Here is a 56,237-nt window from a genome sequence, read left to right as displayed (position 1 = left end):
CAGCTCTCTCAAAAAGCTCTTTTTCTCCTCATCGCTTTTCGGAATCAGCACTGTGTAAAACACGCCGGCCTGATCGAGCATCGGAATGTTTTGCTCTCTGATGGCCAGATTGACATCTGTGTCAAACGCCATTTGTATTTTGATGTATTCTTCTTTTAATTCATCAAGATCCATGACGTTGGTCAGCCTGTTATCTTCAAGAAAGCCAATTCGGTTGCACATCCGCTCTATGTCTTCAAGCCGGTGGGACGTAATCAGGATACTCGTATCACGCTCTGCCACTTCATCGACCATCAGCTGCAGCACATCATGTCTAGTTACCGCATCAATACCATCCGTCGGCTCATCAAGGAGGATCAGCGCCGGTCTCGCCGCAAACGACAGAACGAGCGATAGCTGCTTTTTTAAGCCTGTCGACAGCTCACGGTATTTTTTCGTTTCCGGAATTTCGTATCTGTTCATCAGCTCATTCGCGTACGTGACATCAAATTTCGGATATATTCTTCTCAAAATATCGACTAACTGCTTGTATGTATACTTATCGTAAAACGGATTTTGAACAGGCATGTAGATGATATTTTGTTTGACTTTCGGGTGCTTTTTGATTTCTACGCCGTCAAATAAAATCGTTCCGCTGTCAGCGAAAATGATTTGCTGGATTAAGCGAAGCATCGTCGTTTTGCCCGATCCATTGCGTCCAAGCAATCCAAAGATTTCTCCTTTTTCGATTGTTAATGAAACATCTTTTAATACTTGATTGCCGTCAATCGCTTTTGACAGCTGCCGCAGTTCAATCATTTTTTTTGCCTCCCTTCACATCAGCGCTGATTTCCTTTATCCATTCGTGCAGTTTTTCCAGCTCAACCCCTGCATAGTGTGCATCGATGATGAGCTGTTTGAGTTGCTCTTTAATCATCGTCATCTTCCCTTCAACCAGTGTCGTTTTTGCATTCTCCGATATATAGGTCCCTCTGCCCCGCAGCGTCTCAATAATCCCCTCTCGCTCAAGTTCTTTATACGCTTTGCTGACAGTGTTCGGATTCGCAATAATGATCGTTGCCAATTCTCTGACAGAAGGAAGCTTATCACCAGGCTTCATGATCCCTTTCAAACAAAGCTCTTTCATTTGCTGAATAATTTGTTCGTAAATGGGTGTTGAGCTTCTTGGATCGATTTGAATCATTTACTTCCCTACTTTCTATACGATCTGAACCTTTTATAGATAAAAATGATCAATTATACTTTTTTGCCATTCAAAACCGATCATCACGAGAACAAGAAAAAAAGAACAAGCGATCACAGATGCCGCAATCAGCATTGGCACGTTACGTTTGTTTCGTTTTTTATGTTTCATAACTGCCTCCCTTAATGTCAATATATAAATGATTTTATATTAGTGTCTACAGTGTATTACTTCAATTAGTACACTTAATACAATAAATACTTTGACTCACAAAGTCAATCCTTTTTTTACAAAAAAACGGACCCTTTTAAAAGGGTCCGTTTTCCTACACATCAAGAGGGTGCTGCAGGATCATATTATTTTGCAAAGATTGAAGCTGAAGCCTCATTCTGTACAGCTGTTCTCTCTGCTGATCATTTGACGACAGCCATAGCTTATTCAAGGCATTTACCGCATCTTCAAGCTGCATTTGTGCATCACTATATTCTTGATCGTTATAATGCTCTTGTTTAGAAGCGATTTTCAGCTGTTCTTCAGCATAATCATAGGCCTGCATACATTGCTGGAGATGTTCATCTACTGATTGTCTTGTTGCCACAGTAACCCCTCCTCTTGGTAATGGAAATCATCCATCATTCATATTGTAGCCTCATCTGACTTTATTCAATAAAGTAATTTATGGTCGATATTCATTTGTTCTCTTGTGAAATGCGTGCTACAATTTTAGGATGCAATCGTACGCAAGGAGGCACATGAATTGTGATGCAGAACAATCCTTTTCCTTATTCAAATACGGAAAAACGCTATCATACATTGAATTATCATCTCAGAGAACATTTCGGCCATAAGGTGTTTAAAGTAGCGCTTGACGGCGGTTTTGACTGTCCGAATCGGGACGGCACCGTAGCCCACGGAGGCTGTACGTTTTGCAGCGCAGCAGGCTCCGGCGATTTTGCCGGAAACCGGGCCGATGATTTAATTACGCAATTCCACGACATCAAAAACCGCATGCACGAAAAATGGAAGGACGGCAAATACATCGCTTATTTTCAGGCTTTCACAAACACTCACGCCCCGGTTGAGGTGCTTCGTGAGAAATTCGAATCCGTCCTCGCCTTAGATGATGTGGTCGGCATTTCGATCGCCACACGCCCTGACTGTCTGCCTGATGATGTCGTTGATTACTTGGCAGAGCTGAATGAACGTACGTATTTGTGGGTGGAGCTTGGGCTTCAAACAGTTCATGAACGGACTGCACTTCTGATCAACCGCGCACATGATTTTAACTGCTATGTGGAAGGCGTCAATAAATTAAGAAAACACGGCATACGTGTCTGCTCGCATATTATCAACGGGCTGCCTTTGGAAGACCGGGACATGATGATGGAAACGGCAAAGGCCGTCGCAGATTTGGACGTCCAGGGCATTAAAATTCATCTGCTTCACCTACTGAAAGGCACGCCGATGGTCAAGCAATATGAAAAGGGCCAGCTGGAATTTCTTTCTCAAGATGATTATGTGCAGCTCGTGTGCGATCAGCTTGAGATCATTCCGCCTGAAATGATCGTCCACCGCATTACAGGTGACGGACCGATTGAGTTGATGATCGGGCCAATGTGGAGCGTCAACAAATGGGAAGTGCTTGGCGCCATTAATAAAGAGCTAGAAAATCGAGGCAGCTATCAAGGAAAGTTCTTTCAGCGCCTTGAGGAGGAATCAGCGCTATGATTTTGAAGAAAATTCTTCCTTATAGCAAAGAACTGCTGAAAATGGCCGCGGGAGAAGGAGATATTGTCGTAGATGCGACAATGGGCAACGGACATGATACACAGTTTTTAGCGGAGCTTGTTGGTGAAAACGGCCATGTATACGCATTCGACATCCAAGAATCAGCCGTGGCCAATACAAAGGAACGGCTCGGTGACATGTATCAAGCGCGAACAACGTTATTTCAAAAAAGCCATGATAAAATCGCTGAATCCCTCCCGCCTGAAACACATGGCAAAGTGGCGGCCGCGGTATTTAACCTCGGCTATTTGCCGGGCGGGGACAAATCAATTACGACAAACGGCAGTTCTACGATCAAAGCAATTGAACAGCTTCTCAGCATCATGAAAGACGAAGGTCTGATTGTTCTCGTCGTCTATCATGGCCACCCGGAAGGCAAAGCTGAAAAAAACGACGTGCTCGAGTTTTGCCGGGACTTGGACCAGCAATCAGCCCGTGTATTAACATACGGATTTTTCAATCAGCAAAATGACCCGCCATTTATTGTCGCCATCGAAAAAAAAGCTCAGATCAGCAAATGATTTGAGCTTTTTTCTTTGAGTTTTTCATCCAGGACATTTTTTGAAATTTCCGGTAGGCTCTGCCGTTGATATAAAAGAAAAGGGAGGTTTTTCCGCTGGCTTTGATCAGCTTCTTTGCGAGCCGGCCCATTTCCTTTTGGCCTGCCACTTTATCATCTGACAAATAAACACCAAGCAAGCCGCGATTGATTAAACGATGGAAGTTTTCATGCGGAATGCCTTGTAAATGCTCGTCGGCTTTATGGATAAAGTGTTCAAGCCGGTCCATCATCTCTTCATGAGACTGATAATACGAGCAGAAATTCAAGTCTCCTTCCAGCAAGTCCTCCTCTTGATCAATCAAATAATCAAGCAGGATATGAAGGCCCTGTATGTAAGGAAAATAACTGTCGCGGATTTTTTTAGCGGTGCTTTCTGTGAAATCAGGCTGGAACGAATACGCAACCAGACAGAAAATGCCTAACGTTGAGCCTGCACAGGCTGAAAATTCATACCATTCCATCTCAGGCAGCTCTGATTCATATTGAGTAAACCACTTTTCAAGCCGCGGAACACGCTCATGCTCAATAACGTGCTTATGCACCTGCAAATCGCAATAATAGCCGCACAGTTCAAGCAGATAAGGTTTAATCATGTCATAGTGCTCAATGGAACCAAGGACACGCTGGCACGTTTTGACCAGTTCGTGCAGATATCCGCTGTCATCCTGTTCTTCCCTGAATTGATAATAGTTTTGCAGTTCCGCCCCAACTGTCAGTGCATCCTGCATTGAGGCATGGAGCATCCGAAAATCCTGCGGGTCCAGCGAGGTGCTGCGGTCACACAGATTGTCCAAATAATCACTAATCGTTTGATACGCGATGATAAACTCGACACATTTCTGTTTTTGGCTGCCTGACAATAAGGCCAGTATGCCGCCGCCTTCACAGTGAAACGTTTTGTCCCGAATACTTGCGGTTGCCTGTGCTTTCAATTCACTGTTATGAATCGATTCTGATTTTTGCTTCCATATGTCCAGCTCTTGATGAACGAGCGGAAAAATATCTCGATATACCTTTGCCATCAATCCAAAAGGATGTTCCGGTACTGTCAACACATGCACCCCCTACTAGTTCAAATATATTGATCAGTAAACGCTCTTGCTGCTTTAAAAACATCTTCTCTCTCGGGTTCATTGAAGATCTCATGGTAAAGCCCTTCCCACTCTCTGTATGCTTTATTATGAGAAGCAACACCATTAAACCACTTGATGACCATCGTTTTGTCAACAAGCTTGTCATCACCGGCTTGCATCACAAGAAGCGGAACTTTCAAAAATGCCTCTGTCGGCACCATTGCCGATTCAATTGTCTTTAAAAGCTCTCTGTACCATCTGACAGAAACTTTCCTGACGTATAACGAATCATTTTGGTCAGCCTCAATGACGTCCTCATTGCGCGTCGCCATATCAATTGATAATCCCGAATCAACCTTAAGTGACGGAGCGATGACATTCAGGCCTTTTGATGCAAGATCAAGCGCTTTATTCACTTTAATTTGCAGTCCGAGACACGGTGATGATAAAATAATTCCCGTAATCTTGGGATTTCTTTGCTGTTTAATCCATTCAATCGCGACCAGACCGCCCATGCTGTGACCTAGAAGAAAAACCGGCAGATCAAAAGTTCGCGCTTTATCTATCCAAGCATCTACTTCATCAATGTATTCTTGAAACGAGCGAATATGCCCTCTCGCTCTTGTCGTTGTTCCCTGTCCAGGCAAATCGCCCATGACAACGTGATAACCCGAAGACCGCCACATTTCAATCAGCCATTTATATCGTCCGTGATATTCACTTGCCCCGTGAATGATTACAATCACTGCAACAGGTCTGTCTGCTTTCCAGGTCCACATGTTCTTCACCTCATACGAAATTTAAATAGAGAAAGAAGGATGAATCTTATGATCTACCCTTATAAGGAACACAAGCCAGATATCCACCCAACAGCCTTTATAGCTGATAATGCAACAATTACCGGTGATGTCGTGATCGGAGAACAGTCCAGCATTTGGTTTTCTGTTGTCATAAGGGGAGATGTTGCGCCGACCAGAATCGGAAACAGAGTCAATATCCAAGATTTAAGCTGCCTCCATCAAAGCCCGAACAAGACGCTGCTCATTGAAGATGACGCCACGATAGGCCATCAGGTTACACTTCATAGCGCTGTTATCCGCAAGAACGCCTTAATCGGGATGGGCTCAATCATTTTAGACGGAGCCGAAATTGGCGAAGGCGCTTTTATTGGTGCCGGCAGTCTTGTCCCGCCCGGAAAAATCATTCCGCCTGACCATCTCGCCTTTGGCCGCCCTGCAAAAGTCATCCGCCCTTTGACGGAAGAAGACCGAAAAGATATGCAAAGAATACGGTCAGAATATGTAGAAAAGGGCCAATATTATAAATTTCTTCAACAAACATAAGACCTGCTTCGTCTTACTTTACCATTTTTCAAATTATATTTGAAAGCAATAACCATCGTTAACCCGGACGTCATAACAGTTCGGGTTTCGATTTTTCCATAAAACGTTCACATATAGCATGAAACGTATGACTTTTATCTTATCACAAAACTATAAACAGCCTCTGCAAAAACACATACCTATTCTTTCCTGTTCTCTATTTTCTATGAGCACACACAAAAAGAGCCCACTGGGAGCTCTTTTTGTCAGCTGATATTTCGTTCGCTGGCAGCAGCTGCATTTTTTTTATGAAACCCTTTTCCATAGTACACAGCCAGCAAGATGAGAAACCATATCGGCCCGATAATCACGGCTACTCTTGTATCAGGGCTGTAAGCCATAAGAATGACGACGAATGCTAGAAATGCCAATGACACATAAGACGTAAACGGAAATAAAGGCATTTTGTACTTTAATTGTTTCTTTTCTTCCGGCTTCAAACTTTTCCTGTATTTTATTTGAGAAAGCAAAATGATTGCCCACGTCCAAATCGCTCCGAACGTCGCAATACTTGTAACCCAAGTAAATACCTTCGCAGGGACAACATAGTTTAACAGCACTCCGACTAATAAAGCGCCCGCTGAAGCCAGAACAGCTTTACCCGGGATGCCGCCTTTCGTCAGCTGACCATATGCTTGTGGCGCCTCTTTCTGTTCCGCCAAGTTAAACAGCATCCGCCCTGTGCTGAAAATACCGCTGTTGCATGAAGACAGCGCGGCTGTCAACACGACAAAGTTAATGATACCTGCGGCCGATGGAATGCCCACTTTTTGAAATGTGAGAACAAATGGACTTCCTTGAGAGCCAATTTCCTGCCACGGATAAATAGACATAATGACAAATAAAGCGCCTACATAAAAAATCAAAATCCGCCAAAATACTGTATCGATTGCTTTGGCTAACGATTTTTGCGGGTTTTTTACTTCGCCAGCCGTCACCCCGATCATTTCAATCCCTAAATAGGCGAACATGACCATTTGAAGAGACAATAGAACCCCTTTTAATCCATGAGGGAAAAATCCTCCGTTGTTCCACAAATTACTGATTCCGGTGGCAATGCCCCCATTGCCGACTCCTGCAATAATCATCAATAAACCGACTGCAATCATGGATAAGATCGCAACAATTTTAATCAATGCGAACCAAAATTCCAGCTCACCGTAAGCTTTGACAGCCAGGAAATTAACACCCGTCATAATGACCAGTGCCGATAATGCCCAAATCCAGTTTGGCACGTCAGGAAACCAGAACCCCATATAGATACCGACAGCAGTAATTTCGGCCATACAGGTGACAACCCATAAAAACCAGTAGTTCCACCCTGTTAAATAGCCTGCAAGCGGTCCCAAGTAGTCACGCGCATACCTGCTGAAGGAGCCTGCGACCGGTTTTTGAATGGCCATTTCCCCAAGCGCTCTCATAATAAAAAACATGACCAGGCCGCTTGCGGCATACGCTACCAAAATACCAGGCCCTGCTAATTGAATAGCTGATGCGGAGCCGAGGAACAACCCTACTCCTATAGCAGCTCCTAAAGACATTAAAGAAATATGCCTTTCTTCGAGTCCGCGGTGCAGCTCTTGTTTTTGTTTTTGCATGCTTCTTCTCCCCTAGAAAAAAATATCATTATATCATTTTTCTGAATATTCCGTACGGATTGGGTAAATCAATGATGATGGAGAAATAAAAGGATAACAACAAGGCTTTCGACTACTCGAAAGCCTTGTTGTCTGTTACACAAAGATGACTTCTTTAGGCTGATGGCTCAGCTCTTCAGGCATATACCGTTTTTCAATATTGATGCTGTGCCAGATCATAAAGATTAGCACAGTCCAAATTTTACGGCTGTTATCAGCCTTGTCCGCACAATGGTCTTCAAGAAGCTGAAGGACATAATCCTTATGGATATAAGCATCCGTTTGGCTTTCTTGAATAATATTCCGCACCCATTCGTTCATTTCGTTTTTCAGCCAATGACGGATCGGTACAGGGAAACCAAGCTTTTTGCGGTTTAATACGTGCTCAGGCACAATTCCTTCAGCGGCTTTGCGAAGAAGATACTTCGTCGTGCCGTTCTTCGTTTTCAGCTCATCAGGAATTTTTGAAGCGACGTCGAATACGACTTTATCCAAGAACGGCACACGCAGTTCCAAAGAATTCGCCATCGTCATTTTATCCGCCTTTAACAAAATGTCGCCGCGCATCCAAGTGTGGATATCGACATACTGCATTTTGTTGATATCGCTGTACGAGCTGCTTTCTGTAAAGTAAGTCTTCGTCACATCGCGATATGAAAGGTTCGGATTATAATGCTTCAACAGCTGCTTTTTGACAGACTCTTCAAAGATTTTCGCGTTACCGATATAACGATCCTGAAGCGGAGTACAGCCGCGCTCAAGCAGGCTCTTTCCTCTCATACCTTCAGGCATAACGGCAGCAACGTGCAGAAGCATCTTTTTCAAGCCGGACGGAATCCGTTCAAACGGTTTAAGCGAAAGCGGTTCACGGTAAATGTTATATCCGCCGAAGAGCTCATCCGCTCCTTCACCTGATAAAGCAACTGTAACATGTTTTTTCGCTTCTTTTGCAACAAAGTACAACGGAATCGCTGCCGGATCAGCAAGCGGGTCATCAAAATGCCATACGATCTTCGGAAGCTCATTCATGTATTCCTCAGGCGAAATGACTTTGCTGATATTTTCAATGCCCAGCGCCGCTGCCGTTTCTTTCGCTACATCAACCTCACTGAAGCCCTGCTGTTCAAAGCCGACAGAGAATGTTTTTAAGCTTGGATGAAATTCCTTCGCAACAGACACAATAAAGGAAGAATCAATCCCGCCAGACAGGAATGAACCGACAGGAACGTCACTTCTCATATGAACGTTTACAGAGTCATAGATCGCGTCTCGGACTTCTTTCACAAGCTTGTCTTCTTCAGTCTGAACCGGCTTGAAGTTCGCTTTGAAATACGTTTTGAATGTGATATCGCCGTCCGGGCGGATTGTGAATTGTGAACCCGGCTCTACTTTTTTCACATGAGCATCAAGCGTGCTTGGTTCAGGAACAAATTGGAAAGACATGTACTGCTGCAATGCCTCTTTATCTATTTCAATATCATTCTGAGCAACCATTAAACTTTTTCTCTCTGAGGCAAAATAAACCTGATCATTGATCGTTGTGTAGTACAACGGTTTAATGCCGAATGGATCTCTTGCCCCATAAAGCACATGATCGTTTTTATTCCAAATCAGAAAGGCAAACATACCGCGCAGTTTGGACGCCGCTTCTTCTTTATAGTGACGGTAAGTCGCAAGAAGAACCTCTGTGTCCGAATCCGTGTTGAATGTGTACCCCTTTGCTTCAAGTTCTTCTCTCAGTTCGATATAGTTATAGATTTCTCCGTTAAAGATAATCCAATATGTTTCATCTTCATATGATAAAGGCTGTCCGCCATTTTCTACATCAATAATGCTGAGCCGTCTGAATCCGAAGCCGACGTGCTCATCATGGAAATATCCATCACTGTCAGGACCGCGGTGAACGATCATTTGGTTCATTTGTTTGATTAGTTCTTCTTGATCAGCGGTTTGAGCTAACGGATGCTTGTTAAAAACCCCGACAAATCCACACATAGTATTGCCTCCATAATTAAAATTGTCATCATTGAACCCCTATTTATAGACGCTGTGAATAGTATTTGGTTTCACAGTTATGTAAAAAAATAAACATGAATACAACGATAAAAAAGGGAAAGCCGCTTAACCAGTAAGCGGCTATAAAATTATTCTCCTAACGCTTCTTTACGCAGCTGCTCCGCTTTGTCTGTGCGCTCCCATGGAAGGTCAACATCGTGACGTCCAAAGTGGCCGTACGCAGCAGTTTGTTTATAGATCGGACGGCGCAAATCAAGCATTTTGATAATGCCGGCAGGTCGTAAATCAAAGTTATTGCGAACAACTTCAATCAGTTTTTCCTCAGAAGCTTTTCCTGAACCGAATGTGTTGATTGAGATTGACACAGGCTGTGCAACACCGATCGCGTAAGCAAGCTGTACTTCGCAAGAATCAGCAAGCTCAGCCGCAACGATGTTTTTCGCAACGTATCTTGCCGCATAAGCTGCAGAACGGTCTACCTTCGTCGCGTCCTTACCTGAGAACGCGCCTCCGCCGTGGCGTGCATAGCCGCCGTACGTATCAACGATGATTTTGCGTCCTGTAAGTCCCGCATCCCCTTGAGGGCCTCCGATTACGAAACGTCCTGTAGGGTTGATGAAATATTTTGTTTCTTCATCAATCAGCTCTTCAGGAACAACCGGATTGATTACATGTTCTTTAATGTTGCGCTGAATTTGCTCAAGTGTAATTTCAGGGTGATGCTGAGTTGAAATAACAATCGCGTCAATGCGGACTGGTTTGTTATTTTCATCGTACTCAACCGTCACCTGTGTTTTGCCGTCAGGGCGAAGGTACGGAAGAATATCTTCTTTACGGACTTCACTTAGGCGGCGGGCTAATTTATGGGCAAGTGAAATTGGAAGAGGCATAAGCTCTTTCGTTTCGTTGCACGCATAACCGAACATTAATCCTTGGTCACCCGCACCAATCGCTTCAATTTCTTCGTCGCTCATTGTGCCTTCACGGGCTTCAAGCGCTTGGTCTACGCCCATCGCGATATCAGCAGACTGCTCATCAATTGATGTTAAAACCGCACAAGTTTCCGCATCAAATCCGTATTTTGCACGTGTGTATCCGATTTCTTTAATGGTTTGGCGAACCGTTTTCGGAATGTCAACATACGTAGAAGTTGTGATCTCTCCGCTTACAAGAACCAAACCTGTTGTCACAGATGTTTCACAAGCAACACGCGCGTTAGGGTCTTTCTTTAAAATTTCATCTAAAATGCTGTCAGAAATCTGGTCACAGATTTTATCCGGATGCCCCTCCGTAACAGATTCTGATGTAAATAAACGACGATTTTTACTCATGATTTGCTTCCTCCTGCACAAGGCCTCCCGAAAGACCTTGTATATATGATACGGAACTCGCTCCCTCTTATACAATGTACAGTTATATTAGAGAATGTTAATTGGCATATTTATGAAATAAAAAAACCTTTTCCATCGAGGAAAGGGTTTGGTCTTTGTGCCTTTCACTCTTATCGCTCAAGGAATCATACAACCTTGCAACAGGTTAGCACCTTGGTTGTCTCACTCAGTTGAACATAATAAATAACAGAGAAACCGGTTGCTGGGCTTCATAGGGCCTGTCCCTCCGCCAGCTCGGGATAAGAGTATCCGCTCAATGAAATATCTTATCGTAAAAGGGTTTGCAATGTCAATATGATTCAGAAGAAATAGGCACCTATATTGAGGGAAAACAATGGAAATGCACACACAAAAAATAATAAATAGTATAGACTATTTGAAAATATATGTTATACTAATTCACAATTAGCAAAACACAAAAAACGATAAAGGAAGGTTTCATATGAACTCAGTTGATTTGACCGCTGATTTACAAGCCTTATTAACATGTCCAAATGTGCGTCATAATTTATCTGCAGCACAGCTAACAGAAAAAGTCCTCTCCCGAAACGAAGGCATTTTAACATCCACAGGTGCTGTTCGCGCGACAACAGGCGCTTACACAGGACGCTCACCTAAAGATAAATTCATCGTGGAGGAAGAAAGCACGAAAAATAAGATCGATTGGGGCCCGGTGAATCAGCCGATTTCAGAAGAAGCGTTTGAGCGGCTGTACACGAAAGTTGTCAGCTATTTAAAGGAGCGAGATGAACTGTTTGTTTTCGAAGGATTTGCCGGAGCAGACGAGAAATACAGGCTGCCAATCACTGTCGTAAATGAGTTCGCATGGCACAATTTATTTGCGCGGCAGCTGTTTATCCGTCCGGAAGGAAATGATAAGAAAACAGTTGAGCAGCCGTTCACCATTCTTTCTGCTCCGCATTTCAAAGCGGATCCAAAAACAGACGGCACTCATTCCGAAACGTTTATTATTGTCTCTTTCGAAAAGCGGACAATTTTAATCGGCGGAACTGAGTATGCCGGTGAAATGAAGAAGTCCATTTTCTCCATTATGAATTTCCTGCTGCCTGAAAGAGATATTTTATCTATGCACTGCTCCGCCAATGTCGGTGAAAAAGGCGATGTTGCCCTTTTCTTCGGACTGTCAGGAACAGGCAAGACCACCCTGTCGGCAGATGCTGACCGCAAGCTGATCGGTGACGATGAACATGGCTGGTCTGATACAGGCGTCTTTAATATTGAAGGCGGGTGCTACGCTAAGTGCATTCATTTAAGCGAGGAAAAGGAGCCGCAAATCTTTAACGCGATCCGCTTCGGGTCTGTTCTCGAAAATGTCGTTGTGGATGAAGATACACGCGAAGCCAATTATGATGATTCCTTCTATACTGAAAACACGCGGGCAGCTTACCCGATTCATATGATTGACAACATCGTGACTCCAAGCATGGCCGGCCATCCGTCAGCAATTGTATTTTTGACGGCTGATGCCTTCGGAGTCCTGCCGCCGATCAGCAAACTAACGAAGGAGCAGGCGATGTACCATTTCTTGAGCGGTTACACGAGTAAGCTTGCCGGAACCGAACGTGGTGTCACGTCTCCTGAAACGACGTTTTCTACATGCTTCGGCTCACCGTTCCTGCCGCTTCCTGCTCACGTCTATGCTGAAATGCTCGGCAAAAAGATCGATGAACACGGCGCAGACGTTTTCTTAGTCAATACCGGCTGGACCGGGGGCGGCTACGGCACAGGCGAACGAATGAAGCTTTCTTACACTAGAGCAATGGTCAAAGCAGCGATTGAAGGAAAATTAGAGGATGCAGAAATGATAACTGACGATATTTTCGGCCTGCACATTCCGGCCCATGTTCCTGGCGTTCCTGATCATATCCTTCAGCCTGAAAACACGTGGACCAACAAGGAAGAATACAAAGAAAAAGCAGTCTACCTTGCAAATGAATTCAAAGAGAACTTTAAAAAGTTCGCACATACCGATGCCATCGCCCAGGCAGGCGGCCCTCTCGTATAAAAAACAAAAGCCAAGAGCAATTATGCTCTTGGCTTGTTTTAATTGACGGAATGCAAAGAAGTCAGCTTATATGTAATGATGGTCCGGCCTTCTTCCCATTGAAGCTTCTGCACTTCAGCTGTGCCTGACTTTTCGCCAAACTTTGTTTTGCGTACATCCATTGGAATCTCCATCGGATATACTCGGTATCCGTCCTTCTCTAACGTGAATATATTCTCATCTATGCGGACTTCTTTTCCTTTTGTCACAATCAGTGTATTAAATTCAACAGGCATTCCCAAAGTGAAATCCCCTTTCGTTCTCTTTTTTCTTTATCATAACATATTTCACTGACAGCGGTTTTTCATCCATTGTGTGAGCTGCCGCACGATACGCCGGTTTTCTTTTGGCGGGAAATAATGTGTGAATGTACTGTAGTACCATGTCTCCACCGGCTTATGCAGTTGTTTTAGCTTCTCTTCAAATAAATAGGAATGCTGAATCGAAACATTTTGGTCTTTTTCTCCATGGATTAACAGCACGGGAGCCTGAATTTTGTTTACTTGGTCAAACGGTGTCCTCCATTGATATTCCTCAGGCACCTTTTTCGGTGTTCCGCCGATGACTCTTTTCATCATTCGCCGCAAATCCTGCCGCTCCTCGTATGTAAGAATCATATCACTGACGCCTCCCCAGGAAACAAATGAAGCTGCCTGCCCGCCCATTTCGATCGCAGTGAGCATTCCCATAATTCCGCCGCGGGAAAAACCGAAGATGTGGATTCTATCCTTCTTGACATTTGGGTGCTGCTGAAGCAGGCGAAAAGCAGAAAATGCATCCTCCCTGTCTTCTCCTGCAAAATCCTCATTGCCTTCTCCTCCTTGATTTCCTCTGTAAAAAGGAGCAAACACCACAAACCCTTGGGATGCAAACTGGATAATCCGGCCCGGCCGAACCATGCCCACGCTTTTAATCCCGCCGCGCAAATATAAAAATCCGTCATATTGTCCCGGTTCCGCCGGCTCAGCCAGAAGCCCCTTAACCCGTAATCCATTTGACAGATAGCAGATCGTATACAAACGCACATGCTGGCTTGGCGACGGAAATCTTCTTTTCTCTATAATCAAAACAGCCGCCTCCTTTTTTTCTATATGCTTTCCTTACTCCAAAATTACATCCGGAGAACCTGGTTAGGCATTCACACATTTTTATACCCATCATACGATATGTAAAGCAAAAAAGGATATTAACTTGATGCGAAATAAGGAGGTTGTCTATGTGAACAGATGGTTAAGGCTGGGCTTCGCCTGTGTCGGCAGTATCTTTCTGATGATCGCCCTGGCGGCTTGCAAGCAGGAAGAAACGCTCACCAAAGTCAAAGTAGCTGAAGTGACCCATTCAATTTTTTACGCACCTTTATATGTTGCTGAGTCTAAAGGTTTTTTTAAGGAAGAAGGGCTTGATGTCGATGTGAATACGACCTGGGGCGGAGATAAAACGATGACATCGCTTCTTTCCAACGGCTCCGACATCGCGCTTGTCGGGTCAGAAACATCTATTTATGTCGAAGCGCAAGGGGCTAAAGATCCCGTCATTAATTTCGCCCAGCTGACTCAGACAGACGGAACGTTTCTTGTCGCGAGAGAAGATGTTGAACACTTCGACTGGGATCAGCTGAAAGGAAAAACGTTTCTCGGTCAGCGAAAAGGCGGCATGCCGCAAATGGTCGGCGAGTATGTACTGAACAAACATAAGATTGACCCGCATAAGGATATAGACCTCATCCAGAACATAGACTTCGCCAATATTGCCAATGCGTTTGCTTCTGGAACCGGTGAGTATGTACAGCTCTTTGAACCGCAGGCTTCTCTCTTTGAGAAAAAAGGCATCGGCCATATCGTGGCTTCATTCGGAGAAGAATCAGGAGAGGTTCCTTATACGACTTTTATGGCGAAACAAAGCTATTTGAAGAAAAATGAAGACACAGCCGTCAAGTTTACAAAAGCCATTTATAAGGCGCAGCAGTGGGTTGAAAACCATTCTGCGAAGGACATCACAGATGCCATTAAAGATGAATTTGATGATACCGACCCAGACGTCATCGAAACATCCATTGAACGCTATAAAAAACAGCATTCATATTCACCAGACCCTCTGCTTAACGAAAAAGAATGGGAGCTTCTCCAAACCATTATGGATAAATCGGGAGAACTGCCGAAGCACATTCCATACAATCAGCTTGTAAATAAAGAAATTGCTGAAAAAGTCACCTCGGAGAAATAGGAGGCGCCATCTATGTCTTTCTTACATGTCGACCATGTAACCCATACTTATTTTTCTATTAAAGAAAAAACAACGGCTGTGCGGGATATTCATTTCGATGCCGAAAAAGGCGATTTCATCTCATTTCTCGGCCCAAGCGGCTGCGGAAAAACAACATTGCTTTCCATTATTGCCGGTTTGATTGAGCCATCAGAAGGCAGAGTTCTGATTGAAGGCCGTGAGCCGAATCAAAAAGAACATAATATTGGCTATATGCTTCAGCAGGATTACTTATTTCCCTGGAAATCTATCGAGGAAAATGTGCTTCTCGGTTTAAAAATCGCCGACACGCTGACAGAAGAAAGCAAAACCGCTGCACTCGGTCTATTGCCGGAGTTCGGCCTCATAGATGTGGAGAAAAAATATCCGAAAGAACTGTCAGGCGGGATGCGCCAGCGGGCTGCGCTTGCAAGAACACTTGCGCCTAACCCTAGTCTGCTTTTGCTGGATGAGCCATTTTCCGCGCTTGATTTTCAGACAAAGCTGTCTTTGGAAAACCTGGTATTCCGCACATTAAAGGAATATCAAAAAACAGCAGTGCTTGTCACTCATGATATAGGGGAAGCGATAGCGATGAGCGATACGATCTTTTTATTTTCAAATCAGCCGGGCACCATCCATCAGATTTTTACCATTCCTAAGGAATTGGCCGCGATGTTGCCTTTTGACGCCCGTCAGGAACCTTCCTTCCAGACACTGTTTCAAACGATATGGAAGGAGCTGAATTCTCTTGAGAAACAGCAAAGAAACCATTGATCTGCTTCACGAGCAGTATCAATTCAAACAGAAAAAGGAAAAGTGGAAGGTCCATTCCTTTCAGCTTGCCATATTTATTCTCTTTTTCTCGGGCTGGGAAATCTCCAGCAGGCAGGGCTGGATCGATCCGCTGATCTTCAGCTCTCCATCAGCTGTGTGGCGATTATTGCTGGAGAAACTTGGTGACGGTTCTTTACTGTCACACATCGGCGTCACTTTATTTGAAACGGTGCTTGGCTTTTTGCTCGGGACGTTTATGGGCACGTGCCTAGCCGCTTTGTTATGGTGGTCTAACCGACTTGCCAGAATTTTAGATCCGTATCTTGTGATTTTGAACGCAATGCCGAAAGTGGCCCTGGGCCCGATCCTGATTGTCGCGCTCGGTCCCAGTTTTATCAGCATCATTGCGATGGGAGCCATCATCAGCGTCATTATCACAACCATCGTTGTCTACACCGCCTTCCAAGAGGTCGACGAAAACTATACGAAAGTCATGAAAACATTCGGCGCAAAAAAGTGGGTTATTTTTAAAGAAGTCATACTGCCTGCATCCTCCCCCGCGATTATTTCAACACTAAAAGTGAACGTCGGTTTATCATGGGTTGGCGTTATTGTAGGGGAATTCCTCGTTTCGAAGGTCGGATTAGGATATATGATTATTTACGGATTCCAAGTCTTCAATTTTACACTCGTCTTCTTAAGCCTGCTGATCATCGCCATCTTCGCCACTCTGATGTATCAGGGCGTCGAGCTGCTGGAAAAGAAATGGACGAAGGGGAGGACATAAAAAACCCGGCACATGTGCCGGGTTTTTTATTCAATCCATCCAGATTCTTTCAGTTTTTTCAAGCTGATCGGAAGAACGGAATCCTTCATAATAAAGCTGAATTTTTTATTGCGGGAAAGGTTCTCCGGCAGCTCGTGAAACAAAACCGGGCCTTTCGTTTCAAAGTAATCAGCCTGCTTTTCAAGCTTTTCTATATCTGCAAAATATATATTTTTTACAATCACTTTTTCTTTTCCGAGAACTTTATACTGTCCGAGATACTTGAGGCTTTTGACTCTCGCGCCCGTCTCTTCCTTTACTTCCCGGAGCGCAGCCTCTTCTGCGCACTCCATCGGCTCTACTTTCCCGCCTGGAAACTCATAGCCTCTGTCCTCATGTTCTGTTAAAAGCCATTTGCCGCCAAAACGGCAAATCACCCAGACATGCTTCGGGCTGTCCGAGAAAGGCTGATCGTCAAAGGAAAGCTGAACAGTATTCTGATAATAATCTTTAAACTCGTACATGTTTATCCCTCAAATCCGTTCCTAGCTATCTTCCATACATCATACCACAGTTACGTTTCTTCGGAAGCCTTTTATCAAAAAATAAGGGAAACCCAGCACGCCGTCAGGTTCTGCATGCAGACTAGCTCGTACAGTTTTTTTGCGATACTTTTGCCGGAAAGTGCGACCGACGCTCTGGGCTTTATTATGACCCGCGAACAGGGAAAAGTTACGGTTTGCGCTTAAATTTATTTTTTAACGTTTCTAAAAGATCGACAAGCATCTGAGGAACCGGTATGCCAAGAGAGCTGGCTGTCACAACAATTTGCACAGATTCATAAAGAATATAAAACATAATAGCCAAGTCACGAATTGATCCCTGTGTATTCAGCAGCTGATCAAAAAAGTGGCATACAGAGATCAGAGCCAGCGTGACTAATTTTTTGACAAGCCGGGCAAATACCTTTTTAAATGACAGTTTGTGAATAATGGTTTCCTTCAAAGTCGTACTGATAAATTCAATTGCCATAAGAGAGAGCAAAATCAGAAATGAATACTGAAAACCTCCAAAGAAAAAACCCGCTGCTGAAACGCTGACTGCTAAAAACGAAAAGATGCCAAAGTCTCTATCCATTTATCCCAACATCCTTTCACAGAAACGGCCTTACGATATTCTATGGTAAACAAGCCGAACGGATTGGATTTTTCAGAAAAATGGACTGGTTGTCGCCTATTTTTCAGATACAAAAAGAAAAGCCGGACGTCTTTTTTAAGACATCCGGCCGTTCTATTTTTGAACTTAACCTAGGTAAGCTTTTAGCATCCAGTTATGTTTTTCAATATTTTGATGGATCGCAAGAAGCATGTCCCCTGTTGTTTCGTCACCGACTTCATCAGCTAAATCCATGCCGTTTTTCAGCTCTTCCGCGATGACTGTGAAATCATCATATACGCTTTGAACCATTTGTTCAGCTGTTTCATTTCCAGCAGCTTCTTTGACAGAAGCCGTTTCTAAGGATTCCTTCATTGTTGCAATCGGTTTTCCGTTCAGCGCCAAAAGACGTTCTGCTAAGTCATCAATATAAGTTGCTGTTTCGTTGTACAGCTCCTCAAACTTTTCATGAAGAGTGAAGAAATCTTTCCCTTTCACATACCAGTGATAATTATGTAGTTTCACATACATGACCGTCCAGTTGGCTACTTGTTTGTTCACTGCTTGAATCAATTGTTCTGACATGGTATCTCCTCCTTGTTATATGACTATGTATACCCTTAATATCGTACGCTAAAACCTCTTTTTTACCCTTATCTGTCACGATTTCTTCTATTATGCTACAATTGTTAAAAAACGGGAGGTGGAATGTCATGACGCTTCTCATTACGATAAGTATTTTGATTGTGCTGGCTGTTTTGCTTGTAACCATTTGGACGACTGTAAAAGCCTATAATGTAAAGCATACCATTGATCCACCACAAGAAAATCACTCTGATTCACACAATCAATGATGATGTGAATGCTCCTCTTCTGACTGATTGCTGGCAGCATCGGCGTCTCCGACTTGGACTTTTAAGGTCGGCATGCTATGCTGTTTTTTTGCTGTGACATGAGATTGGACAGTGTATACACCATCTTCCTTAAACGTCGTTTCCAATCGGTATACGCCTTTTTCTTGTTTCACCTTAAACATTTGGCTTGCGTCTTTTTCCCCTTCTTTCCATACTTCAAACTCTACTTCATCGGCATCCGTCACAGCTTCATCACCATATGATACAGCTGCTTCATAAGCAGCGCTTTCTCCGGGATTTACTTTTTCAGGCCCGGTCAGCTTGACATCCAAAACCTCGGGCGTCTCAGCTGTATTTGCTTTACTTTCACCAGATCCGCATCCATTAAGCAATAAAGCAGAAAAAAGCAGAACAACCAACATCTTTTTCATGCCATCACCCTTTCATCGTTTACCTAAATAGTAGCAAACGCTTACAGCAAATGGTACACAAAATATGAGACGTCACAAAAAAGACCTTTTTGCTTAAGCGCAAAAAGGTCCTTTCTATTTTAGCCAAATACTTTTAGCAATTCTTCTTTATCCTGTGAAAGCCAGAAACGCATTAAACGTTTAGCGCCTTCCAGATCATGAAGCTTCGCTTGGCCGCACTGCTTTTCATTCGCAGCAGGTATTTCTGTAATCTCTACCGCTTCCTTCATTGTGTCTTCAAGCAGATCAACGATTTCCGCTGATGTCGGCTCTCCGCTCACAACTAGATAATAGCCTGTCTGGCAGCCCATTGGAGAAATATCAATGATATCAAAATGATCGTATTTCTCAGCGTGAGAACGAATCGTAAACGCGAGCAAATGCTCGAGTGTGTGGATGGTGTCAGGCTTCATCGCCTGTTTATTTGGCTGGCAAAAACGAATGTCAAATTTATTGACAACGCCGTCTGTTCCCACTTTATGCACGCCGCAATGTCTTACATATGGAGCAACAACCGCATTATGATCAAGCTCAAAACTTTCTACTGAAGGCATAATGGCACTCTCCCCTTTTTTAAAAATGTAATTTCATTATAACATACTTTTCCGATAAGAATTATTGATTAACTTTTCAATCTGTGTTTTTTTTCTTATACTTGCATCAGAAAGGTTGCTGAAGAAACATGAAAACCCTATTCATCGCTCTGATCAGAGGATATCAAAAATTCATCTCGCCCCTGACACCGCCAACGTGCCGCTTTTATCCGACCTGTTCCCAATATGGAATCGAAGCGATTAAAACACATGGCGCTTTAAAAGGCGGATGGCTGACAATCAAACGGATTTTGAAATGCCACCCGTTCCATCCGGGAGGAGTCGATCCCGTTCCTGAAAAGAAACAAAAACATTAATTGTTATAACCGTTTACGATAAGATCCAGTTTTCCGGTTTTAGGATCAATGACTAAGCCATGGACCGGAACGTTTTCAGGGAACAGCGGGTGATGTTTAATAACATCTACGCTGTCTTTCACACTCGCTTCCACTGAATCAAAGCTTTTAAACCATTGATCAAAGTCTACACCGGAGTACTTTATTGTTTCGATGCGTTCTTCCGGAATCCCTCTTGCTTTGATTTTTTCAAGCATGCTTTTGCTGCTGATTTTGCTCATGCCGCAATCGTGATGCCCGATCACACACACCTCATCTGCATTCAGCTCGTACACTGCGACGAGTATACTTCTCATGATGCTTCCGAATGGGTGTGTCACAAGCGCACCGGCACTTTTAATGATTTTCACATCACCGTTTCGCAAATTCATCGCATGCGGCAGCAGTTCAACCAGACGAGTATCCATGCAAGAAAGAATCGCCATTTTTTTATCTGGAAATTTTGATGTTTGATACTTTTCATACTCTCTTTGTTCAGTAAATGTCTTGTTAAATTCGAGAATATCATTTAGAAGACTCATGTTCGTTGTCCCTTTCTATTCTTTTTACTCTTCAATATATCACAACCCTTGTTTATTCGTCATAATAAAAAAAGACAAACCCTCAGGCCTGCCTTATTTCCCCATGTTATAGCGTTTTTTGAACTGCTCAACTCGTCCGCCTTTTTCATTGAATTTCTGGCGGCCTGTATAAAACGGATGCGTGTCAGAGCTTACCTCTACTTTAATGACAGGATATGTGTTTCCGTCTTCCCACTCTGCTGTTTCATTAGATGTTTTCGTAGAGGTGCTGAGAAAACGGTAGCCGCTGTTGACATCCTGAAATATCACTTTGTGGTTCTTCGGATGAATTCCTTCTTTCATGTGAATCTCCTTTCGATAAATCGTAATAATTACGTTTTATTTTATAACCTTACAAACGTTTTGTCAATCTTCTTATATCCTTCCCTCTGTTTTCACATCGTAAACCTCATGGCATTTAAGAATAGGAAGAATAATCTAACCGAGGAAGCAAATAATAAACCCAAAATACATACAGAACGTCTTTTTAGAAAGGTGGTTTACGATTGTGGATGATTTAGTTTTGGCCAGAAGCCTCTTTGGCACGACAATGGGCTTTCATATTATTTTCGCAACGCTTGGAGTCGGTCTCCCGCTCATGATTTTAGTGGCGGAATTGATCTATCAAAAAACGAAAGATGACCATTATGCGATCATGGCGAAAAGATGGACGAAAGCACAAGCCGTTTTGCTGGGGGTCGCCATACCGACCGGAACGATCGCGGGCACTCAGCTCGCGCTTTTATGGCCGGGATTTATGGAAGTCATCGGCCGGGTGATGTCCCTGCCGTTTCAAATTGAAATCTATGCTTTTTTTGTTGAAGCCCTATTCATGTCGATTTATGTATACGCTGCAGACCGTTTGTCACCTGCAATGAGGATTGTTGCTGTTTTCTTTGTGTTAGTCGGGGCAGCAGCATCCGCTGTTCTGATCACGAATGTTCACGCTTTTGAAGGTACGCCCGCCGGTTTTAAAATTTTAAACGGAAAAATTACAGATGTTGACCCGTGGGCTGCGTTTTTTAATCCTAGCTTTTTTATCACTGCCGGCCATGTCGTGCTGTCCGCGTTTATGACCGGTGCGTTTATCGTGGCTTCTGTTGCGGCGTATAAAATGATCCGAACGAGGAAAAAGGAAAAGGTCTATCGCTTTCACCGGAAAGCCCTTTTGCTCGCACTGACGATCGGCGGTATTTTTTCATTGCTGACCGCTTTGAACGGACACGAATCTGCACAGATGCTGTACGAATACCAGCCCGAAAAATTAGCCGGTGCGGAAGGCCTATTTGAAACAAGATCCCACGCCCCGCTCGCTATCGGCGGTTTTACCGACCCGAATGAAGAAAAAGTAAAATGGGCTATCGAGATTCCATGGGCTTTAAGCTTTTTGGCAGCGAACCGTTTTGACACTGTTGTAAAGGGATTGAATGCATTTCCTAGAGATGAATGGCCGCCGCTTTTCATTCACACGCTGTTTAATGCGATGGTGGGTGTAGGCATGCTGCTAATTCTTTATTCCATCATCGGTGTGGTCTGGAGAAAGGTGCTCAAGAAAGACCGTTTCCCAACGTGGCTTTTGATCATTTTCATGACAGCAGGCCCTTTTAGTCTCATCGGCATTGAATTCGGCTGGATTTTCGCATGTACGGGGAGACAGCCTTGGGTCATCTATCATCTGCTGAAAACGTCAGATGTCGTAACTACGACTGGCTCGATCGGGGTGCTGTTCTTATTTTTCACATTTGTTTATGCCGTGTTAGGCGCAGCTGTCGTCTACGTGCTGCTGTATTATTTCCGCAAGCACCCGGTTGACGAAGATTTAAATACAGCGGAGTCGTAATGGCTCCGCAAACAGGAAACCAAATGGAAGGAAGATCGACAAATGGAGATTTCAACTGACGCTCTGATCGCCATCTCAATTATCTGGGGCTTTGTGTTTATTTACGCCGTCATGGCGACAATGGATTTTGGAGCGGGATTTTGGTCTATGATCTATTTAAACAAGGAGCATATGAAGGCCACCGATATTGCGAATCGCTTTTTGTCCCCGACTTGGGAGGTCACAAATGTCTTTATTGTGGCCATCGTCGTGGCGCTTTTCAGTTTTTTCCCCGGCGCGACATTTGTGCTCGGCACCGTTTTATTAATTCCCGGAAGCATGATTTTGCTGCTTTTAGCAATTCGAAGCGGATTTCTCGTTTTTTCAAACACAGCAAAGGAGCGGAAAACGCTAAGATATATTTCCGGCATCTCCGGCTTTATCATTCCTGCTATTTTAATTTTGGTGCTTCCTGTGACACACGGAGGGTTTATAGAAAAAACGGATGGAATCTATAACTTAAATATGTCTAAAATCTTTTCAAGCCCCAACGCCTATTCATTTATCGGGTTTGCGATTTTAAGCACCTTATTTTTGTCCTCGCTGCTGCTTGCAGATGTTTCAAATGTGGCAGAGGAACAGGATGCGTACCGAGCCTACAGAAAAAGCGCCCTGATTACCGGCCCGATTTCACTGTTGTTTGCAGTATGCATTATGGTGACAATGCGGAATGAAGCAAACTGGCTGTACAGCGGAATGATGAATGATTTTACTTGGATTATTGCATCGTTCATTACATTTGTCATTGCTGGAATCGCCCTTTTTCTGCCTAATAAGAGCTTTGGGCAAAACATCGGAAAACCGCGGCTTGCACTTGTCGCGATTGGGATACAGTATTTTCTCGCAAGCTACGCGTACGGGCGGGCGCATCTTCCGTATATGATTTATCCCGATGTGACAGTCATGTCAGGCTTCACAGAGCCAGCAACGTTCAGAGCGCTGTTTGCAACGTATATCGTTGCATTTATCATTCTATTTCCGGGCTTCTTTTTCTTCTGGAAAATGTTTATGCGAGATAAACGCTATATCCGCCAGGAGGAATAGAGGGCAAGCCAGCCGGCTATACTAATCCAGAACCTTTATAAGGAGGGGATGGCATGGAGCAGAAAATTCTATGTGAGGTCAACAACTGTTCTTATTGGGGCAAAGGTAACAAATGCACCGCTGATGCCATTTATGTTGTCAGCCATACTGGTGAAACGGCTGAAAACAGCCGGGAAACAGACTGCAAAACGTTTAAGCCGCATGATTTGTAATTAAAAGAAAGAGCTGCGTCAGCCAGCTCTTTCTTTTTGCATGTTGAGTGTTCTCAGCTTTTTAGTTATGACCCCGTTTGCAGGTGAAAACAAAAAGGCGCTTGCATAACATACACCTGTCATGGCCGCCATCGCTCCTGAAATCGAAACATTAAGCCACGTTGCGAAGAAATAGCCCATGACCGCCGACAGCCCACCAATCAACGCGCTGAGAATCAGCATATAAAGAAGCCGGTCTGTCAGCAAATGTGCCGCAGCAGGCGGAACAATCAGCATGGCCACAACCAATACAGCACCCACCGAATCAAAGGAAGCAACAGTCGTCAGGGACAGCATGCCCATTTGCACGTAATGAATGAGCAAAACCGGTATTCCCAAGGCTAAAGCCATTTGAGGATCAAACGAAGCGATTTTAAACTCCTTATAGCACACACTGATCAACACTACGTTTAAAACCAGAACAGATGCCAGCATCCAAAACGCTTTCGGCCCAATATCAACCCCGAATACCGTCATCGTATTCCACGGCACAAAAGCGATTTCTCCCATTAACGAGTGCTCAATATCGAGATGGACATTCGCTCCATACACAGAAAGCAAAATAACCCCGATTGCAAATAAGGATGTAAACACAACTCCTATGGCAGCATCTGATTGAACCCCCTTGCTATGAAGAAGCTGAACCAAGAAAGCCGTTAACAGACCGGTTGCGGCTGCGCCAATAAACATATAAATCCCATCGAGACTTCCCGTCACTAGAAAAGCGCCGACAATGCCAAGCAACACTGTATGACTGATTGCGTCGGCCAGCATCGCCATGCTTCTCAGCACAAGAAATGTGCCTATCAATCCGCAGCTTACACCGACTAATACACCGGTAGCTATAATCCATGCTTCAAAACTCATTTGCGATCTGTCCCTTCTCGGCATCATGAGACGCTTTTCGAAGCTCAGGCATCCGTCCATACAGCTTTAAGAGTGAATAAAGCCGCTCTCTCGTTTCTCTCGGTAAACGGTCCGGGTCAAAGTAGTCCTGATCGGATTCTATATTGGTAAGTTCCATTTCATGCATGAGATACACTTCATACATCCGCTGCTTCAAAGCTGTGTGATAGCCTTTTTCTATCCCTTTGCTTGTGATTTGCCAAATCCCATTTTCGATACGCTCAATGCACCTCTCTTGTTCCAAGTCATTTAATGCCTTAAGGCATAATGAAGGGGATAGGCGTCTTTTCTTTCTTACACTTTCAACAGTTACACAAAGATTATTCTTTTCATACTGTTCATAAATCGCCAAAAGCACTTGCTCCCTGCTTGTTCTGCGCCGCAGCCTCATCAGCCTTATGGCTTTAGCAGCCAATCCCCGCTTAGGCGCGCAAATCATTGAAACAAGAAAGAGCAGCGTTGCAGATAAGATCATTAATGGCCCTGTCGCCATTCCCTTCATCGTGGTGCTAAGCAGGGTTCCGGCCGCGCCGCTGACCCCGCCTGTAATCCCGGCAATGACGATCATCCCGGTTAACCGTTCGGTCCAATATCTCGCGGTTATGGCAGGTGTAATCAGCATAGCCGCCATTAATATCACACCAACAGTCTGAAGCCCAATGACGACAGCACAGACAATCAGACAAGCCAAAAGCCCGTTTAAAAAACGCACCGGGATTCCTAATCCCTTTGCAAACGCGAGATCAAAAGTAATCAATGTAAATTCCTTAAAGAAAACAATACATAGGAGCAGTAGAACAGCGGATATCCCTGCAATAAGGATGATATCCTGCCTGACCAATGAAGCAGCCTGGCCGAATAAAAAAGAATCAAGCCCGCTTTGGCTTCCCGCCCCCTGTTGCTGAATATATGTCAGCAGAATGATCCCGACGCCAAAAAACACAGAAAGAACAATCCCGATCGCCGAGTCCTCCTTTGTTTTTGAAAGCCGAGGAATCAGCTGAATACAAAACGTTCCGAGCAGTCCGGCGAGCGCTGCCCCCAGCAAAAAGAAAGGCAGTGATTTTTGCCCGGTGAACAGAAAAGCGAGACACACTCCCGGCAGAGCTGAATGGGCCATCGCATCGCCGATTAAACTTTGCTTTCTCAGCAGCACAAAGCTGCCCAAAACACCGCTTGCCGTCCCGAGCAAAAGCGTACCGGCCAGCACCCACTGTGTATTCGGATGCTGGAGCTGCAGCCACAAACTTTCAAACATTGCGCTCACTCCTTATGTCCTTCTGCCAGCACTTTATCTTTTAAAAACGTAAGCCTTCCTCCATATGTTTTTTGCAGGTTTTCGATCGTAAAAACGTTTTCCGTCGGTCCGAAAGCGATTTTCCTTAAATGAAGCAGTAAGATCCAATCGAAATAATCCTCGGCGGTCTGCAGATCATGATGGACGACAAGCACGGTTTTTCCTTTTTCTTTGAGTTCTGCCAACAGCGTCATAATCGCGCGCTCCGTCGCTGCATCAACACCTGCAAACGGTTCATCCATAAAATAAATGTCAGCGTTCTGGCAGAGTGCCCGGGCAAGAAACACCCGCTGCTGCTGTCCGCCTGACAGCTGGCTGATTTGCCTTTTCGCATAATCATGCATCCCGACTTTTGTTAATGCGGCCTTCGCCATCTCCACATCCGCTTTCTTTGGCCTCTTTAATAAACCGATTCTCCCGTATCTTCCCATTAGGACGACATCGAGCGCGCTTGTGGGGAAATCCCAGTCAACCGAGCCGCGCTGCGGAACATATCCGATTCTGGTCCGCTGATCCTTATAGTCTTTGCCGTAAATAGAGATGTCTCCGGAAGCTCGGGGCACAAGACCGAGAATCGTTTTGATCAAGGTTGATTTTCCCGCGCCGTTTGGGCCAATAATGCCAATAAGTTTTCCTTCAGGCACCTGCAGCGAAATATCCTGCAGTACAGGCTTTTTATGATAAGCAACCGTCACATTATCAAGCTCAACAGGGAACATATCCTCCACCTCTTTTCTTTATTTAAGCGCTTTAGTAATCGTGTTGATATTGTGGCGGAACATTCCTTCGTATGTGCCTTCTTTTGTGCCCTTTTCACCCATGGCATCCGAATAAAGCTGACCGCCGATTGTGACTGTATGGCCTTTTTCTTTAGCGCCTTCCACCACTGCATTGATTGATTTTTCAGATACACTGCTTTCTACGAACACAGCTTTTATTTGTTTTTCTGTCAGAAGATCAACCAGCTCCTGAACATCCCTTAATCCATAGTCCGAATCTGTGCTGAGTCCCTGCAGGCCTTTTACCTTAAATCCATACTCATTCCCAAAGTACGCAAACGCATCATGAGCAGTCACAAGCACACGGCTTTTCTCCGGAATATGTGCGATCTCCTGACGCGACCACTTATCTAAATATTGCAAATCTTCTTTGTACTCTTTGGCATTTTTCCGAAAGGCATCTGCGTGCTGAGGCATTGCTTTGCTGAATTGCGCTTCAATTTCATCCACCGCATAGATCCATAACGGAATGCTGAACCAGACGTGGGGATCAAACGTCTTGCCTTCCCCCGCGGGAATAAGCTTATTTTTCGGAATGGCCTCAGCTACTGCCGCCGATTGTTTTTGTTCACCGATTTTTTGGAGCACATCCTCCATTTTCCCTTCCAAATGCAACCCGCTGTACAGAACAACATCGGCAGACATTAATTTTTTCGTGTCACCTTGGGAAGCTTTGTAAAGGTGCGGATCAACCCCCGGTCCCATTAAAGAGGTGACTTTTACATGCTTACCTCCGATGATTTCTGCTGCATCGGCAATTTGAGATGTTGTCGCTGTCACTTGTAATTGCTGATCAGCGCTTTTTCCGGCTGAATCCGTTCCGCATCCCGTTAAAGCAAAGGTCGCAAAAAGTACTGCTGCCATCAGCCCTCGTCTCATATTTCTCCTCCTCTTTACCATCAATGTCCGATTGTTTTATCTTATGTTGTCAGTTCTTAGACATGTGACATTAAATTAGCCAAAAGCATGTTTTATTTACACAGGACAAAAAGTTTCCCTTGTGCAAAATTATCGCGTTTGGCCATTTTTGTCAAGCTAATTTACATAAAAAAACCGGCTGGGTCAGCAGCCGGTCCAAACGAGAAGGGATGTATTCAACGAACACTTTTACTGTAACAGCACAGTGTCATTTATTCAAAATAGCAAAATGCTTTTTTCTTAACCATGCTGTGTGAAAACATCCATTTTGGTCACATATTTTCGCATAATGTCTTGGTTTACCTCAACCCCTAAACCAGGCTGTTTTGACACAGAAATAAATCCATTATCAATACGAATATCAGGAGTTACAATATCTTCATCCCAATAGCGTGAGGATGAAGATATATCGCCAGGTATTGTGAATTGAGGCAGTGAAGCAAGCGCCACGTTCTGCGCTCTTGATATGCCTGTTTCCAGCATTCCGCCGCACCAAACCTCCATATGATGCTCTTGGCATAAATCATGAATTTTTAAGGCTTCTGTTAAGCCGCCGACACGAGAAGGTTTTATATTAATAATTTTGCAGCTTCCTAGCTCAATCGCCCGTCTCGCATCATCAACTGAACAAATGCTCTCGTCAAGGCAAATGGCCGTTTTCAAATGTTTCTGCAGGTGGCGGTGGTCAACGATATCGTCGGATTGAAGGGGTTGCTCAATCATCATTAAATGATAGTCATCAAGCTCCTTTAAACGGCTGATATCCTTCAGTTCGTAAGAGGAATTGGCATCGGCCATAAGCGGGATGTTTGGGAATCGGCTGCGGATGGCCTTGACCAATTCCACATCCTGCCCAGGCTGAATTTTAATTTTTATTCTTTGATAACCTTCTTTTTGATAGCTCTCAATTTCCTTCAGCATATCGTCAAGAGGCGCCAGTCCGACTACCACGCCGGCAGGGACTTTATCTCTTGTTCCGCCCAATGCCTCAGCAAGGGATACGCCCTTCTTTTTGGCATAGATGTCCCATACAGCCGATTCAAGTCCCGCTTTTGCCATCCGATTTCCTTTATAACGCGCCAGGCTGTCCGGCACTTCTGAAGGGTGATTGAATTCACGGCCGACGACATTTGGGATAAAAAAATCTTTTAGCATATGCAAACATGTTCCAATGGTTTCCTCGGTGTACCAAGGCGAAGAGAAAGCGGAAACTTCTCCCCAGCCTGTGACACCTGATGTATCAATGGCTTCCACGATCAGAAATTTACGCTCTTGAAGCGTTTCGATACTGTTTTTAAACGGTTTCTTTAAGTTCATGCTCAAATGGTAAAGCGTGATTTTTTCTATTTCGATCATAGCAGTTCTCCTTTACGCGCATCCTTCAGCTGATTTCGCAAGAGCTTATTAGACGCATTGCGCGGCAGGCGGTCAAGCACAAAGAATTTTGCCGGAATTTTATACTTCGCCAAGCGTTCTTTGCAGTAGTCAGTCAATTCTCCTGCGCTCACAGGCTTGTGAAGGACAAGATAGGCGTGAGGCACTTTCCCCCATTTTTTGTCCTCAGCCCCTGAAACCCCGGCTTCGGCCACAGCGGGGTGTGAAAGCAGCACTGACTCCACTTCGGCCGGATAAATGTTTTCTCCGCCGGATATGATCAGATCTGAACGTCTGTCTAATACATATAAAAAGCCTTCGCTGTCCAAATAACCAAGATCACCTGTTTTCAGCCAGCCATTTTGAAAGGAGGCTTCATTTGCGCTCTCTCGGTTAAAATAGCTTTTCATAACATTCGGGCCTTTGACCATGATTTCACCGTGTACAAACGGTTCACATGCCTGTCCGTCCCGCTCTATTTTGATTTCACATGAAAACAGCGGTTTCCCCGCAGATCCGAGCTTTTCCATACTGAATTCCGGCGACAGGGTAACAATTTGTGAGCATGTTTCTGTCATTCCATATGACTGAAAGACAGGGAATCCTTTCTCACGGCATTCCTCAAGCAATGGCAGAGGTGCAGGGCCGCCGCCGAGAAGAATGCATCTGATGGATTCAGGGCAGCGGCTTGTTTCTTCCAAAAGACTGGCCAGCATAGTCTGCACCGCAGATATCATTGTCACTTCATGCCTATTGATAGAATCCAGCACATCACTTACGGAAAAACGCTGGTGAAGCACGACAGTCATTCCATAGATCACAGATTTGAATAATGCGGACAAGCCGCTGATATGAAAGAGCGGCAATGCGATAAGCCAGCGGTCTTGTTCTGTTATACCCAAATTAAGCGCGGACGACACCGCACTGAAATAGTGGTTTCCGAACGTTTGCTGAACTCCCTTGGGCTTTCCTGTCGTACCCGACGTATACATCAGCGTTGCCGTTGCATCCATTTGCATATAAGCCTCGATCTCAATTTCCTCTGCTGCTTCTTTCATCAGTTCATCCACATCAATCGTTTGAACGATGTGTTCATATTCTTTCTTCTCAAAGCTTGAATCTGTCAATAAAAAGCCGGATCCCGAATCCTCCAGCTGAAACAGCCTTTCATGTGTTGACAGCTTCGTATTCAAAAGCACCGCCTTAACACCAAGCAAAAAACAAGCGTGAACGGCGTATACCATTTCCGCACAGTTTTGGAGCAAAATAGCCGCAGTATCCCCTTTCCGAACCGAATGAGCGGCAAGCTGTTCAGCCATTCGCTTAGATGCGGCAAATAATTCTGCAAATGTCACGGTTTGGTCTCTATAAATGAGAGCGATTCTCTCAGGTGTCAGCTGTGCCCGCTGCATGAGCCAGTTGGGCTGTTCTGTCAGCATGTCATCATCTCCGAGGTAAAATGTCTGTATTGAAAAGAAAACAGCTTGGACCGCAAAGTCTCAAGCTGTTGGTTTACTAAGTATTGCTGATCACGGGAAACGAGGGAACTGTCCGAAATCAGGTTTGCGTTTTTCCTTAAAGGAATCACGGCCTTCTTTTGCTTCATCTGTTGTGTAGTAAAGAAGGGTAGCATCCCCTGCAAACTGCTGAATTCCAGCAAGTCCGTCTGTGTCCGCGTTAAACGCAGCTTTAAGAAAGCGCAGTGCGGTCGGGCTTTTTTCAAGCATTTCTTCACACCATTTAATCGTTTCTTCTTCAAGCTGTTCCAAAGGAACGACTGTGTTGACAAGACCCATGTCCAGTGCTTCCTGTGCGTTGTACTGACGGCATAGGTACCAGATTTCACGTGCTTTTTTATGTCCTACAATTCGAGCCAGGTATCCAGAACCGTAACCTGCATCGAAGCTTCCCACTTTAGGGCCTGTTTGTCCAAAAATTGCGTTGTCCGCAGCAATTGTCAAGTCACATACGATGTGAAGCACATGGCCTCCGCCGATCGCATATCCGGACACCATCGCAACAACCGGTTTCGGGATGACGCGGATTAAACGCTGAAGATCCAATACGTTAAGACGCGGGATCTGGTCGTCTCCTACATATCCACCGTGGCCGCGCACTTTTTGGTCTCCGCCAGAACAAAATGCCTTGTCCCCTGCACCGGCAAGCACGATAACCCCAACGTTTTGGTCGTCTCTTGCGTCAGCAAACGCATCAATCATTTCAGCAACCGTTTTAGGGGTAAACGCATTATGTACCTCAGGTCGGTTGATTGTTATTTTTGCAATGCCATTATACGTTTCATACAATATCTCATCGTATGTCCGTTTTGTTTTCCATTCAGCCATATGATGACCTCCTTTTATTCTCTATGTGAATGAGTCAGATGCTTGTCAAAAACTCACTCACTATTTTACCAAACAATCGCGGCTGTTCCACATGGACCGTATGTCCTGCTTTTGGAACAATCTCTATTCTACTAGAAGGAAGCATCTTATGCACCTCTTGATTGATGGCGCAAAATTTTTCGTCCCACTCCCCGCAGATAAGAAGCACAGGAACATCTATTTCCTCTACACGGCTCCACAACGAAGGCTGTGAACCGGTGCCCATGCCGGTTAAACTGTTCGCAAGCCCAATCTTATTGTTCCGCAGACGGCCCGATCGTATCCTGTGCCGAATATCTTCAGCCAGCCTCTGCTGAGATGAAAACAAAGGGATATTCTCCCAATACGCAACAAACGCTTTGAGCCCGTCTCGTAAAATAAAATCAGCAAGCTTCCGGTCCCGCATGATTCGTTCCCGCCGTTCCCCAAGTGTTTTGAGCCCCGGCGTCGTGCTTTCAAGCACAAGTGCCGATACCCGCTCGGGATATGTCATCGCGAAAGAGTAAGCAAGCCTTCCTCCCATAGAATACCCAATCAATTTCACTTTGTGAAGTTTTAATTGATCAAAAATCTCGGCAAGGTCAGAAACTTGCCGGCTTGTGCTGTATCTTTTCCCATTCAGCGGGGCATCGGTTTCCCCATGCCCTAAACAATCAATTTTGATCAAACGGGAATCAGGCAGCATTTCATCAAGAAAAGTCCATGATTGTTTGCTGCCGGTAAACCCGTGCAGACAGACGACGGCTTCGGAAGCATTCGGTCCCCCGTCTGCCACTGCATATCGGACACCATCTGATACCGTTATGTTTACAGTTCCCATTGTTTTTTCACTTCCCGCACAGCCTCATTCAGCATATCGCGATGAAGCTGGACTCTTGATTGGCGATCCGTTTTGATTTCAATCAAATGGAGTCCGGGCTTGTCTGCCTGCGGCGCGTAAGCTGTTTTGAATTCATCCCAAGAAGCCGGGCATGAATACGTTCCGCCGTAAAGTGCAGCCGCATGCTTGAAATCGAGCCCTGTCGGTGTGCCGAACAAATCTTCAAAGTGTGTCTTTTCAGAAGCCTGCGGCAAAAAGGAGAAAATCCCTCCTCCGTCATTATTGACAAGAATCACAGTAAGAGGAATACCCAGCTTTTTGGCCGCCAGCAGGCCGTTTAAATCGTGATAAAAAGATAAATCTCCAATCACAAGGGTAACAGGCGCTTTTGTTCCTTCACATACCCCCATGGCAGAGGAGACGACACCGTCTATCCCGTTTGCTCCCCGGTTTGAATAAATCCGGAAAGGGCGGTCCTGCTTTTCAAAAAACGTATCAACATCCCTGATCGGCATGCTGTTTCCCACAAACAGCGAGCTGTTTTCAGGCACAAGATGCTGAAGGATTCGATAGAGATTGCCTTCAAACGAAACATCTTCACTGCTGATTGTTTGCAGATGCTCGCGGAACCGCCCATTGACAAACTGCCACTTTTCCAGCCACTCTGAGGATCTGGCAGCAGCAGTAAGGCCTGCCATGATCTCCTCAGCAAAAACAGACGCATTACAATGAATCATATGCGCGCTTGCCTGTGTCGGGTCTCTCCACCCTCCATCCTCATCAATCACGATTTGCTGAATCGCCGGATCATCCTTAAGCCATAAGAAAACCGGTTTTGAAACAGGCATCGGTCCAAACCGAATGACAACATCAGGACGGAGTTTCCGCTTCAGCTCATCATCTTTTAAAAACGAATCATACGCATCAATAACAGTGCTTTTATCATGAACACCATTCCGCAGATTAGACAGCGGATCTGCTAAAATTGGATACTGAAGCGCTTTTGACAGCGCGATAATGTTTTCCTTGTCCGCATCACTATGGAGCTCTCCGCAGACGATCATTCCTTTTTCAGCCTCTGCGAGCATCTCAGCCACATCAGACAGGGACTCTCGGTCAACAGACTGCGTACCCGTTTTCACAGACACATGACGGCCTGTTCTCATTCTTCCAAACGGCTCATCTGAAAGATCCGGCATCAGCGGTTCGCGCAGCGGCACATTCACATGGACAGGCCCCATTGGGCGCTTTTGTGCTTCTCCGGCAGCGCGGCTTGCCAGCGTTCGGATGTATCTCAGCATTTGCGGAGACTCTTCAGGAAGAGCAGAGTCTGTGAAAAACTTAACAAAGTTACCGAATAAGAAGTGCTGATTAATAGCCTGCGGTGCGCCTACTTCGCGCAGCTCATGAGGCCGATCAGCAGTTAACACAATAATAGGCACCCTTGAATAATGGGCTTCAACCACAGCCGGATAAAAGTTGGCCGCGGCTGTTCCAGATGTACAGATCAATAGTACGGGACGCTGCTTCGCTTTTGCCAAACCTAAGGCAAAAAATCCGGCAGACCTTTCATCAATTTGGACATGGACGCTGATATCGGGATGCGCAGCACAAAGAACAGCCAGCGGTGTAGATCTTGAGCCCGGACAAACGACGGCGTCCGTAATTCCGGAAAGGGCGAATTCATCAATAAAACTTCCGATGTAATGAGTAATCGGGTTGACTGTCAACGCCGCTCACCTCCTAATGCAGAGATCATCGGCTTCAATTTAATCTGTGTTTCTTCATATTCCGAGATTGGTTCCGAGTCTTCCACAATACCGCACCCGGCAAACAGCCTTGCTGTGCTTCCTTCGATGAGCCCTGAACGAATGGCGACCGCGAATTCCCCGTTATCCTGGCTGTCAATCCAGCCGATAGGGGCCGCATACCAGCCGCGAGACATCGGTTCAATCTCCCTGATCACGTCAACAGCTTTTTCCTGAGGTGCTCCCCCAAGCGCCGGAGTGGGATGCAGCTTCTCAATTAAGTCAAAAATCGATGCAGACTCGCGCAGCTGTCCGACAATCGGCGTAAACAGGTGCTGAACGCTTTTTGTTTTGTACAAAACAGGTCCATCAGGCTTTTCAACCTCTGAACAGCTTGATACAAAAGCATTATGAATCATACCTACCACAATATCATGCTCAAGCAGGTTTTTCTCATCGTTTAATAATTCAAGGCCTATCCGGCGGTCGTCTTCTTCATTCACGCCTCGTTTAATGGAGCCTGCCAGACAGGAAGACATGACAGTGCCGCCGTCTCTTTTGATCAGTCTTTCCGGAGACGCGCCGACAAAGGTTTTGCCTTCTTGTTCAATTGCAAAAACATAGCTTGTCTGCTGATCGTCCAGAAGCGTTTTAAGCACCGGTTCAATTTGGATTGGACCGTCAAACGTGAGCAGCAGCTCTCGGGCAAGAACAACCTTATCATATTGTTTCTCTTTAATTTGGCTTGTGGCCGTTTCGATTGCTTTCAGCCAATCATCCTTATCCAGCTCTTCGGCTGCTGCAATCACAGCCTGATCTTCTTGCTTGAAATCGGGAACCATAAATTCCGCCGCAAAAGCTTTTAAGCCTTCTAAAACAGCTTCTGCATCTTCTCCTCCGCTTACCCATCTGTTAACTGTTAAGAACGGGCCTTCAGCAGTCATCGTCAGCATAAGCGCAGGCACAAAGAAATCCCCTTCCGAGAAATGGTCCCATTGTGAACCTCTTTCTTCGCAAGGGTCAAAAGAAAATCCTCCGAATAACACAGGTCCCACTGCAGAATGCTGCAGCTTTTCTTCTTCATAAATATGAAAAGCCGTCTTTTTAAAGCGCTCCCATTGTTCAAAAACCTCACGATACCGCTCGCTGTTTTTTTGATTTGTCTGGAAAACCGCTTCTTTGCCAAGACCGACTATTGTCAATTCACTTTCAGGATCTGACCAAAAAAATCGATTGCCTGTATATTTTTTTGCTCCGTAATTGAAAAATGATAGAGGGTCAAGAGACTCGATTTGTCTCGAATAGCTTATTAAGACAGCATGGTTGACTTCTTTGGCTTTATGTAATGCATGTAGAACTTCCTTTCGGAACGTACGCTGCACCGTTGTCACCATGAGACATTCCTCCATAATCCTTAAAATGCTTTTAATACCATACACCTGTGTCTCCTTTGTGTCAAACACAGATCATGCAGTCCAAATGGCCTGCCTTACCTATTATAAACCTAATTGCAGAAATGAAAAAGAAACAAAGCTTAAATTTCTTTCTCCACTGATAGCAAAGGTTGTATCCGCTTACCATAAAAGGAAAACCTCCTATATTCCTCCACCCGCCATTTATGAAAGTTCTCAGGCGATCTGTTCATACTAAAGGTATGCATCACAGAGAAACGAGGCGATCACATTGCTTACGAAAGAACAGCTTCAGCATTTAAAAAATGAACTGGAACAAACGAAAAAAGATATCTTAAACCGTTTCAAAGACAATGACCATTTTCAGCTTAACTCAGCCTTTCCTTATGATTCGTGGGGTGAGCTTTCGGCATACGACAACCATCCCGGCGATCAGGCGACAGAACTTTACGAGCGTGAGAAAGACATCGCTCTAGACTTGCATGAGCGAGAGCACCTTCGGGACATTGAGCATTCATTGAAGGCGATAGAAAACGGTACGTATGGCATTTGTGAAGTCAGCGGAAAGGAAATCCCTTTCGAACGACTTGAAGCGCTTCCGACTGCCACAACCCTCGCGGAGTATTCTTCACAGGACGTGGTTTCCAAAGACCGTCCGATTGAAGAAGAAACACCATTCGGGCAATTTGAATTTGATGATGATGAAGAAATCAGAGCGCCATATGACAGTGAGGATTCCTATCAGGATGTCGAAAAATATGGTAACTCACAAACGCCGCAGGATATGGAAAACCCTCCGCTCAGCTATGATGATATGACGATGAATGCCGAAGAGAATATCGGCAATACGGAGTCTTACGAAAATTTCATCGCTACAGATATCACTGGAAAAGAAATTACCGTTTATCAAAGCAGAGCCCATGAGCGCTATGAAGAAGAACTTGACGAAGAGGGAATCATGACCACATTCGGCGATCTCCACGCTGATTGAACCCCCGATTATTGGGGGTTCTTTTCCGTTTTCAGCATATCGTAAATCAGCTTCAGATAATCCTTTTGCAGGCCGATGTCATACCGCTCGCCCTCTAGCAATTTCCCGTATACGGTACATGCCCCGAGCGAAGCTTTTATCGCATCCGTTACCTGCACTTCTCCTCCGCTATCAGCTTCTAATGCCTCCAGCTCATTAAAAATATCCGGTGTGAAAATATAACGCCCTGCTGCGGCAAAATGAGACGGAGGGTTTTGTTTAGGCTTTTCCACAATATCCTGTATGCGATAAAGCCCTTTTTCAACAGGCTCCCCTTTTATCACCCCGTAATGATGTAAATCCTCCGTTTTTGTTTCTTTTAAGCCGATCACACTGGACTGATATTTCGTATACGCTTCAATCAGCTGCCCCAAAGCCGGCTGATTGGCGGAAAAAATCAGATCATCAGGCAAAACGACGGCAAAAGGCTCTTTGCCTGCAAATTGCTTTCCGAAAGAAATGGCGTCGCCAAGACCCTTTGCATAAGGCTGGCGCACATAGTGAATCCGTATATCCGGAATGGGATGCTCACTAAGCAAATGCAGTTTATTCTTAGAGGCCAAAAAAGCCTCAAGTGCCAAAGAGGAATCAAAATAGTCGACAATCAGATTTTTATAGCTCGATACAACCATCAAAATGTCCTCAATGCCTGACTCCTTTAATTCTTCAACAAGATAATGAATCACAGGCTTAGATCCTACCGGAAACATTTCTTTCGGAATCACCTTCGTCACCGGCAGATTTCTCGTGCCGAATCCGCCTGCAGGAATGATCGCTTTTTTTATCATGTTATTTTCCCCTCAGCTCATGTTTATTACATGATATTCCAAGAGCGCATCCCGATGTTTGTACATCTGAAATTAGGCGGAAGCAACTGGGCAGAAAGCGGAATCACGAACCAGCCCTTTTTTAATAGGATATTGATATATGACCAGTAATCTTGTAAAGGAGCTCAGGTGATGAAAATTTGTGTGGTTGGCGCCGGGTATGTCGGTTTAACCCTATCAGCGGCACTGGCATCCATCGGACATGACATGATATGCACAGACAAAGACGTCAAAAAAATCGGGCAGCTGAAAAAAGGAGTCATTCCCTTTTACGAGCCTGGGCTTTCAGATGCAATACTTCGTTGCGGCAATCTCTCGTTTTCTTCTGAAGTGAAATCGAGCATGGAGGAATGTCCCGTTATTTTTATCGCAGTCGGAACCCCGCCGCGTTCGGACGGATCAGCTGATACGAAAGCCCTGCAGTCCGTCATCGGTGATTTAAGAGAGGCAATCCGATCGTATAAAACCATCATTACGAAAAGCACTGTTCCGCCCGGGACAAATGAAAACATAGCAAAACAGCTGATTGCCTCCGGAGTGTCTAAAAACCTCTTTAATATCGTATCCAATCCTGAGTTTCTGCGGGAAGGCAATGCCTTATATGACATGCTGCATCCTGACAAAACAGTCATCGGTGTTCAGGAAGAAGATCACGTATCGGCAGCCATCGTCAAATCCATTTACAAACACATTGATACCCCTTTTATCGTTACAAGCTTAGCGGGAGCGGAGCTGATCAAATATGCCAACAATTTCTTTTTAGCAGCCAAAATTTCGTTCATTAACGAAATGGCCCGCATATGTGAAGCCTATCAATCAGATATCTCAGATATTTCCCGCGCTATCGGTCTAGACCCAAGGATCGGGGAGCACTTTTTGCAGGCAGGCATCGGATACGGAGGCTCTTGTTTTCCAAAGGATCTGCAGGCGCTGCAATTTGCTGCCCAGAAAAAAAACACGGAGACCTTCCTGCTCCGGGCCGTGCAGCACATTAATGACACCCAGCTCGGCCTGTATATCAAAAAAATACAGTCATTCTTCGAAACACTTCAAGGCAAGAAAGCGGCTGTACTCGGCATTTCCTTCAAACCGAATACCGATGACATCAGGAATTCTCAGGCTGTCAGACTGATGGAAAGGCTGACGGAGCTGGGATGTGATGTTCATGCATATGATCCTGAAGCTGTACTTCCAGAACATTTGCGGCAGCATGTAACTCAGCATTCTCAAGCTTTTGATGCGATCGAAGAAAGCGACTTTTTATTTTTGGCGACAGAATGGCCCGAGTTTTTAGCGTTTGATTGGAAAAAGGCTGCAGGCATCATGAAAGGGCGTCTTGTGATTGACGGACGCAACGTATTAAAAAAAGAACTGATCGAGGCTTGCGGCCTGATCTGTACGGGAGTTGGCCGTCCATGAAAATACTAGTCACAGGAGCAGCGGGCTTTATCGGCTCCCACCTCTGCGAAGAATTACTAAAAGATAAGAAACATAACGTTATCGGAATCGATGACTTTATCGGTCCTACTCCATTTTCCTTGAAATTAAAAAACCTTAAAAACCTGCTGCCGGAAAAGCGATTTACGTTCATAAAGGAAAATCTGCTGACAGCGGATCTTGCTCCCTTACTGGAAGGAGTGGACGTCATCTTTCATTTGGCGGCCATACCGGGTGTCCGCTCAAGCTGGGGCAGTCATTTTCACCCATATGCCGCACATAATATCCAAGCGCTCCAAAGGCTCCTCGAGGCGTGCCGGGAACATTCTATTCAAACGTTCGTCTTTGCATCCACCTCTTCCGTCTATGGTGAAAAACAAGGAAAAGTCAGCGAAAACACGTCGCTTTCTCCTTTATCTCCGTACGGGGTAACAAAGCTTACGGGAGAAAAGCTTTGCCATGTGTATCAACAAAGCTTTGGCATTCCAATTGTGATTCTCCGTTTTTTTACCGTATACGGGCCAAGACAGCGGCCGGATATGGCTTTTCACCGGCTCATTAAGCAGCACCTTCAGCAAAAGCCGCTTACCATCTTCGGTGATGGGCAGCAGTCAAGAGATTTCACTTATATCGGCGACTGTGTCAAAGGCATCACCGCTGTTCTTGGGAAACCCCACCTTATTGGTGAAACAGTAAATATCGGCGGTGCTGAGCGTGCCTCAGTCTTAAAGGTTGTCTCCCTCATTGAGGATATTTCCAGTAGAAAAGCAACACTGCACTTTTCGGACAAAATAGCAGGGGAACCGAGCAACACGTGGGCGGATATTTCAAAAGCAAAGCAGCTCTTGCATTATGATCCCGCCACATCCTTAAAGGATGGCTTGACCAACGAAATCGCCTATTTATCGTCGCTGTATCAGGGGGAATAAAAATGAAGCTTGCCTTTATCTGTACAGAAAAGCTGCCGGCGCCCGCAGTACGCGGCGGCGCTATTCAAATGATGATTGACGGTGTCACGCCCTATTTCAGCAGCAGGTACGACCTGACCATTTTTTCAATTGAAGATCCATCGCTTCCAAAAAGAGAAACAAAAGACGGCGTACATTATATCCATCTGCCAAAAGAACATTACCGCGAGGCGGTAGCCGAAGAGCTGCGAGCCTCTTCCTTTGACCTCATTCATGTGTTCAACAGGCCTTTAAATGTCTCTTTATATAAAAAAGCCTCACCAAACAGCAAGATCGTTCTGAGCCTGCATAACGAAATGTTTTCTGAAAAAAAGATGACCTTCGCGCAAGGAAAAGAAGTACTCGACAATGTCTCCATGATCACAACTGTGAGCGAATTTATTAAACAAACCGTCATTGAACGTTTCCCTGAAGCAGAGGACATCACAAAAGTTGTGTATTCCGGCGTTGATTTAAACTCTTATCCGCCCGTCTGGACGATGAAAGGCTCGGCTGTCAGAAAAACATACCGGAAAAAATACGGTATTGAAGATAAAAAAGTTATTTTATTCGCCGGCCGCTTAAGCCCGACAAAAGGACCTCACCTTCTCATTCACAGCATGAGACGGATTTTGCAGCAGCACCCTGATGCTGTACTGGTCATAGCAGGCGGGAAGTGGTTCAGCGATGACAGCGAAAACCAATATGTAACCTATCTGCGTACGCTGGCGCTGCCATACAGAGACCACATAATTTTTACAAAATTCATTCCCGCTGACGACATCCCAAACCTTTTTCTGATGGCAGATGTATTTGTGTGCAGCTCTCAGTGGAACGAACCCCTCGCCCGTGTGAATTATGAAGCAATGGCGGCCGGCACGCCCTTAATTACCACAAACCGGGGCGGAAACGGAGAAGTCGTAAAAGACGAAGTCACCGGCCTTGTCATCGACAGATACAACAAACCTTCTTCATTTGCAAAAGCAATTGACAGAGCCTTTACAGATCAAGAATTAATGAGCAAAATGACAAAAAACGCCCGACAGCATGTAGAAGCTTTATTTACCTTTACCCATGCGGCCAAAAGGCTCAATACTGTTTACCAATCCGTTCTCACTCCGAAAAACAAACAATTTCCGCCGCCTTTTCTGACGCAAAATTTTGATTTATCATCTATCAATCAGCTTTTTGTGAAAGCAAAAACATAAAACCTACAGCTCGTGTTGCAAAACGGGCTGTTTTTTTGCTGCAGAGAACATGAAAAAAGGCATAAATATGACTTTATGCCTTGCGCTTTACGGTTTGAGAAAACCATGGAGCTGGTTTAGATTCACTTGGAAGAATGATGATTTCCACTCTAGCTTCCTCCGCTAAGTCTGGTTCTTCATCTTCATCCTCTTCTTCATATGGGGGCACTGAGCGTTTCGAATCACGTTCCTCCTCAGGCTCTAGAATGGTTTCGAATTTCGTTTCTTCTTCATCATCGACGATTTTGTGATCTGTTTCCTTTTCCTTCGTTTCTTCTTGATATTCTTTCGGTGCATTGATGTGAGGGAGCTCTCGAATGCTGCCCACATCTAAATGCTTCTCCTCTTCTTCCTTCTCAGCTGAGATTGAGTCATGAGCCTGCCATCCCATCGGTCCAGGCGGTGTAAATACGAATTGGTCGAGATCCAGTTTAGAAATAGAGGCTTTTTGTCTCGATGACCTCATGTCAATTCGCCTCCCGATACGCTTTTATCTTTTTATACAGTTCCGGCAGTTTATCCAAAAACGAATCTTTAGATTCTTCAACAGAAATCATGTTTTGCAGCGCCCAGTTATACTTCTCATCTGACCACGTTTTCTTTTGCTTCAAATAATATTTGTGCCCGATTGCACAGAACAAATGCGGAAACGCGAGATCAATCCAAAGTACCTCGTACTGTTTTTCTGTGAGTGGATACACTGCGTCGTAGGACGCAAGCAGTGCAACCATGAAATCAGTATCCCATACAGAAAGCTTAACCATCACTTTATTCAGCAGAATACGAAGGTCTCTTGACGGCAAATCGTAGGTAATCGAGTGAAGCTCCTTTAAAAAAGGCTCCCCTTCGATCTCTGTCAAACGTGCCAATGTAAAATCCTGAAAACAGAATCCGCCATGCTCGAGCGTTTCTTTTGTCCAGGTTTCGTATTCTGAGTCATCAAGCGCTTGCAGAGCTTCTTTTCCTCTTGCCAGCATTTTATCAGCATGTTTTAAGAAAGTTTGCGAAAATACGTCATCAGGATAGGATGCCGCGATCTGCATATTCCCTTCAAGTTCCTGCAGCTTCCATCGGTACAATTTGTGCCATTTTCCCAGCCTGCTTCTCTTCTTGCTTTCATCTGTGCAAACATATCCTTTTGAGGCATGATGAAAATGGCCGGCAAATGACATGACTTTTTTCATTTGCTCTGCATCATAGTAAATCATTTCTTTTCCTGTCACTTTGTCATATAAGCTGTAAGAAACCTGATCCGTGCCCAAGCAGCTCCCGCCATTTTTTGTTTGATGAATCGGCGCTATCGGCAGCCCTTTCTCTTGTAAATGGGCGTGTGCCTGAGTGATAAAAAGCATCCGCTCCGGTTTCATTTGCGCTTCTTTTAGCAGCTTTGGGCCATGATCAGTTTCGACTTCCCAGATTTTGCGTCCGCTTTTGTTCGATTTCAGCGCCACATTGTCAATATGAAAAGGATAATAGCTGAGAATTTCGGACACAATCTGTTCTTCATGCTCTTTTTGGTACACTCTGTTCACCCCTTCTATCTGTTCTTTTCATAGACGCTGAGCAGATTTTCAGCCACCCTCTGCCAGCCGAAATTGCTTTCTGCCTCACGGCGGCTGTATTTCCCAAGCCGTTCCCGCTTTTCTGAGCTGCTCAGCAAATCATTGATATGTTCGGCATATTGTTTAGGATTTTCAAAGTCATGAATGATGTAGCCGTTTTTCCCTTCCTCTATGACCTCTGGATTGCCTCCCCGATTGCTTGTAATAATAGGAAGTCCCGCAGCCATCGCTTCATAATGCACCCTTGCTAAAGGCTCCTGCCATTGCGAAGAGCATACAAATACATCTGACATGGTATAAAGGCGCGGAATGTCCTTTGGCTTCACAAATTGAATAAATGTGACATGATCCTTTTGCATCGCACCAAGGGTATGAAGATGTTTGACATAGTTATTTAATTCATTATCTCCGAACCATTTTGACCCGATAAACACCATCATGACATCGGGGTGCTCCTCAATGATGTCCGGCAAAGCCTGCAATAATATGTGCGGGCCTTTGACTTTGCTAAGCCGGCCGACAAACAAGACGATTTTTTTGCCGTGAAGCCCCAGCTCGCTTCGCATCTCTTCGCGAGCTCGCTGCCCTTCATTCGTCCAGCGAGGGTGGTACGTTTTTAAATCCACACCGGAATACACCGTTTTTGTTTTTGATCGTGCTGACGGAAAACGGCTTGTGATCGTCTGTCCGATATAATCGCTGACCGTAACAATCTGCGCTACGGAGTCGATGCAAATCTCGCCTTCCGCCTGGCTGATTTTATCGTAAGCGAACATTTCATTGTGAACGCTTAAAATAAAAACAGCATCCGGCGCCTGTTTCTTCAATTTCGGAACCCAGCTTGGGCGATTACAAACATGCACAAGATCAAAACGGCTCTTTTTCAGCTCTGCTCCAACGGCTTCTTCATAACGGTCTTCATCCAAATGCACATAATGGACACCGTCTACCTTCTCTCTATCAGCGAGATTCGGATCTTTAATAGAAAACACAGTCACCTCATGTTTTTTTGCAATTAAAGGGGCAACCGCTTCGAGGTAGATTTGAATGGCGCCTCCTCGAACCGATGGGACAGGAAGCTTCTCTGTGGCGATCAGTGCTATTTTCATACATAGCCTCCATTCCTGCATGATTTTTAACTAGTTAGAATCATGATACGGCTGAACAACCAACTTGTGCGGAATGGGACTGCCCTAAAAACAAAACGGGTAAACAACCAGATTCATCTATTAAATATAGTCAAATAACTCAATCATTTTTTCCTTTTGATTCATAAGGTAGGAGTAAAACAGGTAAGGATGTGTCCTTTAATGGCAGAAAACCATGAAGTCATTGAGGAGGGGAATTCATCAGAGCTTCCTTTATCAGCAGAAGATGCAAAAAAATTAACGGAGCTGGCTGAAAATGTGCTTCAAGGATGGGATGTGCAGGCTGAAAAAATAGACGTCATTCAGGGAAACCAGATGGCGCTTGTCTGGAAGGTCCACACAGACTCCGGCGCGGTTTGTCTAAAACGAATACACAGGCCAGAAAAGAAAGCGTTGTTTTCCATTTTCGCGCAGGACTATTTAGCAAAAAAAGGCATGAATGTTCCTGGCATACTCCCAAACAAAAAAGGTAGCCTATATTCTAAGCACGGCTCATTTCTATTTGTCGTATATGACTGGATCGAAGGAAGACCGTTTGAGCTGACTGTAAAGCAGGACTTGGAGTTTATCATGAAAGGCCTTGCTGATTTTCATACAGCTTCCGTCGGATATCAGCCGCCAAATGGCGTTCCCATATTTACCAAATTAGGTCGCTGGCCGAATCACTACACGAAACGATGCAAACAGATGGAAACGTGGAAGCTGATGGCGGAGGCGGAAAAAGAAGATCCTTTCTCACAGCTTTATCTTCAGGAGATAGATGGCTTTATTGAAGACGGGCTGCGCATCAAAGACCGGCTTTTGCAATCGACCTATGTTCCATGGACTGAACAGCTGAAAAAAAGCCCTAACCTTTGCCACCAGGATTACGGAACCGGGAATACACTCTTAGGAGAAAATGAACAGATTTGGGTCATCGACTTAGATACCGTATCATTTGATCTGCCTATTCGCGATTTGCGCAAAATGATTATTCCGCTTTTGGATACGACGGGTGTTTGGGATGACGAGACATTTCATGTCATGCTGAACGCATACGAATCCAGAGCCCCATTAACTGAAGAACAAAAACAAGTCATGTTTATAGATATGCTGTTTCCTTATGAGCTTTACGATGTCATTCGCGAAAAATACGTCCGCAAGTCTGCTTTACCGAAGGAAGAATTAGAATCAGCTTTTGAATATGAACGCATTAAATCAAACGCATTGCAGCAGCTGATTTAAACCCATCATTTCCCCCGCATATCGGGGGTTTGATCTTTATAAGATAAAGGGTAAATAAATACATACGGAGGGTACAAACATGAAAAAGATTTTCGGCGCCATAGCGGTTTTTGTGATTACATATGCGCTGTTTTCAGCCGCAGGCTACCTGTTTCCTGTGGACCAAGAATGGTACAATTCATTGAAAAAACCGGACTGGACGCCAAGCGGAAATGCGATCGGCATCATTTGGGCCATCCTGTTTGCCCTGATCTCCCTTTCAGCAGCCATTGTATATGCTGCGTTTTCATTTAAAGGTGCGAAAAGCTTTTGGTTTACACTTTTGATAAATTACGTGCTCAATCAAGCCTTCAGCTATTTCCAGTTTACGCAAAAAAATCTGCTGGCTGCATCGCTTGACTGCCTGCTTGTCGCCATCACAGCAATCGTATTACTGATCATTGCCAAAAAATACAGCAGAATTGCAAGCTATCTTCTTTTGCCTTATTTTTTATGGAGTGCATTTGCGACGTTCTTATCCTTTACAATCAATTCAATGAATCTGTGAACAAAAAAAGCCGTTTATACAGCGGCTTTTTCACATCATCGGCTTGATGCCCCAAATGTCCTTCGCATATTCCCGGATCGTGCGGTCGCTGGAGAAATATCCTGAATGAGCAATGTTTACAATCGAACGCTCAGACCATTTCCTTCGCTCTCGATAATCAGCTTGAATTCGCTCCTGCGCATCTGCATATGAGCTGAAATCCTTCAGCACAAAATACTCATCATTATGCGGAAGCAGCGAGTCAAAGATCGATTCAAATTCATCTGCTTCTCCTTCAAAAAAACCATTGATCAGCTGATCCGCTACCTGCCTGATTCTTCTGTCATGCTGATAATATTCCCTCGATCTATAGCCGCCGTTTTCCTGATACGATAGAACCTCATCCGCCTTTAAGCCGAACGTGTAAATACAGTCAGGGCCCACCCGCTCAAGGATCTCGATATTTGCTCCGTCATGCGTGCCGATCGTCAAAGCCCCATTCATCATAAACTTCATATTCCCTGTACCAGACGCTTCCTTGCTTGCGGTTGAAATTTGCTCACTTACGTCTGATGCCGGAAAAATTCGCTCAGCCATAGAAACTCTATAATTTTCTAAAAAAACAACTTTGATCAGCTGTTTGACCGCCGGATCATAATTGACTTTTTCTGCGACAGAATGGATCAGCTTAATGATTTTCTTGGCATAATAATAGCTTGGTGAAGCCTTTGCCCCGAAAATAAAGGTTTGCGGGTAGATTGAAAACCCCGAATCCTCCTTGAGGCGGTTATACAAATACATAATGTGAAGAACATTCAGCAGCTGCCGTTTATATGCATGAAGTCGTTTCACCTGTACGTCGAATATGCTCTCAGGGTTCACAACCACCCCGGCCGTGCAAAAAATCAAATCGGCAAGCTCTTGTTTTTTCTTGCTTTTGTTGTTTTGAAACTGTTCAATAAATGCAGGATCAGTGGCGTACGGTTCTAAACGGATCAGTGATTCCGGCTGTTTGACCCATTCATCGCCGATCGCCTCTGTAATGATGGCAGACAAGCCTGGATTCGCTTTTAACAGCCAGCGCCTGTGGGCAATTCCATTCGTCTTATTGTTAAAACGATTCGGAAACAGCAAGTGAAAGTCGCGCATCTCCCTTTCCTTTAATATATCGGAATGTATTTTTGCAACGCCATTTACACTGTAGCTGCCTACTATGGCCAGATGAGCCATTTTGACAACACCATGCGCTGTAATCGCCATGTTCTCTATCCTTTTCCAGTCTCCCGGATACTTTTCCCAAACTGCGCGGCAAAACCTCTCATTGATCTCTTCAATAATCATGTACATTCGCGGGAGCAGCGGCTTAAACAAATGAATCGGCCATTTCTCGAGCGCTTCTGACAATGTTGTATGATTTGTATAAGAAATCGTATGTACAGTGATATGCCAAGCTTCTTCCCAGCCCATGTTCTCTTCATCGAGCAAAATCCGCATCAGCTCAGGCACCGCAAGCGCAGGGTGAGTGTCATTAATATGAATGCTCACTTTTTTATGCAGGCCGGATAAAGATTTATGTGTTTTTCGGTAATTGTTCACAATGCTTTTTAAGCTTGCGCATACTAAAAAATACTGCTGCTTCAGCCGTAAAATTTTCCCCTCATCATGGGTGTCATCGGGATATAAGAATTCAGAAACCGCTTCTGTTTCTCGCTTATAAGACAAAATATTACCGCCGTGATAATGGGCATAGGGCTCGGCGTTCCAAAGCCTTAACGTGTTGACAGTGCCCGTTTCATAGCCGATGATCGGGATATCATAAGGAACAGCGGTAACAATTGTCGCTTGTTCGTGGCGAAAATGCAGGCGCCCGCTTTTTTCTGTCATATGGACTTCGCCCCAAAACGGCACGTCCACTGCTTGATCCGCATTCCTTACTTCCCATACGTTCCCGTTTTTCAGCCATTGCTCAGGCAGCTCCACCTGATGTCCGTCTACAATTTTTTGCTCAAACAAGCCATGCTTATAACGTATGCCCATCCCGTGCCCCGGCAGGTTCAACGAAGCAAGAGAATCTAAAAAGCAAGCGGCCAAGCGGCCAAGCCCGCCGTTGCCGAGACCTGCATCGTTCTCTATCTGAAGGATTTCCTCTAAATTGATGCCGATTTCCTTTAAACCAGCTTCTACAACATCACGAACACCAAGATTCATTAAGTTTTGCTCAAGGAGCTGACCGAGCAGAAATTCGATTGATAAATAATATGTCTGCTTCCCGGAATTTGATCTGCTTTTTTCATTCGTTTCGATCCAATCAGCGCTGATATACTCTCTGACCATATTGCCCAACGTTTTATATTGATCCAGCTTGGCAGAATCTTTAAAGCTTTTTCCGCACGTCATTTCCAGACGCTTTAAAAATAAGTCTGCAAAGCGTTCTTTACTCGAGAACATCCCGTCCACTCCTTGTCACCTGCTCAAAAATACGCTGATACTCTTTAGCCGACTTCCCCCAGCTGTAATCTGCATTCATTGCGGTCTTCACGATGCTCTTCCATACATCCTGTTGGCGATAAAACAACAGCGCTCGTTCAATCGTAAATTTCAGATCATGCGCATTAAAGGCGGAAAACGTAAAGCCATTGCCCGTTCCCTCTTCCTCCTGATAGGCACGGACAGTGTCGTAAAGACCGCCCGTTTCCCTGACAATCGGAATGGCGCCATATTGAAGAGCAATGAGCTGCCCCAAACCGCACGGCTCAAATTTCGACGGCATCAAAAACATATCAGAGCCCGCATAAATTTGATGGGCTAGTGGCTCATCAAACCCGATATAAGCCCGGCACTTCTCATGAAAAGCAAATTCTGCATACCGGAAATAATCTTCAAATTCACGTTCTCCTGTGCCTAGCACAACCAGCTGTATGTCTTGCTCCTCAAGAAGTTCGTGCATAATTCTGCGGACAAGATCAAGCCCCTTTTGTTTAGTGAGCCTTGTCACCATACTGATCAGCGGAATATCGTTTTTCTCTGGAAGCCCCATCCGCCGCTGAAGCTTCGTTTTGTTTTCCAACTTGCATGCAAGATCCCCTGAATCGTATTGCGCCTCTATATAAGGGTCGCTTTTCGGCTGATAGAACGTATCATCAATGCCATTTAATATGCCGGTTACATCATTTTCCCTATATTGCAAAACCTGCTCCAGCTGCTCACCATAATACGGCGTCAATATTTCATTTCTGTAAGTGGGACTCACAGTTGTCACATGATCAGCCGCAATGATGCCCGCCTTCATAAAATTAACAAATCCGTTGCATTCTAACCTTTCATAATGAAAATGATCCATCTCAAGACCCAGCAAGTCATGTGTGACATCAGGAGGAAATATGCCTTGAAACTGCAGGTTGTGGATCGTGAGCACGCTTTTCATCCGTTCATAAAAAGGATGTTTTCTGTACTCCTCTTTCAGCAAATAATTGACCATCGCTGTATGCCAATCGTGAGTATGAACAATATCGGCTTGAACATTCACAACTTTGGCAGCCTCCAGCACAGCTCTTGAAAAAAAGGCAAACCGCTCACCGTCATCATAATGCCCGTACAACGAATCCCTGTTGAAATAGTACTCATTGTCGATGAAGTAATAATTCACATCGTCTTGGGCCATATGTTCAATTCCGCAATATTGCTGACGCCAGCCGACAGCTACCGTACACTCAGCCTGTTTTTTCATACGCTTTTTCCACGGTTCAGGTATTTGGCTGTACTTCGGCAGCATCACAGCTACTTCATTGCCTAATCGTGCAAGTGCCTTTGGCAGAGCACCTGCTACATCGGCAAGACCTCCTGATTTCACAAATGGGGTGCATTCTGACACAGCAAATAATATCTTCAAGAATTCATCAGCTCTCCTTGCACCAAACCTTTTCTTAATAAAAGCGGCTGCTCAGCTGTTCCTGCAGCTTCCGTCGCCTTGCCGATTTTAACGTCCTTATCCGAAATGACCTGCTCAAGAAGACAATCCTCGCCAATCTGCGTTTTTTGCATAATAATACAGTTTTTCAGCTTCGTACCCTTTCCGACATGGACCGCCCTGAACAAAATGCAGTTTTCAACCTCTCCTTCAAGCACACAGCCGTTTGCCACCAAAGAATTTTTGACAGTGCTGTGCTTTCCGTATTTCGTAGGCGGCTCATCCTTCACTTTTGTATAGATCGGCTGCTGCGGCAAAAACACCTGCTGCCAAAAACGAGGCTGAATGAGTTCCATACTGTGGGTATAATATTTTTCCACCGAATCAATAACTGCGGCATAACCTGAATATTCATAAGGGCAAATGGTCAGGGCGGAAGATTCCTTTTCAACAGCCTCCTGAATGGTTTTATAGCCTTTTTCGCTATGTCCGTAGATCAGATCCTTTAAAAGCGTTGTTGACATGATATAGATTTGCAGCGACTGGCCGTCCTGAAATACCTCGGTGACGTCGCAGCCAACCTCCTGATGGCGTTTCAGCACATATTGAAATTGAATGTTGCATACGGTATGGCTGTTGGAGATTACAGCATATTGCTGAGTGCTTCTGTGGAAGTAATCTAGATGGTCCGAAAACTGGCGAAAGGAACCGAATTCATCGTATTCGTGATGAAGATGGGGAGACGGGAAAAAAAAGAGGCCGTCCTTTTTCCGGTGCAAATCCCATTCCTTACCCGCCCCAAGGTGATCCATGAGCGAACGGTAACGATACTTCGGAAAAATTGCAACACTCCTAATATCCGCATTCACCATGTTGGAAAGCATAAAATCAATCAGTCGGTACCTGCCGGCAAAAGGGATCGCCCCGAGCGACCGCTGTGCTGTTAAATCCTGAAGAGAATGCTTATATGTGGTTTCATCTATAACACCTAACATTTGATTATTGAACACTGACTCTGCCCCCTCTTCAGTAATTAAATCAATTCTTTTTCTACAAATTCCTCTGAAACGAGCAGCACCTCTTCAATGTCTTTTTCGGAGCGAATCACTGCGCCATCCGGCAGCACCATCCCATTAGGAACAATGGCATTTTCAATGACTACATGCTCCCCAATCGTCACATCCGGCATTATGACGGATGATGTAACAGTCGTATGCTTACCAACAGTCACACCTTGAAAAAGAACGGAGTGAGACACATTTCCATATACAACACAACCTTCGTTCACAAGCGAATCTTGAACCTGCGCATCAGATGAAATAAATTGCGGAGGCTGATTTGGATTGACGGAGTAAATTTTCCATTTGCGTTCAAACAGCTTCAGCTCCGAGTCCTCTTTTAACAAATCCATATTGGCTTCCCACAAGCTCTGCACCGTTCCGACATCCTTCCAATATCCCTTGAACGGATAAGCAGAAAGCTTCTTTTTCTCTTCCAAAAGCAGAGGAATAATGTCTTTGCCGAAGTCGTGGCTAGAATAAGGGTTTTGATCGTCCATCTCAAGATACTGTTTCAAAAGCGGCCAATTGAATATATAAATTCCCATTGAGGCAAGATTGCTCTTAGGGAATTTGGGCTTTTCATCAAAATGTGTGATCGTCCCATCTGGATTGGCCTTCATGATGCCGAATCGGCTTGCTTCCTCCCAGCCCACTTCGATGACAGAGATGGTCACATCTGCTTTCTTTTCAATGTGATAATCAAGCATTTTGCCGTAGTCCATCTTGTATATGTGATCTCCTGATAAAATCAGTACATACTCAGGATCATACTGATTCAAATAATTGAGATTTTCATAAATGGCGCTTGCCGTCCCTTTATACCATTTGACTTCTGATGACTCGGCATAAGGGGGTAAAACCGTCACGCCGCCATTATATCTATCCAGGTCCCATGCACTGCCGATCCCAATATAGGAATTCAGCTCAAGCGGCTGATATTGCGTTAAAATCCCGACTGTGTCTATGCCTGAATTAGAACAGTTGCTTAGGGTAAAATCAATAATCCTGTATTTTCCCCCGAAAGATACAGCCGGTTTGGCCATATTTTTTGTTAATCCGCTGAGACGGCTGCCCTTCCCGCCGGCAAGGAGCATGGCTACACATTGTTTTTTCATCTTTTTATCTCTCCTCTTTTTTTAACCGCCCGTAAAATCGAGATGCCGTAAGGGGGGATGGTCATCGTGATATAACACGGTTTATGATGAAGTGCTCCCTTTTTGGCCGATAACGGCTTTTTGTTGATTTGCCCTGAGCCTCCATATGTTTCACTGTCACTGTTAAGCACTTCAATGTATTGAGTAAAAAAAGGAACTCCAACATCATATTGATGATAGACCACGGGTGTAAAATTACAAATGATGACAAGCGCCTCACCGTGCTTTTTGCCATAACGAATAAAAGAAAAGATTGATTGTTCGTCATTATGGACATCAATCCATTCAAACGATTGTGCACGATGGTCATGCTCGTAAAGGATTTTGCTTTTTTGGTAAAAGCGGAGAAGATCTTGCGTAAAAACGCTGGCTTTCTGATGCATGGGGAAGGAGTCCAAAAACCAATCAAGCTGTTCTGTATCTTTCCATTCATCAAATTGGGCAAACTCTGATCCCATAAAGATCAATTTCTTTCCTGGATGCACTGTCATATAGCCCAGCAAAAGCCGATACTGGGCAAATTTCTGCCAGTAGTCGCCAGGCATTTTATTAAGAAGTGATTTTTTTCCGTATACGACTTCATCATGAGAAAACGGCAATACAAAATGCTCACTAAACGCATATAGTAATGAAAAAGAGATAAGCTGATGACAATGCCGCCTTTCTTCGGGCGGCGTCTCCATGTATTTCAGTACGTCATTCATCCATCCCATATTCCATTTATAATGAAAACCAAGCCCCCCTTCCTCAACGGCACCTGTCACTTGAGGCCATTCTGTAGAATCTTCCGCAATCATCATCACATGGGGATATGCCTCTCTCATGGTTTGATTGAGTTTTTTTAAAAACTCAACAGCATATGGATTCGTGTGGCGTTCATCCTGATTTGGCCAATACAAGATATTAGCCACTGCATCAACCCTAAATCCATCTATATGATAGAATTCCGCCCAGTACAACGCATTCGAAATTAAAAAACTATGAACTTCCGGTTTTCCCAGGTCAAAGTTTGCCGTGCCCCATAACCAGTTCTCCCGATCACGTTCTTCTTTGTATTCATAAAGCGGTTCTCCATCAAACATATAGAGTCCATGTGCATCTTTACAAAAATGTCCGGGGACCCAATCCAAAATGACTCCGATATTTTGTTGATGACATTCATCAACAAACTTCATCAGATCATGCGGCGTGCCAAACCTGCTTGTCGGGCTGTAATACCCCGTTCCTTGGTATCCCCATGAACGATCATATGGATGCTCATACACCGGAAGCAGTTCAATATGGGTAAACCCATGCTCCTTGATATAAGGGATAAGCGTCTGACTTAATTCTTTATAGGAATAATGCCTGCCATCAGAATGCTTCTTCCAAGACCCAAGATGCAGTTCATAAATGAAAACAGGTTTTTCATACAGCGTCTTAGCCTTCTGTTTATTTTGCCATTTTTGATCTTGCCAGCTGTACCCTTCCAAATTGTAAGTAAGTGACGCTGTGTTTGGTCTGACTTCTGAATAAATAGCGTATGGATCTGCCTTCAGCCTGATCTCACCGTTATTCGTCACGATTTCATATTTATATCGTTCCTTTTCTCCTATACCTGGAATAAATAACGTCCAAATACCATTATCATTCACTCTGTGCATCACATGCTCTTCTCCAGACCAGCTGTTAAAATCTCCAGCCACTCGTACTTCCGACGCATGAGGCGCCCACACACAGAATTCATATCCGCTTTTGCCATTCAGCTCGCGGTAATGCGAGCCAAACAGCTGATAGCTTTTAAACAGACTGCCTTCGTGAAAAAGATAAACATCATGTGCTGTCGGGCTGGCAGCGGCCATGTAATCATCCTTTCTGACATCATAGTTTTCATTTATAGTATTTATTCGAAGAAATAAAAAAAAGCCCTTTGCTGAAAGCGCTTATACTTATAGACAATTAACTTCATTTTCTGAAGAAAAACGAAATATATGGAGATTTTTGTAGTCTGTTTTTAAAATAAAGAACAAAATCTAAGACATATCATGATTTAAAAAACAAAAAAACCTTGCAGGATATGCAAGGCTTCTGGATGACCCGTACGGGATTCGAACCCGTGTTACCGCCGTGAAAGGGCGGTGTCTTAACCGCTTGACCAACGGGCCGAAAATTATTATATCTGTAATCATATGGCGGAGAAGGAGGGATTTGAACCCTCGCGCCGCTTACACGACCTACACCCTTAGCAGGGGCGCCTCTTCAGCCACTTGAGTACTTCTCCATTTGGCTCCACAGGCAGGATTCGAACCTGCGACCGATCGGTTAACAGCCGATAGCTCTACCACTGAGCTACTGTGGAATACAAAAGTCATGGTGGGCCTGAATGGACTCGAACCATCGACCTCACGCTTATCAGGCGTGCGCTCTAACCAGCTGAGCTACAGGCCCATGACGATATAGAAATGGAGCGGGTGATGGGAATCGAACCCACGACATCAGCTTGGAAGGCTGAGGTTTTACCACTAAACTACACCCGCAATTTTTATTTGGGGCGATTGATGGGAATCGAACCCACGAATGCCAGAGCCACAATCTGGTGCGTTAACCACTTCGCCACAACCGCCAAAATATATTGATAAATGGTGGCTCGGGACGGAATCGAACCGCCGACACACGGATTTTCAGTCCGTTGCTCTACCAACTGAGCTACCGAGCCTAAGTATTTAAATGGCGGTCCGGACGGGACTCGAACCCGCGACCTCCTGCGTGACAGGCAGGCATTCTAACCAACTGAACTACCGGACCATTTTAAAATTTGGTTGCGGGGGCAGGATTTGAACCTGCGACCTTCGGGTTATGAGCCCGACGAGCTACCGAACTGCTCCACCCCGCGATGATTAGGAATATGTATGGCGGAGGAAGAGGGATTCGAACCCCCGCGGGCTTTGACACCCCTGTCGGTTTTCAAGACCGATCCCTTCAGCCAGACTTGGGTATTCCTCCGTATAGTGGTGGACCTTGTAGGACTCGAACCTACGACCGGACGGTTATGAGCCGTCTGCTCTAACCAACTGAGCTAAAGGTCCATTGGTAGCGGCGGAGGGGATCGAACCCCCGACCTCACGGGTATGAACCGTACGCTCTAGCCAGCTGAGCTACACCGCCAAATATTTTTGAAATCAAGTGGAGCCTAGCGGGATCGAACCGCTGACCTCCTGCGTGCAAAGCAGGCGCTCTCCCAGCTGAGCTAAGGCCCCAAGAATGGTCGGGAAGACAGGATTCGAACCTGCGACCCCATGGTCCCAAACCATGTGCTCTACCAAGCTGAGCTACTTCCCGATTTCATATAGATCATGGCGCGCCCGAGAGGAGTCGAACCCCTAACCTTTTGATCCGTAGTCAAACGCTCTATCCAATTGAGCTACGGGCGCAAAACTTAATGCCGAGGGCCGGACTTGAACCGGCACGGTAGTCACCTACCGCAGGATTTTAAGTCCTGTGTGTCTGCCAATTCCACCACCCCGGCGTGGATGGTATAGTTGGAGCGGAAGACGGGATTCGAACCCGCGACCCCCACCTTGGCAAGGTGGTGTTCTACCACTGAACTACTTCCGCAGAAATGGTGCGGATGAAGGGACTTGAACCCCCACGTCTGTAAAGACACTAGAGCCTGATTCTAGCGCGTCTGCCAATTCCGCCACATCCGCAACATGTAAATGGTGAGCCATGAAGGACTCGAACCTTCGACCCTCTGATTAAAAGTCAGATGCTCTACCAACTGAGCTAATGGCTCTTCTTACAAGAGACTTGAATATTATATCATATAAAAGTGGTGCCGGCAAGAGGACTTGAACCCCCAACCTACTGATTACAAGTCAGTTGCTCTACCAATTGAGCTACACCGGCATATATGTAAAACCGATATGTATAATGAAAAATGGTGGAGGATGACGGGCTCGAACCGCCGACCCTCTGCTTGTAAGGCAGATGCTCTCCCAGCTGAGCTAATCCTCCATACTTGCACTAACGTGCAATTGCTTGGCGGCGTCCTACTCTCACAGGGGGAACCCCCCGACTACCATCGGCGCTGAAGAGCTTAACTTCCGTGTTCGGTATGGGAACGGGTGTGACCTCTTCGCTATCGCCACCAAACAAATTGAGAGTGTTCTCTCAAAACTAGATAACAGGTGTGACATCATTCAAAAATATGGTTAAGTCCTCGATCGATTAGTATCTGTCAGCTCCATGTGTCGCCACACTTCCACCTCAGACCTATCAACCTGATCATCTTTCAGGGATCTTACTTCCTTGCGGAATGGGAAATCTCATCTTGAGGGGGGCTTCATGCTTAGATGCTTTCAGCACTTATCCCGTCCGCACATAGCTACCCAGCGATGCCCTTGGCAGAACAACTGGTACACCAGCGGTGCGTCCATCCCGGTCCTCTCGTACTAAGGACAGCTCCTCTCAAATTTCCTGCGCCCGCGACGGATAGGGACCGAACTGT

Annotated in this window: 55 protein-coding genes, 21 tRNA genes, 2 rRNA genes and 1 riboswitch (2 of these 79 running past the window's edge); of the genes, 18 read left to right on the top strand and 60 right to left on the bottom strand. The window is 44.9% G+C overall.

The window, feature by feature from the left end:
- The 4 genes from ytrB to BGM23_RS06660 all read right to left on the bottom strand — a co-directional run.
- On the bottom strand, positions 1-798 hold the 5' portion of the coding sequence (gene ytrB, locus BGM23_RS06675) for an ABC transporter ATP-binding protein YtrB (RefSeq protein ID WP_003229123.1). The gene continues 81 nt to the left of window position 1, outside the view; 798 of the gene's 879 nt are visible here — the first part of the coding sequence; its start codon is at positions 796-798; its stop codon lies beyond the left edge, outside the window.
- Positions 791-1,183 (bottom strand): GntR family transcriptional regulator YtrA, encoded by a 393-nt coding sequence (ytrA, locus tag BGM23_RS06670; protein ID WP_003229121.1) that lies wholly within the window; start codon positions 1,181-1,183, stop codon positions 791-793. Before ytrA ends, ytrB begins: the two co-directional genes overlap by 8 nt.
- 33 nt (positions 1,184-1,216) lie before the next feature.
- Complete coding sequence (locus BGM23_RS21765) at positions 1,217-1,354, bottom strand: hypothetical protein (protein ID WP_003229119.1); 138 nt, start codon at positions 1,352-1,354, stop codon at positions 1,217-1,219.
- 154 nt (positions 1,355-1,508) lie between these two features.
- Entirely contained in the window at positions 1,509-1,781 is a 273-nt protein-coding gene (locus BGM23_RS06660; RefSeq protein ID WP_003229117.1) for a YtzC family protein, read from the bottom strand.
- A 161-nt stretch (positions 1,782-1,942) separates the two neighbouring features.
- On the opposite strand from BGM23_RS06660, the gene BGM23_RS06655 reads away from it, so the two are divergent.
- Positions 1,943-2,911: a tRNA modification radical SAM protein MnmL/YtqA gene (locus BGM23_RS06655; RefSeq protein ID WP_015714564.1), complete on the top strand. Its 969-nt coding sequence runs from the start codon at positions 1,943-1,945 to the stop codon at positions 2,909-2,911.
- The gene (locus tag BGM23_RS06650) at positions 2,908-3,492 is read left to right on the top strand and encodes a tRNA 5-(aminomethyl)-2-thiouridylate-methyltransferase MnmM (RefSeq protein WP_003229113.1); all 585 of its coding nucleotides are present in this window, start codon (positions 2,908-2,910) and stop codon (positions 3,490-3,492) included. The genes BGM23_RS06655 and BGM23_RS06650 overlap by 4 nt, the downstream gene beginning before the upstream one ends.
- Here BGM23_RS06650 and tbcS read toward each other — a convergent pair.
- Positions 3,482-4,585, bottom strand: coding sequence for a tetraprenyl-beta-curcumene synthase (gene tbcS, locus BGM23_RS06645; RefSeq protein ID WP_004399076.1), 1,104 nt, complete (start codon positions 4,583-4,585; stop codon positions 3,482-3,484). The two genes, BGM23_RS06650 and tbcS, sit on opposite strands and share 11 nt — an antisense overlap.
- 20 nt (positions 4,586-4,605) lie before the next feature.
- Positions 4,606-5,385, bottom strand: a complete 780-nt coding sequence (ytpA, locus tag BGM23_RS06640; protein ID WP_003229109.1) for a phospholipase YtpA — start codon at positions 5,383-5,385, stop codon at positions 4,606-4,608.
- A 48-nt stretch (positions 5,386-5,433) separates the two neighbouring features.
- Between ytpA and BGM23_RS06635 the strand changes: the two genes are divergently transcribed.
- On the top strand, positions 5,434-5,949 hold the full coding sequence (locus BGM23_RS06635) for a gamma carbonic anhydrase (RefSeq protein WP_003229106.1): 516 nt from the start codon (positions 5,434-5,436) through the stop codon (positions 5,947-5,949).
- Positions 5,950-6,194: 245 nt separating this feature from the next.
- Here BGM23_RS06635 and alaP read toward each other — a convergent pair whose 3' ends face one another.
- The 3 genes from alaP to metK form a co-directional block, all read right to left on the bottom strand.
- Complete coding sequence (gene alaP / locus BGM23_RS06630) at positions 6,195-7,586, bottom strand: alanine permease AlaP (protein ID WP_003229105.1); 1,392 nt, start codon at positions 7,584-7,586, stop codon at positions 6,195-6,197.
- A 135-nt stretch (positions 7,587-7,721) separates the two neighbouring features.
- On the bottom strand, positions 7,722-9,620 hold the full coding sequence (gene asnB, locus BGM23_RS06625; RefSeq protein ID WP_004398625.1) for an asparagine synthase (glutamine-hydrolyzing): 1,899 nt from the start codon (positions 9,618-9,620) through the stop codon (positions 7,722-7,724).
- A 149-nt stretch (positions 9,621-9,769) separates the two neighbouring features.
- Complete coding sequence (metK, locus tag BGM23_RS06620; protein ID WP_003229102.1) at positions 9,770-10,972, bottom strand: methionine adenosyltransferase; 1,203 nt, start codon at positions 10,970-10,972, stop codon at positions 9,770-9,772.
- A 167-nt stretch (positions 10,973-11,139) separates the two neighbouring features.
- A riboswitch (SAM riboswitch) is annotated at positions 11,140-11,278 on the bottom strand.
- A gap of 196 nt (positions 11,279-11,474) precedes the next feature.
- Between metK and pckA the strand changes: the two genes are divergently transcribed.
- Complete coding sequence (gene pckA, locus BGM23_RS06615) at positions 11,475-13,058, top strand: phosphoenolpyruvate carboxykinase (ATP) (RefSeq protein ID WP_014480627.1); 1,584 nt, start codon at positions 11,475-11,477, stop codon at positions 13,056-13,058.
- Between the two features lie 38 nt (positions 13,059-13,096).
- On the opposite strand, the gene BGM23_RS06610 is transcribed toward pckA, so the two are convergent.
- On the bottom strand, positions 13,097-13,339 hold the full coding sequence (locus BGM23_RS06610) for a DUF2584 domain-containing protein (RefSeq protein WP_004398611.1): 243 nt from the start codon (positions 13,337-13,339) through the stop codon (positions 13,097-13,099).
- Between the two features lie 45 nt (positions 13,340-13,384).
- On the bottom strand, positions 13,385-14,164 hold the full coding sequence (locus tag BGM23_RS06605) for an alpha/beta hydrolase family protein (protein WP_032722369.1): 780 nt from the start codon (positions 14,162-14,164) through the stop codon (positions 13,385-13,387).
- 151 nt (positions 14,165-14,315) lie between these two features.
- Between BGM23_RS06605 and BGM23_RS06600 the strand changes: the two genes are divergently transcribed.
- Genes BGM23_RS06600 through BGM23_RS06590 form a run of 3 tightly spaced genes read left to right on the top strand, consistent with a single transcriptional unit; the run spans position 14,316 to position 16,902 of the window.
- The gene (locus BGM23_RS06600) at positions 14,316-15,320 is read left to right on the top strand and encodes an ABC transporter substrate-binding protein (RefSeq protein ID WP_032722370.1); all 1,005 of its coding nucleotides are present in this window, start codon (positions 14,316-14,318) and stop codon (positions 15,318-15,320) included.
- Positions 15,321-15,332: 12 nt separating this feature from the next.
- Positions 15,333-16,115 (top strand): ABC transporter ATP-binding protein, encoded by a 783-nt coding sequence (locus BGM23_RS06595; RefSeq protein WP_046663908.1) that lies wholly within the window; start codon positions 15,333-15,335, stop codon positions 16,113-16,115.
- Positions 16,090-16,902: an ABC transporter permease gene (locus tag BGM23_RS06590; protein WP_003229090.1), complete on the top strand. Its 813-nt coding sequence runs from the start codon at positions 16,090-16,092 to the stop codon at positions 16,900-16,902. Before BGM23_RS06595 ends, BGM23_RS06590 begins: the two co-directional genes overlap by 26 nt.
- 26 nt (positions 16,903-16,928) lie before the next feature.
- Here the strand turns inward: BGM23_RS06590 and ytkD are convergent, their stop codons facing one another.
- From ytkD to BGM23_RS06575, 3 genes are all read right to left on the bottom strand, one after another.
- Positions 16,929-17,405 (bottom strand): RNA deprotection pyrophosphohydrolase, encoded by a 477-nt coding sequence (gene ytkD, locus BGM23_RS06585; RefSeq protein WP_003229087.1) that lies wholly within the window; start codon positions 17,403-17,405, stop codon positions 16,929-16,931.
- A 208-nt stretch (positions 17,406-17,613) separates the two neighbouring features.
- Complete coding sequence (locus tag BGM23_RS06580; protein WP_003229085.1) at positions 17,614-18,018, bottom strand: phage holin family protein; 405 nt, start codon at positions 18,016-18,018, stop codon at positions 17,614-17,616.
- Between the two features lie 165 nt (positions 18,019-18,183).
- The gene (locus tag BGM23_RS06575) at positions 18,184-18,621 is read right to left on the bottom strand and encodes a Dps family protein (protein ID WP_003229083.1); all 438 of its coding nucleotides are present in this window, start codon (positions 18,619-18,621) and stop codon (positions 18,184-18,186) included.
- A 128-nt stretch (positions 18,622-18,749) separates the two neighbouring features.
- Here BGM23_RS06575 and ytzI point away from each other — a divergent pair, with 128 nt between their 5' ends.
- Positions 18,750-18,890 (top strand): YtzI protein, encoded by a 141-nt coding sequence (ytzI, locus tag BGM23_RS06570; RefSeq protein ID WP_003229081.1) that lies wholly within the window; start codon positions 18,750-18,752, stop codon positions 18,888-18,890.
- Here the strand turns inward: ytzI and BGM23_RS06565 are convergent.
- Together BGM23_RS06565 and BGM23_RS06560 are read right to left on the bottom strand one after the other, a co-directional pair.
- Positions 18,884-19,321 carry a FixH family protein gene (locus BGM23_RS06565; protein WP_004398648.1) on the bottom strand — a complete coding sequence of 146 codons (438 nt, stop codon included), beginning with the start codon at positions 19,319-19,321 and terminating at the stop codon, positions 18,884-18,886. The two genes, ytzI and BGM23_RS06565, sit on opposite strands and share 7 nt — an antisense overlap.
- A 119-nt stretch (positions 19,322-19,440) precedes the next feature.
- Positions 19,441-19,914: an S-ribosylhomocysteine lyase gene (locus BGM23_RS06560; RefSeq protein WP_003219361.1), complete on the bottom strand. Its 474-nt coding sequence runs from the start codon at positions 19,912-19,914 to the stop codon at positions 19,441-19,443.
- 128 nt (positions 19,915-20,042) lie between these two features.
- Here BGM23_RS06560 and yidD point away from each other — a divergent pair, with 128 nt between their 5' ends.
- Positions 20,043-20,270 (top strand): membrane protein insertion efficiency factor YidD, encoded by a 228-nt coding sequence (yidD, locus tag BGM23_RS06555; RefSeq protein ID WP_003229076.1) that lies wholly within the window; start codon positions 20,043-20,045, stop codon positions 20,268-20,270.
- Here yidD and BGM23_RS06550 read toward each other — a convergent pair.
- Positions 20,267-20,830 (bottom strand): beta-class carbonic anhydrase, encoded by a 564-nt coding sequence (locus BGM23_RS06550; RefSeq protein ID WP_003229074.1) that lies wholly within the window; start codon positions 20,828-20,830, stop codon positions 20,267-20,269. The two genes, yidD and BGM23_RS06550, sit on opposite strands and share 4 nt — an antisense overlap.
- A gap of 93 nt (positions 20,831-20,923) precedes the next feature.
- Complete coding sequence (locus BGM23_RS06545) at positions 20,924-21,172, bottom strand: type B 50S ribosomal protein L31 (protein WP_003219346.1); 249 nt, start codon at positions 21,170-21,172, stop codon at positions 20,924-20,926.
- A 205-nt stretch (positions 21,173-21,377) separates the two neighbouring features.
- Here BGM23_RS06545 and BGM23_RS06540 point away from each other — a divergent pair, with 205 nt between their 5' ends.
- The 3 genes from BGM23_RS06540 to BGM23_RS06530 are packed head-to-tail and all read left to right on the top strand — an operon-like array spanning position 21,378 to position 24,004.
- Positions 21,378-22,709, top strand: coding sequence for a cytochrome ubiquinol oxidase subunit I (locus BGM23_RS06540; RefSeq protein WP_029318296.1), 1,332 nt, complete (start codon positions 21,378-21,380; stop codon positions 22,707-22,709).
- 42 nt (positions 22,710-22,751) lie between these two features.
- Positions 22,752-23,792: a cytochrome d ubiquinol oxidase subunit II gene (locus tag BGM23_RS06535; protein WP_014480631.1), complete on the top strand. Its 1,041-nt coding sequence runs from the start codon at positions 22,752-22,754 to the stop codon at positions 23,790-23,792.
- 53 nt (positions 23,793-23,845) lie between these two features.
- Positions 23,846-24,004, top strand: coding sequence for a DUF1540 domain-containing protein (locus BGM23_RS06530; RefSeq protein WP_003229069.1), 159 nt, complete (start codon positions 23,846-23,848; stop codon positions 24,002-24,004).
- Positions 24,005-24,022: 18 nt separating this feature from the next.
- Here the strand turns inward: BGM23_RS06530 and mntD are convergent, their stop codons facing one another.
- From mntD to BGM23_RS06480, 10 genes are all read right to left on the bottom strand, one after another.
- Complete coding sequence (gene mntD, locus BGM23_RS06525; protein ID WP_029727099.1) at positions 24,023-24,910, bottom strand: manganese ABC transporter permease MntD; 888 nt, start codon at positions 24,908-24,910, stop codon at positions 24,023-24,025.
- Positions 24,900-26,207 (bottom strand): manganese ABC transporter permease MntC, encoded by a 1,308-nt coding sequence (gene mntC / locus BGM23_RS06520; RefSeq protein WP_032722371.1) that lies wholly within the window; start codon positions 26,205-26,207, stop codon positions 24,900-24,902. The genes mntD and mntC overlap by 11 nt, the downstream gene beginning before the upstream one ends.
- A gap of 5 nt (positions 26,208-26,212) precedes the next feature.
- Positions 26,213-26,965, bottom strand: a complete 753-nt coding sequence (gene mntB / locus BGM23_RS06515) for a manganese ABC transporter ATP-binding protein MntB (protein ID WP_032722372.1) — start codon at positions 26,963-26,965, stop codon at positions 26,213-26,215.
- A gap of 18 nt (positions 26,966-26,983) precedes the next feature.
- Positions 26,984-27,904, bottom strand: coding sequence for a manganese ABC transporter substrate-binding protein/adhesin MntA (mntA, locus tag BGM23_RS06510; RefSeq protein WP_032722373.1), 921 nt, complete (start codon positions 27,902-27,904; stop codon positions 26,984-26,986).
- A gap of 279 nt (positions 27,905-28,183) precedes the next feature.
- Positions 28,184-29,299: an o-succinylbenzoate synthase gene (menC, locus tag BGM23_RS06505; protein ID WP_032722374.1), complete on the bottom strand. Its 1,116-nt coding sequence runs from the start codon at positions 29,297-29,299 to the stop codon at positions 28,184-28,186.
- Positions 29,296-30,756, bottom strand: a complete 1,461-nt coding sequence (locus BGM23_RS06500; protein WP_032722375.1) for an o-succinylbenzoate--CoA ligase — start codon at positions 30,754-30,756, stop codon at positions 29,296-29,298. Before BGM23_RS06500 ends, menC begins: the two co-directional genes overlap by 4 nt.
- 90 nt (positions 30,757-30,846) lie before the next feature.
- Positions 30,847-31,662, bottom strand: coding sequence for a 1,4-dihydroxy-2-naphthoyl-CoA synthase (gene menB / locus BGM23_RS06495; protein WP_003229054.1), 816 nt, complete (start codon positions 31,660-31,662; stop codon positions 30,847-30,849).
- 34 nt (positions 31,663-31,696) lie between these two features.
- Positions 31,697-32,521, bottom strand: coding sequence for a 2-succinyl-6-hydroxy-2,4-cyclohexadiene-1-carboxylate synthase (gene menH / locus BGM23_RS06490; protein WP_029727103.1), 825 nt, complete (start codon positions 32,519-32,521; stop codon positions 31,697-31,699).
- The gene (menD, locus tag BGM23_RS06485; protein WP_015251379.1) at positions 32,509-34,251 is read right to left on the bottom strand and encodes a 2-succinyl-5-enolpyruvyl-6-hydroxy-3-cyclohexene-1-carboxylic-acid synthase; all 1,743 of its coding nucleotides are present in this window, start codon (positions 34,249-34,251) and stop codon (positions 32,509-32,511) included. The genes menH and menD overlap by 13 nt, the downstream gene beginning before the upstream one ends.
- Positions 34,248-35,663: an isochorismate synthase gene (locus BGM23_RS06480; RefSeq protein ID WP_015251378.1), complete on the bottom strand. Its 1,416-nt coding sequence runs from the start codon at positions 35,661-35,663 to the stop codon at positions 34,248-34,250. Before BGM23_RS06480 ends, menD begins: the two co-directional genes overlap by 4 nt.
- Before the next feature lie 289 nt (positions 35,664-35,952).
- On the opposite strand from BGM23_RS06480, the gene BGM23_RS06475 reads away from it, so the two are divergent.
- Positions 35,953-36,672, top strand: coding sequence for a yteA family sporulation protein (locus BGM23_RS06475; RefSeq protein WP_003229046.1), 720 nt, complete (start codon positions 35,953-35,955; stop codon positions 36,670-36,672).
- A gap of 8 nt (positions 36,673-36,680) precedes the next feature.
- Here BGM23_RS06475 and BGM23_RS06470 read toward each other — a convergent pair whose 3' ends face one another.
- Positions 36,681-37,499 (bottom strand): UTP--glucose-1-phosphate uridylyltransferase, encoded by an 819-nt coding sequence (locus tag BGM23_RS06470; RefSeq protein ID WP_046663909.1) that lies wholly within the window; start codon positions 37,497-37,499, stop codon positions 36,681-36,683.
- A gap of 171 nt (positions 37,500-37,670) precedes the next feature.
- On the opposite strand from BGM23_RS06470, the gene BGM23_RS06465 reads away from it, so the two are divergent.
- From BGM23_RS06465 to BGM23_RS06455, 3 genes are read left to right on the top strand one after another with little or no spacing between them, the layout of a single operon-like run.
- Positions 37,671-38,957, top strand: a complete 1,287-nt coding sequence (locus tag BGM23_RS06465; RefSeq protein WP_015714579.1) for a UDP-glucose dehydrogenase family protein — start codon at positions 37,671-37,673, stop codon at positions 38,955-38,957.
- Positions 38,954-39,904 (top strand): NAD-dependent epimerase/dehydratase family protein, encoded by a 951-nt coding sequence (locus BGM23_RS06460; protein ID WP_015714580.1) that lies wholly within the window; start codon positions 38,954-38,956, stop codon positions 39,902-39,904. The genes BGM23_RS06465 and BGM23_RS06460 overlap by 4 nt, the downstream gene beginning before the upstream one ends.
- 2 nt (positions 39,905-39,906) lie before the next feature.
- Positions 39,907-41,130 (top strand): glycosyltransferase family 4 protein, encoded by a 1,224-nt coding sequence (locus BGM23_RS06455; protein WP_015714581.1) that lies wholly within the window; start codon positions 39,907-39,909, stop codon positions 41,128-41,130.
- Positions 41,131-41,203: 73 nt separating this feature from the next.
- Here the strand turns inward: BGM23_RS06455 and BGM23_RS06450 are convergent, their stop codons facing one another.
- The 3 genes from BGM23_RS06450 to cotSA are packed head-to-tail and all read right to left on the bottom strand — an operon-like array spanning position 41,204 to position 43,840.
- A complete protein-coding gene (locus tag BGM23_RS06450) occupies positions 41,204-41,635 on the bottom strand; it encodes a hypothetical protein (RefSeq protein ID WP_015714582.1) in 432 nt (143 codons plus the stop codon).
- A gap of 1 nt (position 41,636) precedes the next feature.
- Positions 41,637-42,692 (bottom strand): spore coat putative kinase CotS, encoded by a 1,056-nt coding sequence (gene cotS / locus BGM23_RS06445; protein ID WP_015714583.1) that lies wholly within the window; start codon positions 42,690-42,692, stop codon positions 41,637-41,639.
- Between the two features lie 14 nt (positions 42,693-42,706).
- Positions 42,707-43,840 carry a spore coat protein CotSA gene (cotSA, locus tag BGM23_RS06440; protein WP_015714584.1) on the bottom strand — a complete coding sequence of 378 codons (1,134 nt, stop codon included), beginning with the start codon at positions 43,838-43,840 and terminating at the stop codon, positions 42,707-42,709.
- Between the two features lie 189 nt (positions 43,841-44,029).
- Here cotSA and cotI point away from each other — a divergent pair, with 189 nt between their 5' ends.
- Together cotI and BGM23_RS06430 are read left to right on the top strand one after the other, a co-directional pair.
- A complete protein-coding gene (gene cotI, locus BGM23_RS06435; RefSeq protein WP_072175886.1) occupies positions 44,030-45,103 on the top strand; it encodes a spore coat kinase CotI in 1,074 nt (357 codons plus the stop codon).
- 79 nt (positions 45,104-45,182) lie between these two features.
- Positions 45,183-45,650, top strand: coding sequence for a TspO/MBR family protein (locus tag BGM23_RS06430; RefSeq protein WP_015714586.1), 468 nt, complete (start codon positions 45,183-45,185; stop codon positions 45,648-45,650).
- 30 nt (positions 45,651-45,680) lie between these two features.
- Here the strand turns inward: BGM23_RS06430 and glgP are convergent, their stop codons facing one another.
- From glgP to BGM23_RS06290, 28 genes are all read right to left on the bottom strand, one after another.
- The gene (gene glgP / locus BGM23_RS06425) at positions 45,681-48,077 is read right to left on the bottom strand and encodes a glycogen phosphorylase GlgP (RefSeq protein WP_032722378.1); all 2,397 of its coding nucleotides are present in this window, start codon (positions 48,075-48,077) and stop codon (positions 45,681-45,683) included.
- Entirely contained in the window at positions 48,064-49,518 is a 1,455-nt protein-coding gene (gene glgA, locus BGM23_RS06420; protein WP_046663910.1) for a glycogen synthase GlgA, read from the bottom strand. Before glgA ends, glgP begins: the two co-directional genes overlap by 14 nt.
- Entirely contained in the window at positions 49,515-50,546 is a 1,032-nt protein-coding gene (glgD, locus tag BGM23_RS06415; protein ID WP_080287624.1) for a glucose-1-phosphate adenylyltransferase subunit GlgD, read from the bottom strand. The genes glgA and glgD overlap by 4 nt, the downstream gene beginning before the upstream one ends.
- A 23-nt stretch (positions 50,547-50,569) precedes the next feature.
- Entirely contained in the window at positions 50,570-51,712 is a 1,143-nt protein-coding gene (locus tag BGM23_RS06410) for a glucose-1-phosphate adenylyltransferase (RefSeq protein WP_003229018.1), read from the bottom strand.
- Positions 51,709-53,592: a 1,4-alpha-glucan branching enzyme gene (gene glgB, locus BGM23_RS06405; RefSeq protein ID WP_003229016.1), complete on the bottom strand. Its 1,884-nt coding sequence runs from the start codon at positions 53,590-53,592 to the stop codon at positions 51,709-51,711. Before glgB ends, BGM23_RS06410 begins: the two co-directional genes overlap by 4 nt.
- A gap of 231 nt (positions 53,593-53,823) precedes the next feature.
- Positions 53,824-53,895 (bottom strand) — tRNA-Glu (locus tag BGM23_RS06400).
- A 25-nt stretch (positions 53,896-53,920) separates the two neighbouring features.
- Positions 53,921-54,011 (bottom strand) — tRNA-Ser (locus BGM23_RS06395).
- A 3-nt stretch (positions 54,012-54,014) separates the two neighbouring features.
- A tRNA-Asn gene (locus tag BGM23_RS06390) sits at positions 54,015-54,089 on the bottom strand.
- A 12-nt stretch (positions 54,090-54,101) separates the two neighbouring features.
- A tRNA-Ile gene (locus BGM23_RS06385) sits at positions 54,102-54,178 on the bottom strand.
- 15 nt (positions 54,179-54,193) lie between these two features.
- A tRNA-Gly gene (locus BGM23_RS06380) sits at positions 54,194-54,267 on the bottom strand.
- Positions 54,268-54,277: 10 nt separating this feature from the next.
- Positions 54,278-54,353, bottom strand: a tRNA-His gene (locus BGM23_RS06375).
- 17 nt (positions 54,354-54,370) lie between these two features.
- Positions 54,371-54,446, bottom strand: a tRNA-Phe gene (locus BGM23_RS06370).
- Between the two features lie 12 nt (positions 54,447-54,458).
- A tRNA-Asp gene (locus BGM23_RS06365) sits at positions 54,459-54,535 on the bottom strand.
- An 11-nt stretch (positions 54,536-54,546) separates the two neighbouring features.
- Positions 54,547-54,623: transfer RNA gene (locus tag BGM23_RS06360), tRNA-Met, on the bottom strand.
- 17 nt (positions 54,624-54,640) lie between these two features.
- Positions 54,641-54,733 (bottom strand) — tRNA-Ser (locus BGM23_RS06355).
- Between the two features lie 6 nt (positions 54,734-54,739).
- Positions 54,740-54,816: transfer RNA gene (locus BGM23_RS06350), tRNA-Ile, on the bottom strand.
- Positions 54,817-54,818: 2 nt separating this feature from the next.
- A tRNA-Met gene (locus tag BGM23_RS06345) sits at positions 54,819-54,895 on the bottom strand.
- Positions 54,896-54,914: 19 nt separating this feature from the next.
- Positions 54,915-54,987: transfer RNA gene (locus BGM23_RS06340), tRNA-Ala, on the bottom strand.
- 5 nt (positions 54,988-54,992) lie between these two features.
- Positions 54,993-55,069, bottom strand: a tRNA-Pro gene (locus BGM23_RS06335).
- Positions 55,070-55,084: 15 nt separating this feature from the next.
- A tRNA-Arg gene (locus BGM23_RS06330) sits at positions 55,085-55,161 on the bottom strand.
- Between the two features lie 9 nt (positions 55,162-55,170).
- A tRNA-Leu gene (locus tag BGM23_RS06325) sits at positions 55,171-55,256 on the bottom strand.
- Positions 55,257-55,270: 14 nt separating this feature from the next.
- Positions 55,271-55,345, bottom strand: a tRNA-Gly gene (locus BGM23_RS06320).
- A gap of 5 nt (positions 55,346-55,350) precedes the next feature.
- Positions 55,351-55,437, bottom strand: a tRNA-Leu gene (locus tag BGM23_RS06315).
- Between the two features lie 10 nt (positions 55,438-55,447).
- Positions 55,448-55,523, bottom strand: a tRNA-Lys gene (locus tag BGM23_RS06310).
- Between the two features lie 37 nt (positions 55,524-55,560).
- Positions 55,561-55,636 (bottom strand) — tRNA-Thr (locus BGM23_RS06305).
- A gap of 32 nt (positions 55,637-55,668) precedes the next feature.
- Positions 55,669-55,744, bottom strand: a tRNA-Val gene (locus BGM23_RS06300).
- A gap of 22 nt (positions 55,745-55,766) precedes the next feature.
- A 5S ribosomal RNA gene (gene rrf, locus BGM23_RS06295) occupies positions 55,767-55,882 on the bottom strand.
- A 55-nt stretch (positions 55,883-55,937) separates the two neighbouring features.
- A 23S ribosomal RNA gene (locus BGM23_RS06290) occupies positions 55,938-56,237 on the bottom strand (it continues 2,628 nt past the right edge of the window).

Source organism: Bacillus sp. FJAT-14266, assembly GCF_001719225.1.
Classification (GTDB): Bacteria; Bacillota; Bacilli; order Bacillales; family Bacillaceae; genus Bacillus; species Bacillus subtilis.
The sequence above is the reverse complement of the archived record's forward strand: the minus strand, read 5'-3'. Positions and strand labels throughout refer to the sequence as shown.

What these genes read in the sequence shown, in the direction of transcription:
- menH (WP_029727103.1), bottom strand. Translation starts at nt 32,521, where the DNA reads ATGGGAACTGTAAACATAACGGTATCAGATGGTGTCCGATATGCAGTG.
- menC (WP_032722374.1), bottom strand. Translation starts at nt 29,299, where the DNA reads ATGATCGAAATAGAAAAAATCACGCTTTACCATTTGAGCATGAACTTA.
- menB (WP_003229054.1), bottom strand. Translation starts at nt 31,662, where the DNA reads ATGGCTGAATGGAAAACAAAACGGACATACGATGAGATATTGTATGAA.
- BGM23_RS21765 (WP_003229119.1), bottom strand. Translation starts at nt 1,354, where the DNA reads ATGAAACATAAAAAACGAAACAAACGTAACGTGCCAATGCTGATTGCG.
- mntD (WP_029727099.1), bottom strand. Translation starts at nt 24,910, where the DNA reads ATGAGTTTTGAAGCATGGATTATAGCTACCGGTGTATTAGTCGGTGTA.
- BGM23_RS06550 (WP_003229074.1), bottom strand. Translation starts at nt 20,830, where the DNA reads ATGAGTCTTCTAAATGATATTCTCGAATTTAACAAGACATTTACTGAA.
- mntC (WP_032722371.1), bottom strand. Translation starts at nt 26,207, where the DNA reads ATGTTTGAAAGTTTGTGGCTGCAGCTCCAGCATCCGAATACACAGTGG.
- mntA (WP_032722373.1), bottom strand. Translation starts at nt 27,904, where the DNA reads ATGAGACGAGGGCTGATGGCAGCAGTACTTTTTGCGACCTTTGCTTTA.
- ytpA (WP_003229109.1), bottom strand. Translation starts at nt 5,385, where the DNA reads ATGTGGACCTGGAAAGCAGACAGACCTGTTGCAGTGATTGTAATCATT.
- glgB (WP_003229016.1), bottom strand. Translation starts at nt 53,592, where the DNA reads ATGGCCGCTGCCAGCCCGACAGCACATGATGTTTATCTTTTTCACGAA.
- BGM23_RS06560 (WP_003219361.1), bottom strand. Translation starts at nt 19,914, where the DNA reads ATGCCTTCAGTAGAAAGTTTTGAGCTTGATCATAATGCGGTTGTTGCT.
- metK (WP_003229102.1), bottom strand. Translation starts at nt 10,972, where the DNA reads ATGAGTAAAAATCGTCGTTTATTTACATCAGAATCTGTTACGGAGGGG.
- ytrA (WP_003229121.1), bottom strand. Translation starts at nt 1,183, where the DNA reads ATGATTCAAATCGATCCAAGAAGCTCAACACCCATTTACGAACAAATT.
- cotI (WP_072175886.1), top strand. Translation starts at nt 44,030, where the DNA reads ATGTGTCCTTTAATGGCAGAAAACCATGAAGTCATTGAGGAGGGGAAT.
- asnB (WP_004398625.1), bottom strand. Translation starts at nt 9,620, where the DNA reads ATGTGTGGATTTGTCGGGGTTTTTAACAAGCATCCGTTAGCTCAAACC.
- BGM23_RS06470 (WP_046663909.1), bottom strand. Translation starts at nt 37,499, where the DNA reads ATGATAAAAAAAGCGATCATTCCTGCAGGCGGATTCGGCACGAGAAAT.
- alaP (WP_003229105.1), bottom strand. Translation starts at nt 7,586, where the DNA reads ATGCAAAAACAAAAACAAGAGCTGCACCGCGGACTCGAAGAAAGGCAT.
- BGM23_RS06565 (WP_004398648.1), bottom strand. Translation starts at nt 19,321, where the DNA reads ATGAAAAAGATGTTGGTTGTTCTGCTTTTTTCTGCTTTATTGCTTAAT.
- glgP (WP_032722378.1), bottom strand. Translation starts at nt 48,077, where the DNA reads ATGTTCTCGAGTAAAGAACGCTTTGCAGACTTATTTTTAAAGCGTCTG.
- BGM23_RS06535 (WP_014480631.1), top strand. Translation starts at nt 22,752, where the DNA reads ATGGAGATTTCAACTGACGCTCTGATCGCCATCTCAATTATCTGGGGC.
- BGM23_RS06480 (WP_015251378.1), bottom strand. Translation starts at nt 35,663, where the DNA reads ATGGTGACAACGGTGCAGCGTACGTTCCGAAAGGAAGTTCTACATGCA.
- yidD (WP_003229076.1), top strand. Translation starts at nt 20,043, where the DNA reads ATGAAAACCCTATTCATCGCTCTGATCAGAGGATATCAAAAATTCATC.
- BGM23_RS06575 (WP_003229083.1), bottom strand. Translation starts at nt 18,621, where the DNA reads ATGTCAGAACAATTGATTCAAGCAGTGAACAAACAAGTAGCCAACTGG.
- BGM23_RS06455 (WP_015714581.1), top strand. Translation starts at nt 39,907, where the DNA reads ATGAAGCTTGCCTTTATCTGTACAGAAAAGCTGCCGGCGCCCGCAGTA.
- BGM23_RS06545 (WP_003219346.1), bottom strand. Translation starts at nt 21,172, where the DNA reads ATGAAAGAAGGAATTCATCCGAAGAACCACAAAGTGATATTTCAGGAT.
- BGM23_RS06465 (WP_015714579.1), top strand. Translation starts at nt 37,671, where the DNA reads ATGAAAATTTGTGTGGTTGGCGCCGGGTATGTCGGTTTAACCCTATCA.
- BGM23_RS06430 (WP_015714586.1), top strand. Translation starts at nt 45,183, where the DNA reads ATGAAAAAGATTTTCGGCGCCATAGCGGTTTTTGTGATTACATATGCG.
- cotSA (WP_015714584.1), bottom strand. Translation starts at nt 43,840, where the DNA reads ATGAAAATAGCACTGATCGCCACAGAGAAGCTTCCTGTCCCATCGGTT.
- BGM23_RS06460 (WP_015714580.1), top strand. Translation starts at nt 38,954, where the DNA reads ATGAAAATACTAGTCACAGGAGCAGCGGGCTTTATCGGCTCCCACCTC.
- mntB (WP_032722372.1), bottom strand. Translation starts at nt 26,965, where the DNA reads ATGTTCCCTGTTGAGCTTGATAATGTGACGGTTGCTTATCATAAAAAG.
- BGM23_RS06530 (WP_003229069.1), top strand. Translation starts at nt 23,846, where the DNA reads ATGGAGCAGAAAATTCTATGTGAGGTCAACAACTGTTCTTATTGGGGC.
- pckA (WP_014480627.1), top strand. Translation starts at nt 11,475, where the DNA reads ATGAACTCAGTTGATTTGACCGCTGATTTACAAGCCTTATTAACATGT.
- BGM23_RS06650 (WP_003229113.1), top strand. Translation starts at nt 2,908, where the DNA reads ATGATTTTGAAGAAAATTCTTCCTTATAGCAAAGAACTGCTGAAAATG.
- ytkD (WP_003229087.1), bottom strand. Translation starts at nt 17,405, where the DNA reads ATGTACGAGTTTAAAGATTATTATCAGAATACTGTTCAGCTTTCCTTT.
- BGM23_RS06595 (WP_046663908.1), top strand. Translation starts at nt 15,333, where the DNA reads ATGTCTTTCTTACATGTCGACCATGTAACCCATACTTATTTTTCTATT.
- BGM23_RS06450 (WP_015714582.1), bottom strand. Translation starts at nt 41,635, where the DNA reads ATGAGGTCATCGAGACAAAAAGCCTCTATTTCTAAACTGGATCTCGAC.
- BGM23_RS06500 (WP_032722375.1), bottom strand. Translation starts at nt 30,756, where the DNA reads ATGCTGACAGAACAGCCCAACTGGCTCATGCAGCGGGCACAGCTGACA.
- ytzI (WP_003229081.1), top strand. Translation starts at nt 18,750, where the DNA reads ATGACGCTTCTCATTACGATAAGTATTTTGATTGTGCTGGCTGTTTTG.
- BGM23_RS06635 (WP_003229106.1), top strand. Translation starts at nt 5,434, where the DNA reads ATGATCTACCCTTATAAGGAACACAAGCCAGATATCCACCCAACAGCC.
- BGM23_RS06580 (WP_003229085.1), bottom strand. Translation starts at nt 18,018, where the DNA reads ATGGATAGAGACTTTGGCATCTTTTCGTTTTTAGCAGTCAGCGTTTCA.
- BGM23_RS06410 (WP_003229018.1), bottom strand. Translation starts at nt 51,712, where the DNA reads ATGAAAAAACAATGTGTAGCCATGCTCCTTGCCGGCGGGAAGGGCAGC.